Genomic DNA, 57,193 nt, shown 5'->3' on the forward strand with positions numbered 1-57,193 from the left:
AACTGGCGCAGGCGCCTAGCGCCGCGCCGGTACCGCCCACGCTGCCGAGTACATAGGCGTTCAAAAAGTCGGCGGGCATTTGCCCATAGCCCAGCGGCATTTGCTTGGAAGTGGCCCGCTGGCCAGTCACCAAGCTCTTTAGCAAGCCCCCCCAGCCCTGGTCATCCAACTGACCAATGGAGTTGCCGGCGTAAACGGCAATATGATCCGGGTTTAACTGTTGGCGCAGCGCTTCCCAAGATAGGCCGCTGGCGCCCAAACAGTCGCTGGCGCCAAATACCGCCAGGGAAAGACCGCGCGGATGGTGCACGCTGCGATAGAGACTGGCAGGGTCGAAACCGCTGGGTAGCTGTGCCGCTGCGCGTACCTTGGGCACCTGCGCATCAGGCAATAACACCTCTAATACCCCTGCGGGCACGCTGACCTCTACCTCGCGGGCATCGATATCGCGCACCTGCCAATCGGCTGGCAAGTTTTCGGGCAACTGGCGGCGACGCAGGGTGAAGCGCATCGGCTCGGCGAATTGCATACTGGCCTGTCGATTAGACGGTAGGCCAGGGTCGAGAAAACGCGGATCTTCATTGCGTCTGATCAGAGTGTGGTGCAACACCCGATCACGCAGCGTCTGAGCCGGGGCCTCTACGGACTGGCCTTGGCTGTCCTGCCACCCCTTTTCTGAGTGCTCTACTAGGCGCATTAGCGCCGCCAAGCCTTCGATTGTCTGGCGTTGCTGGTCAGCAGGGAGGGCATCAAGCACCGTGCGGCGGAAGGCCTGATGGCCAGAGGTTCTGCCAGCGGAATTGATGCCGCCCATGCCGACAATCACCGGTAAGTGTGACAAGCCGGGTTCCTCGTGATGCGGTGGTGGTAATAATGATTATTGGCAATGCTCTAAGCCTACTTGGCTAAAAGCGATGCGCTTAATAAGTACGTTAGGCGTGATCATAGCACCGGCCACGCAACGGCGTCATGCCGCAAGCGCTCGAGACTGATAGAATCACGTTTTTTAGCCGAGAGATGGCATGCAGCATAATTCTCGACCAGTGACCTCTAACCAGCCAGGCCCGCATCACGATCTAGCGCGCCGGGTCAGCCGAGCGCTGGCCCACCCGTTGCGTAAGCCGGTCGCCGCGCATACTCAGCACAGCTTTGCCCAGGCGGCCGAGTGGCTCGCCAGTCGCCAGGCACCGTTGATACTGGATTCAGGCTGTGGCGTGGGTGTATCGACACGCCACTTGGCGCTGCGGTTCCCTGCACATGCCGTGATGGGGATCGATCGCAGCGAAGATCGCTTGGGGCGTGATCATGGTGAGTTGCCCGACAATGCACTGCTGGTGCGCGCGGATCTGGTCGATTTCTGGCGTTTGGCTTATCAGGCGGGCTGGGTGCCAGAACATCACTATCTGTTATATCCCAATCCTTACCCCAAAGCAGGGCATCTAAAAATGCGCTGGCATGGCCATGCGGTTTTACCCACACTGTTGGCGCTTGGCGGACACCTTGAGTTGCGCTCAAATTGGGCACTTTACGTTGAGGAATTCGCATTAGCGGTGGCGCAGGTAACCGGCCAGCAGGCGGCGGTGTCTGAATTTACCCCTGGAGGTGACTTTTTAACGCCGTTTGAGGCGAAGTATGCGCAAAGCGGTCAAGCGCTTTGGCGGTTACGCGTTGATTTGGAGCGAACATGACATTTGTCTATTTGGTATTAGCGATCGTGGCCGAAGTGATCGCCACCAGTGCTTTAAAGGCCTCCATCGGTTTCACACGCCCAGTGCCGAGCATCATCGTGGTGGTTGGCTATGGGCTTGCTTTTTACCTGCTCAGCCTAGTGTTGCGCACGCTGCCCGTTGGGGTTGCCTATGCGATTTGGGCGGGTTTGGGCATTGTGTTGGTCACGCTCGTCGGCATTGTGGTGTTTGGTGAAAAGCCCGATTTACCCGCAGTGATGGGTATTGGCTTGATTGTGGCGGGTGTGGTGATGCTGCAAGTGTTTTCCAAAATGAATGTGCACTGAGGTATTTTAATGGGTTCTTTGTTTGCTATGAAACGTCTGCAGCGCTGGTCGCTGGTCGCTGGAGTTGCCAGCCTGGCCTTGTGCGCTAGTACCAGCCTATTGGCTGATTTCAACCGACTGAGCCAACTGCAGAACAAAGGCTTTTCGATTAGTGCTGAAGCGCGCTTGCTCGATGCCGATACGGGAGGCAATGCGCTGCTGGGTAGCATCAATCCCGAGCGTCAATTGTCACCTGCTTCCGTCACCAAGGCGTATTTATCGGCAGCGGCGCTGACCCGTTTTGGCCCGCAGCACCGCTTTACCAGTCAATTGGTAAGCGCCGCTGGCGTCGATAGTGGCGTGCTGCGCGGTGATTTGGTGTTTGAGGGCGGGGGGGATCCTGGGCTTACCACTGAAAATCTGTGGCGCTTGGTGCAGCGGCTGCACTTAGCGGGCGTGCGCGAGGTGCAAGGAGCGTTAGTGGTGAGCCAATGGCGTTTCGGGCCGGTGGACTGTATTACCACGGATCGCTGTGATGCCCTCACCCGGGTTGCCAACGCCTATAGCGCGCCGCTTTCGTCAGCCGGCGTTAATTTTGGCAGTTGGTGCGTCAATGTTGCTCCTGCCGCTCGCGCCGGTGAGCCGGCCCGGGTGGGAATGTGCGATAGCCAAGCGTCGCTGATCACCATCGATAACCAGGTGGTCACTCGCCCCGCCAATAGCGGCACCGAGATTAGCGCTGAGCGCCTCACTGACGAGCGCGGTGACGTGATGCGCTTGACGGGACAAATATCCACTAACGCGATAGCCCGCGATGTCTATCGCGGTGCCAGCGATGCGGCGGAGAAAACTGCTCAAGTGCTTATGGGTATGTTGAATCAGGCGGGTATTCAAGTGCGCGACCCTTGGCGGGTCAGTTCGACACAGCCGCCCAGCACGGCGCAACGCTTGGCCGCCGTCGACAGCCAGCCCCTGCAAGAATTAGTGCTGCGGATCATGAATTATTCCAATAACTACATGGCCGATGTGCTGGCACTCGATCTCGTTGGAACGCCTCAAGCGCAGTTACGTCAGGCAGGCCAAGCCATTGAGTCTTATGGGCAGCAACTGCCTGGGCATGGGCCGTTAACCCTGTACAGTGGCAGCGGGCTGACCACGGAGAACCGCACTTCGGCACAGGGGATAAACGTGATGCTCGAAGACATGTTTCGTCAAAGTTCACTGTTTCCAAGCTTTGTGGCCGCTTTTCAGTCGCCAGCCAACGGCGTCATGCGCTTTATTCGGCGGGGATCAAACACGTTTCAAAACAATGTCATGCTAAAAACCGGTACCCTGAACCAACCCTTTGCCGTGCGCGCGGCGGCAGGCTATTTTCGGACGGCACAAGGGCGCTGGGGGGTATTCAGCGTCATGGTCAATGGCAGCGGTAGCACGCCGTACTTAAGCTGGTCCGAGGTGCTGGATCCATTATCCCTGGATCTGGACGCGATGATTTTAGCGAACTGATTCCCCTTTACGCTCACAAGGTGAGGCGATCTGCATGAAACCTGGGCATACCGGTTTAACCCACTTGGTTCACTCTACGCGCTATTCATGGAAGGGGCTCAAAGCAGCGTTTAGGAATGAGGCGGCTTTTCGCCAAGAAGTCGTGATTACGGCGCTGCTGCTACCTTTTGCCTGGTGGATCGGCGACAGCATCATCAGTTGGCTACTGCTGGTGAGTAGCCTGTTTTTCGTATTGATCGTCGAGCTCTTGAACAGTGCGATTGAAAACGTGGTGGATCGCATCGGTACCGAGCACCATGAGTTGTCCGGTCGGGCTAAGGATATCGGCTCGGCCGCCGTTATGCTGTCGCTCATCATGGCCGGCCTTACTTGGGGGCTATTGGGTTGGGAAAAGTTTTTTAGCTAAGCTGATTTAAGCGCTAAACGTTTTTAATACGCTGGTAGTGAGGTAGTTATGCATATAAACGACGATTTTTTACCGTTGTCGACGCTGCCAGCGTCGTTACAAACAGCCACGCAAGCCGCTTGGCAACGTTTGAGTGAGGCACTCACCCAAGCTGACAACGTGGCGGAAATGACCAAGCAGGAGCTGCCTTCAAGTAGTTGGCAGGGGCTTTCGGAGCAGCGCCGGGAAGCCCTTGCCAGAGTGCTGGCTATCTCCACCTTTGCGCTGGACACCCTAGCCCGCTATCCGCAGTGGCTGGCTGAGCTGGATATTGCCGGTGAATTGGACATAAACCCCGGGCGAGATGAGCTGGCCAGTTGGCTGATGGAGTCACTGGAGAGTGCCGAAGACGAAGCCGCGATGCAGCGGGTGATTCGACGCTTTCGCCGCAAGCACATGTTGGGGATTATCTGGCGTGATCTAAATCGCAGCGCCGATGACACCATGTGGGAGACGGCAAAAGCCGTCTCTGAAATGGCCGAGATCTGCTTGGAAGCCGCATTGAGCTGGCTGGAACAGTTTTATGCCCTGCGCTGGGGAGAGCCTGCGCCACGTAAAGATGGCACGCCTCAGCGGCTGGTCGTGCTGGGGATGGGCAAACTGGGCGCGGGTGAGCTGAATCTCTCCTCCGATATCGACCTTATTTTTGCATTCCCCGAAAAGGGGGAAACCCAGGGCGGACGCAAGCCTTTAGAACACCAGGAGTACTTTACCAAGCTGGGACAAAAACTGATCGCAGCTCTGGACGCTATGACAGCGGATGGTTTCGCATTCCGCGTCGACATGCGGCTTAGACCACTAGGCGATGGCGGTCCGTTGGTCGGCAGTTTCGCCATGCTCTCAAGCTATTACCAGGATCAAGGGCGCGAGTGGGAGCGCTACGCAATGCTCAAAGCCCGCCCGGTGGCGGGGGACCTGGACGCAGGCAGCGAGCTACTGGCCGGTTTGCGCCCCTTTGTGTATCGCCGCTATCTCGATTTCGGGGCGATCGAGTCGTTGCGCGAACTGAAGGCAATGATCAATCGCGAAGTAAAGCGCAAAGGCATGCAGAACAATATCAAACTCGGCCCTGGTGGTATTCGTGAGGTTGAGTTCGTGGTGCAGGCCTTTCAACTGATTCGCGGCGGCCGTGATACGGAGCTGCAGGTAACGTCGCTAAAAACCGCGTTGAACCGCTTGCCTGAGTTGGGGTTGTTGCCGCAAGCCGTCGTCGATGAGCTGTTGCCAGACTATGCCTTTTTGCGCGATGTAGAGCACGCGCTTCAAGCGCTGGAAGATCGTCAGACCCAAACCCTGCCCAGCGATGACAGCGACCGCGAGCGCGTGGCTTTCGCCATGGGGCATGAAGATTGGCCTGGGTTGATTGCAAGGCTTGATGAAGTAAGGGAACGGGTTCGCCAGCACTTTGATGCGGTGATCGCAGACCCCGAAGAGGATGTCGAAGAGGCCAACGATGATAGCCAGCTCGGCCTTGCTCAGTGGCGGCTGATTTGGCGCGGCGAGCTAGAAGCGGAGGAGGCCAGCGCGCACCTTGCGGAGGCGGGCTTTAACGAACCGGAAAAAGCCTTAAAGCGGCTGCAGAGCCTTTACCATTCACGCCAAGTGCAGAGTATGCAGCGGATTGGCTTTGAGCGGTTAGACGCGTTGATGCCCCTGTTGCTGGATGCGGTGTCAGAAAATGACGCACCGGATACGGCTCTGGTGCGGGTGCAGCCGCTCATCGAAGCTGTTTTGCGGCGGACGGCTTATCTCGCGCTATTGCGTGAAAATCCCCAGGCGCTTGAACACCTGATGCGGCTGTGTGCTGCCAGCCCCTGGATCGCCGAACAGCTCTCGCGTTACCCCATCCTGCTTGATGAATTGCTAACCCCGGAAACGCTATATACCCCGGCCGATAAAGCGCGCTTGGCCGATGAGCTGCGACAAACGCTCAATCGCTTGCCAGAAGATGACGAAGAGGCACAGCTAGAGGCGCTGCGCGTGTTTAAACATGCGCAAACGCTTCATGTGGCGGCTTCCGATATCATGGGTACCCGGCATCTAATGAAAGTAAGCGATTACTTAACGTTTATTGCCGAGGTCATTCTCGATGCGGTGCTGGCGATGGCGTGGAAACATATCACCCGTAAGCATGGGGTCCCTGAAGGTCTTGACGCGGGCGAAGCAGCGTTTCTGATTGTCGGCTACGGCAAGCTGGGAGGCATTGAGCTAGGTTATAGTTCAGATTTAGACTTGGTTTTTCTCCACGACAGCGATGGTCAAGGCACGACTGACGGCCCAAGGCCCATTGATACCGCGGTGTTTTTTACCCGCCTGGGGCAGCGCATTATTCACTTGCTTACCGCAGTAACGCCCACAGGCACGCTTTATGAAGTCGATATGCGACTCAGGCCTTCAGGTAATTCAGGGTTACTGGTGACCTCACTCAAAGCGTTTGCCGATTATCAGCGCCAGAATGCCTGGACCTGGGAGCATCAGGCATTAGTACGCGCCCGCGTGGTGGCGGGTAGCGATACGCTGGCCGACAAATTCAGCCAGCTGAGGGGCGACATTTTAGGCGGTGAGCGGGACAACGCCGTGCTGCGCGACGAGGTCGTCAAGATGCGGCAAAAAATGCGCGACCATCTTGGCAGTAAAGCGACCAGTGGTACGTTTAATATCAAACACGATGCGGGCGGTATGGTAGACATTGAGTTTCTCTGCCAATACGCGGTGCTAGCACTCGCTCACCAAACCCCTGAGTTACTTACTTACAGCGACAACATCCGGATTTTAGAGAGCCTGACCGAAAGTGGGCACTTACCTCATGAAGAAGCTGAGCGACTGCGCGAGGCGTATCTAGCCTATCGGAGTGCTACCCACCGAGCAGCGCTTACTGGCGAAAAAGCGCTTACTGATGGCGAAGAGTTTCGCGAACATCGCAACACTGTCACCGCGCTCTGGCAGCGCTTTCTTGAGCCACCAGCCGCCAATAATAACTAATCGGCAAACGGGTCACACTGACAAGGACGACACAATGAAGCCATGGCGTCAGGCGGGGTGGCCCGTATGATAGGACATATTCTGGCCACGCTACTGCCGGTATTTTTAATTGCCGGTTGTGGCGCTGCCTATGGGCACTACCGGAAGCCCGATATTCGCAGCCTTAATACGCTCAATATGGAGCTGTTCGTTCCTCTGCTGGTCTTTGCGGTGCTGGCGGATCGGCAAGCGCCGCTAGCGGAGTACGCCTGGCTTGCAACAGCGGCGGTGGCCGTGGTGTTAGGGTCAGGCGTTGTACTGTGGCCGTTGGCGAAATGGCTCAAGCTGGATATTAAAACCTTTCTTCCGCCCATGATGTTCAATAATTCGGGCAACATGGGGGTGCCGCTACTGGTGCTGGCCTTTGGGCCTGATGCGCTGCCAGCCGCGGTGGTAGTGTTTATTGTTGAGATGCTACTGCACTTCTCGGTGGGGCTTTATATGTTAAACCCGCGTACTTCGCTATGGCGCATGCTGCGTATGCCTATCGTGTTGGCGAGTGTGGCGGGGTTAGCAGTCAACCTCAGCGGCATGCCGCTACCAAGTTGGCTGCTGGAAGCCATGCGTATGCTGGGCGAAATAAGTATACCGTTGATGCTGTTTGCATTAGGCGTACGGCTGCTGGAAATTGACTTTAGTGATTGGCGAACAGGCATGCTGGGAGCCGTACTCTGCCCGCTTTCCGGGTTAGTGATTGCGTTGCCATTAATGTGGTTGCTGCCAATGAACGCGTTGCAGGCAGCGGTGCTGCTGGTGTTTGCAGCGCTACCTCCCGCAGTATTGAATTACTTGGTGGCAGAGCAGTACCAGCTGGCGCCACAGAAAGTGGCCTCGCTGGTACTGATTGGCAATCTGGGGAGCTTGGTGGTAATGCCGCTGACGTTAGCCGCGGCATTCACGTGGATACATGCACCACTTTAATTGGCGTTGCAATGAGTGACTACGTTCTTAACGATCATTTTTAACTTCGTAACTGCCTTCTAACGCGTCCTGATGATCTGGCCGACGATGAGGCGACGCCTGCGGAGAAGCATGTCCTTGTTGAGAATAGCCGCCACCAATATCTTGAGCCTGTTGGGCACGTAGCTGCTCCATACGTTTTTTCATTTTATGGCGTACAAAGGGCATCATCGCCCAGCCAATAAATAAGAAAAACAGGCCAAGCACCACACCTACTAACATCAACGCACCAAACGCCAGCCACGTAAACAGTAGTTTGAGACTGCCTGCCAAGCCATTGGGCTGGGTTTGCGCGGCGCGGGCGCGCCATTGGTTTGCCGCTTGCCATGCTGCGTTGCGTTGGTCGCGATTCATCTGTGGCATGAGAGCCTCCATCGGTTATTCGCATCCATTGGAACACAGTAGGTCTCGCAAGTTCATTGCCGGTTTAAGCGAAGAAGGCGCGAAGCTGCCAGCCTAGCGCCAGGCCTGCTAACAATGCGGTAAGGTTTTTCAGATGTTACTATTAAGCTGTACAAGGTGCGTTTGGTTGTACAAGCATTCGCTTAGTGTGCAGTGCTTCTCTAAACAGTGCTTCTCTAAACAGAGCTCATCTAACAGGACGGTTATATGGCTAATCATGGAGGCAAGTCGGTTTTCATCGCATCGGTGGTGATTATCTTTGGCTTGGTAATAGTCGGAGCATCCTTTCCAGAAGGTTTTGCTAATGTCGCGGAAAGCGCATTGACGACCATTACCGGTCTATTTGGATGGTTTTATCTATTTTCAGTTTTTGGATTTGTGATTTTTCTTTTTGGCTTAGCGCTGAGTAAATACGGTAAAGTTCGCTTGGGGCCGCAGGACAGTCGTCCTAATTATACGTTTTTTTCGTGGATAAGCATGCTGCTGGCCGCGGGCTTCGGTGTTGGCCTAGTGTTCTATGGCATGGCGGAACCCATGTTTCATTTTATTGAGCCCCCCTATGGGGATAGAGCCGCCGAAACCGAAGCGGCAGCACGCTATGCTATTCAATACAGCTATTTTAACTGGGGCATACACCAGTGGGCGGCCTTCTCCATTGTGGGGCTGATCATTGCCTATTTCCAGTTCCGCAAAGGGCAGGCGGGGCTTGTCTCTTCGGTGTTGTCGTCAATAACGGCAAAAAATCCTAAGGTGCGCCCCTATGCCTCTTGGTTGGACGTATTTGCAGTGGTGGCCACTGTAATGGGGGTGGCTACTTCGCTCGGCTTGGGTGTACTGCAAATGAACGGCGGCTTGAATGCCGTGTTCGGCCTTCCTGAAAACGGTCTTTGGCAGTTTATTATTCTGTTCGTCATGTTCTGTGCTTACATGGCATCCACTTGGTCGGGGCTAGACAAAGGCATCAAGCGTCTTTCTAATCTCAACATGGTGTTATGCATTGGTTTGATGCTGTACGTGCTGTTCACTGGCCCCACCGTTGCGATACTCGAAACGATTACCGTGGGGATTGGCGATTACCTGCAGAATTTCATCGGAATGAGCCTGCGTATTTCGCCGTACAGTGATAATGAGTGGGCGAGCAGTTGGACGATTTTCTACTGGGCCTGGGTGATTGCCTGGTCGCCCTTTGTAGGCACCTTCATTGCTCGCGTATCGCGTGGCCGTACTATTAAAGAGTATGTCTTTGGGGTGCTGTTTGTTCCGCCACTATTAGCCTGTTTGTGGATTGGCGTATTTGGTGGGGCGGCGCTTCAGATGGAGTTGAACGGTACGGATGTCGGCTTGGCAGCGGCGACCCAGAATAATATAACGGTGGCACTGTTCGAGATGTTCGACTTAATGCCATTTTCGGGTGTGCTGTCGGTGGTCGCCATGATGTTGATCTTTATTTTTCTGGTCACCTCAGCAGACTCCGCCTCGTACATTGTGGCGCAAATGACCGATAATGGTTCGATCAACCCACCGCTGTATAAGCGCGTTATTTGGGGGGTGCTGATTGCGGCGATCTGCCTGACGCTGATTGCCTCGGGTGGTTTAACAGGCCTGCAATCGGCGTCGGTGCTATCGGCACTGCCGTTCACCTTTATCCTGTATATGATGGTGTTCGTGCTGGTGCAGGAATTGCGAGCAGACCGTAAAGCTATGCTGACGCAGCTCTATCGCCGCCATGGTGAAACGCCCGTGGGTGCTGACGCCTTTGAGGCCGAGCTTTTAGGCGAAGAAGAGCGCCTACGCCGTGCCCCCAGTGTAGTCAACCGGCGCATTAATAGTTAGCATCGCTAGAAACAGGCAAGCTTTCGGTGCTGGGAGCTTGCCATTTCAGGAGCATAAAAACATGGAGCGAAGATGCTAATGGCTCGGCAAGGCCGCCATGGAGCAACGCGAAGGCAGCCAAAAGGCGTGGCCTTTGACCGTTGGCTTGATCGGGTAGTGACCGTGGCCGTGCTGACTGCACTGGTGGTTGGTCTGGCCGCTGTGGCTGCCCACTGGTTGCTCTAACGCTGTTAATATTTCCCCATGTTGTGTGGATACGCCTGGCTTCAAGCCGGGCGTTTGTTTGTTTTAAGCGTTTATGACCCTGCCGTGGCGTCCTGCTAGCGGTACCTGCTAGGCTTACGCCTTCCCCTGTGAGAGAAAACCAATGCTGTCTGCTAACACTGCTAAGGCGACGGATGGCTACGCATCGCGTCGAGAAATTTTTGGCTGGGCGATGTTTGATTTTGCCAATCAGGCCTATACGTTGCTCATCATTACCGTCGTGTTTGGCGAGCTCTTTACCACGGTGATTGTGGGCGATCGAGGCGACGACTTTCGGCTTGCCAACTTCTTATGGAGCCTAGCTCTGGCAGTGAGCTATCTGATGGTGGTGATCACGGCCCCCTTATGCGGCGCGATCATGGACTATCGGGCAGAGAAAAAGCGTTTTCTGTTGATAAGCTATTTCGCCACGGTGGCTACCACGGCCATGCTTTACTTTGTTGAGCCCGGCTTCGTCATCATTGGCCTGTTATTGATTGTGCTGTCTAACTACGCCTATTCCATGGGGGAGTCGTTTATTGCCGCCTTTTTACCTGAGCTTGGGCCGCCGGAGTCGCTGGGGAAAATTTCCGGGTTCGGTTGGGCACTGGGCTACATCGGGGGGTTATTCGCCGCCGGTTTCACCCTGGTGGTGTTAGGTGAGGCAAGCGCTGACAACTTTGAACGCATCCGCTGGGTGGGCCCCTTCGCTGCGGGGTTTTTCCTGATTACCGCTATCCCCACTTTTTTATGGTTAAAAGAGCGCGGTACGCCCCAGCCTCACGGCGTCTCGTATCGTCATATTGCCTTGAAACGCGTGACCTCCACGCTGCATGAATTGCGCTACTTTAAAGACCTGACCACTTTTTTAGTGTCGCTGCTGTTCTCGATGGCGGGGGTCTACATCATTATCGCCTTTGCGTTTATTTACGGTGCTCAAGTGATCGGCTGGGATGAAGGCGTACGCAATATTATGTTCGTTATTGTTCAAGTCACTGCGGCGGCGGGGGCGCTAGGGTTTGGATGGATACAGGATCGATTAGGGGCCAAGCATACTTACCAAATAACGCTGGCGCTTTGGGTGCTGGCGATTATTGCTATTTGGGCGACGCCTGAGGTGACGCAGTGGGTCAATGGACATTTTGAGGTGCAGTGGCAGGCTCAATACGTTTTTCTCGTAGTGGGCTGCTTGGCAGGGCTCAGCCTGGGCTCTAGCCAATCCGCCAGCCGGGCCCTGGTTGGCCTGTTTTCACCGCTAGGTAAATCGGCCGAGTTTTTCGGTTTCTGGGGGCTGGCGAATAAGTTGGCAGGGGTGTTTGGTATCGTCATGCTGGGTGTGCTCCAAACGCTTATCGGCTTGCAAGCGTCTATCCTGTTATGTGTGGCTTTGTTCGTTATTGCGATGCTGATTTGTGCCAAGGTTAACGAGCGCCGGGGCCGCGAAGCTGCACTTGCATGGGAAAGCCAGTCGTCATCTCAGCATTAATAAGGGCTCGATGAGAGGCGCTGACCTCAGCGAGGTGAACGATGTTGACGCACACAGCAACGCCAAGAGCACAGCGAGGTGGCATCGTTATGATGCTACTGTTTTGGGTGCTATTAATGGCGGTGGGCACATGGTGGATACATGGCGGCTTGGAAGAAATGATGCGCCCCAATGCCAATATCGTGCATACCCTGCCTGCCGGTGAACCAATTACGTTAAAGCGTAATCGGGCCGGGCATTTTGAAGCACCTGGCCGTATCAATGGTGAGCCCGTCACCTTTTTGCTCGATACGGGTGCCACCTATGTGGCGATACCGGGCGGCTTAGCCGATGAGTTGGGCTTGGCGCCGGGGCGAAGCGCTTGGTTCAATACCGCCAATGGCCGAGTAGAAGGTAGCTTGACCGAACTGGACGAGGTTTCACTGGGCGGTTTAACAGTGCAGAATGTACAGGGGTCTATTAGCCCAGGCATGGAGCGCGATACCGTCCTGCTCGGCATGAGTTTTTTGAATCTTTTGTCGATTGAAATGCAGGCAGGTGAAATGGTGTTGAGCCTTCCGGAGCAGTGAACTCAGCTTGTGAAGGTGGCGGTAATAGGAAGTAGTAAACAGCTAGGTTTCAGAAACAGAGTGCCAACACGCTAAGGAGTTGCTATGGGCATTGAAGTAGGTGGTTTATTAGGGTTAATTTGGCTTGTTATCGTTATTTGGGCCATTGTAAAAGTGGCTAAAAGCGGCGCAGGTGGTGTTGCCAAGCTCATTTGGATCTTGGTACTGCTATTTTTCCCGCTGATTGGTTTAATTGCGTGGTTCCTGTTTGGCCCAAAAGGGTAATCGTGGGATAGCCATGACGAAAAAAGGCAGGCCTATGATGGCCTGCCTTTTTGGTAACTCGAGTAATCAGTAATAGATAAAGATTACTCAGTCGTGTCATTTCCTTCACCGGGCGGTGCTTTATAATGCCCAGGTATTTTTAGCTTTTCCCCGTTGGGCAGGTCACGCACTTGGGTTGGAATGTAAACACGTTTAATAACACTTTTCGTTTTGCTACTTCCCATGGCAGGTTCCTCCTGTCAAATTGTCGACAGTTAGCGTTTTCACATTAGCGCCCGTTGGTGTGAGAATCAAGTGTCTGGCCTAATACCGCCATCAATAAACGTAACGGTAACGACAGTAGCAGGTGTTTTGATGGTTTTGAGGTATCCTGAGAGCCAACAATAGGGCACCTGCATTGAAACTGCGTGAGCGGGTGAGAAAATAAACAGCCTAAGCGGAGTGCAAAAAGAGGATGGTAGATCACTTGGAACAGCAATTTCAGGCGCTTGAATCGCAAGAGCCTGTTATGCCTGACTATCCCGATCAAGATCATGTCCTGATCATTGAAGATGATCAGCGCCTGGCCGAACTTACCCGGGATTACTTGGAAGCAAACGGCTTCCAAGTAACGCTGGAGGCGGATGGGTCTAAAGGGGTTGATCGTATTTTAACCCTGCAGCCCGATTTAGTAATTTTAGATTTAATGCTGCCAGGGGAAGATGGCTTGGCGATTTGCCGCCGCGTTAGACCTAATTTTGCTGGGCCGATCATGATGCTGACGGCGCGCACTGACGATCTGGATCAAGTCTTGGGGCTTGAAATGGGCGCTGATGATTATGTGCCAAAACCCGTTCAACCTCGCGTATTGCTGGCACGTATGCGGGCGTTATTACGCCGCGCTGATGGGCCAGCACCGGATGGCGAAATGCGGTTGCGCTTTGAAAACCTAGAGATCGATAATGCCACGCGCGAAGCATGGCTTTCTGGCGAGCGCATTGATTTAACCAGTGCTGAGTTTGACCTGCTTTGGCTACTGGGCCGCAACGCTGGCCGCGTGCTTACCCGCGAAGAGATATTTAGCGACTTACGCGGCATTAAGTATGATGGGCAAGATCGCTCTATTGATGTGCGTGTGTCGCGTATTCGACCCAAAATTGGCGATGACCCGAATCAACCCCACCGAATCAAAACCGTGCGCAGTAAAGGTTATCTCTTCGTTAAAGACAGTTGATCACTCAGAGGGAAAGCATCATGCGGCGGGTGCTCAGTAACGGCTCGTTCTTAAGGTTCTATTTGTTGCTGGGCGTAGCGCTTTTAGTCGTGTTTGTGATCGCATTGGCAGGACGTTCGTTTATCGAACAGGTGCGCCGCGAAGACTACCGTGAACAGCTTGCTTCACTGCCCATGTCGCTGATGACGCAACAATTGGCCGACCTACCCGTAGGCCAGCGTAATATCCTGCTTGCGCGTTTTTCTGAGCAGCTTGAGTTGCAATTGTCTTTACAGCCCATCAACGAGGCGGACTTAGGCTACTTCGAGCGCTCACGCCTTGAGCAAGGTAAAATACTGGTGGCTGAAAGCCCGTGGTTACTACAGCAACGCTTACCCGGTGATACGTGGTTGCTGCAAGCCAGGCTCGAAGACTGGAGTGAGCATCAATGGTACGGCAGCATCGCGCTGTTAGGTGATTGGCTGGCGGCGGCGCCCGATGATGAGCGTGAAAACCGCATCGCCCAACTGCGCCCAGGCAGTTGGCCGCTGCAGTTGGTGTCTGAATTGCCAACAGGGCTATCGACGCAACAACAAGCCCAGTTGGCCAGCGGCAGCGTGATCACTCGGTTAGTGTCTGACAGTCTTTCTATCACACTGCTCTATCAACTGCCGGGCGAATCCCAATGGTTAACGGCGGGGCCTATTTCCCGCGGCGACACACTGCCCCCGAATCTTCACCTGCCGCTTCTGGTGGGGCTGATGATCGTACTCAGCCTGATTATCTACTTGATTATGCGCAGCATTGAAGCCCGTATGGCGCGCCTAGAGCTGGCCGCGACAAGGATTGCCAGTGGCCGACTGGAAACCCGTGTGAAAGTGGAAAGCGGCGATTTTTTAGGCCGGTTAGGCATGGCGTTTAACGGCATGGCCAATCAAGTGCAGAGTCTCTTACGGGGACAGCAAGAGATGATACGGGCGGTATCTCATGAACTGCGCACCCCGGTCGCCCGCATTCGCTTTGCTGTGCAAATGGTCGAGGACATGACCGAACAGCCCGCTATTCGCCGCCAGTTGCAGGGCATAGATGCCGATATTGCCGAGCTGGATGAGTTGGTCGATGAAATTCTCACCTACGCACGCTTAGGGGGAGAATCGGTGAATGGTGCCGAGCTTGAAACTGCTCTGGTAGAGTGCCGTGCCATGGCCGAGCGGGTAATTGATACGCTTTCCCCGCTGCACAAAGGCTTGGCGTTAACGCTTGCCGCTGGCCCTGAAATCGAGCTGATGGCGGAGCCTCGCTATCTTCAGCGCGCCCTGCAGAATTTAGTCGGTAACGCCTGTCGGCATGCCAAGTCTCAGGTAGTGATTCAGCTGTGGGATGAGCCCCATTTGGTGCGTATCGACGTTGAAGATGATGGCCCCGGCATCCCGCCCGAAGCACGCGCGGATATTTTTAAACCCTTCGCCCGGCTGGATGACAGCCGCGCCCGCAGCTCTGGCGGCTACGGGTTGGGGCTTTCGATCGTGCAGAAAATCATGGCCGGGCACGGTGGCAGTGTGACCATCGACACCAGTCCTTCCCTGGGTGGTGCGCGCTTTACGCTGCTGGTTCCTCGTCGCGATCCGCTGGCTTAACCCCCGTGAGGACCGCAAAGGATGTTTCCCGCGCGGTGCGCAAGAAATCCTGCATCCACGGCGCTTCGCGCGTCTCTTCGCGAATCGCCGCATACAGCGTACTCCAGACTCCCTGCTCGCCTAGCTTCACTGCGCTAACGTAATCGCGTTCTAAATATTCGGTGAGCGCCCAGTTGGGCAGTGCGCAGACGCCGCGCCCGCTGGCCACTAGTTGCATCATCATAATGGTCAATTCGGCGGTGCGGATCTCCCGCGGGCGTACATTCGCCGGTTGCAAGAATTGGGTGAAAATATCCAACCGTGATTGCTCAACGGGGTACGTGATCAAGGTTTCATCCGCCAGCGCCTGGGGCTCAATGAAGCCCTGGCCTGCAAACGCGTGCTGGCGGGCGACGGCTAATAATCCCTCATAGCGAAACAGCGGCGCGTAGTGAATGCCGTCAAGAGGTTGGGGGTCGGCGGTAATCACTAGATCCAACTGCTCGCGGGCAAGCGCCGGAAGGGGATCAAAGTGATGGCCACTGGGAATGTCGATTTCAACCTCTGGCCAATGGTCGCGAAAGTAATCTACCGTCGGCATTAGCCACTGAAAACAGCTATGGCACTCAATAGCCATGTGCAAACGCCCTTGCTCGGTGCCTGCTAAGCGCGCCAAATCCCGCTCCGCTTTGCGTACCTCAGGCAGTACCTGGTCGGCTAAGGCGAGTAGCCGTAAGCCTGCGCGAGTGAATTCCACCGGGCGGGTTTTGCGTACGAATAGCGGACTATTCACGCGGTTCTCCAAATCTTTCAGCTGGTGAGAAAGCGCCGATTGGGTCAAATGCACGCGCTCGGCAGCATCGACCAAAGAGCCGGTTTCGCGCAGCGCCAGCAGGGTGCGTAGATGCCGTAATTCAATCATTGTGAGTGTTTTTCATCTTTACTATTAGAAACTTTAGTTTGATTCACTAAGATGTGGTGCCCAGACTGTGCGAATTCATTCACGTTAGTAGGGTTCATCATGACAGTTTCTCATATTCTCGGCTATCCCCGTATCGGTGCTCAGCGCGAACTTAAAAAGACCACTGAAGCGTATTGGAAAGGCGACATAACGCGTAACGAACTGGAAAGTACGGGTCGTGAGCTTCGCCTGCGCCACTGGCAGGCGCAGCAAGCAGCTGGGCTGGATTTCGTTAGCGTGGGTGATTTCGCCTTTTATGATCAAGTGCTGAACGTATCAGTCACGCTAGGCGCCGTTCCTGCCCGCTTTAATGCCCAGCACGAAGTGGCGGGGGGCGATATCGACCTCGATACCAGCTTTCGCATGGCCCGAGGCCGCGCGCCCAGCGGTGAACCCGCCGCCGCCTGTGAAATGACCAAATACTTCGACACCAACTACCACTACCTCGTCCCAGAACTGCACGAAGGACAAACGTTTACGCTCGCCTCTGATCGCCTGTTCAACGAGGTGGATGAGGCATTACGCGCAGGTTTTACCCCAAAAGTAACGCTAACTGGGCCGTTAACGTGGCTATGGCTGGGTAAAACCAAAGGAAATGGTTTTGATCGTTTAACGCTGCTCGACAGCGTATTGAACGTGTATGGCGAAATATTAGCGCGACTCGCCACCCAGGGCATTGAGTGGGTGCAATTGGACGAGCCGGCGCTCGTGCAGGACCTACCGCTTCCTTGGCAGCAAGCGTTTGAGCGCGCCTACCACCGCTTGCAGGCGGCACCGCTAAAGCTACTGTTAGCCACTTACTTTGGTGGTCTGGGGGATAACCTTTCATTAGCCACCCGTTTACCCGTCGCAGGTTTGCACATTGACGCCGTGCGGGCGCCGCAGCAAGTCGAGAGCGTGATCGACCGTCTTGGACCGCACCAAGTGCTGTCGATAGGCTTTGTTGACGGCCGCAATATCTGGCGGGCTGACTTAGCGGCATTGCGCGAGCGTTTGCTACCGCTAAAAGTGCGCCTAGGGCAGCGGCTTTGGCTGGCGCCGAGCTGCTCGCTGCTGCATGTGCCGGTAGATCTGGCGCAGGAAAGCGAACTCGGTGAGGAACTCGTGAGCTGGTTGGCGTTTGCGCAGCAGAAGCTGGCGGAAGTGGTCACCCTGGCGCGGTTGATTGATAACCGCGCAACGCCTGACGATGAGCAGCGTTTGGATGAGGCGACGCGAGCGCTGGATGCCCGGCGCGAGTCCACTCGGATCCACCAAACCGTGGTGAGTGAGCGGCTGGCTGCGATCACCCCTGCCGACAGCCAGCGGCAGGCGCCCTACGGAGTGCGTGCTGAGTCTCAGCGGCGGGCGCTGAAACTACCGCTATTCCCAACCACGACTATTGGCTCTTTCCCTCAAACCGATGCAATTCGCGCGGCACGGCGCGCCTTTAAAGCCGGCGAGCTGTCGTCAGCGGACTATGAAGCCCGTATGCAGGCCGAAATTGCCTACGCGGTGGAGCGTCAGGAAGCGCTGGATATTGACGTGCCGGTGCATGGTGAGGCCGAGCGCAACGATATGGTGGAGTACTTTGGCGAGCAGCTTGAAGGGTTTGCCTTTACCCGGTTTGGCTGGGTGCAAAGCTATGGCTCACGCTGTGTTAAGCCACCGGTTATTTTTGGTGACGTATCCCGCCCATCCCCAATGACCGTTCGCTGGAGCCAATATGCCCAAACGCTGACCGCTAAACCCATGAAAGGGATGCTGACCGGGCCAGTCACAATATTGCAGTGGTCGTTTGTACGTGATGACCAGCCGCGGGAAACCACCTGCCGCCAGATTGCGCTGGCGCTACGCGATGAGGTGCTGGATTTGGAAAACGCCGGAATCAACGTGATTCAAATCGATGAGCCGGCACTACGTGAGGGGCTACCGCTGCGTCAGAGCGAGTGGCAGCGCTATCTGGACTGGGCCGTCGAGAGTTTCCAGCTAAGCGCGGCAGGCGTTGCGGATACCACGCAAATCCATACCCATATGTGTTACTCCGAATTCAACGACATCATCGGGGCGATTGCTGCGCTGGATGCCGACGTGATCACCATCGAAACATCGCGCTCGGATATGCACCTGCTAGACGCCTTCCAGGACTTCGCATACCCCAACGAAATTGGCCCGGGCGTTTACGATATCCACACCCCTAATATTCCAGAGGTGAGCTGGATGGTCGATTTGATGGAAAAAGCCTTGGAGAAGATCCCCGCTGAACGGCTCTGGGTAAACCCGGACTGCGGTCTGAAAACGCGCGGATGGGCGGAAGTAGAGCCAGCGCTGGCGAATATGGTCGAAGCTGCCAAGCTATTGCGCCAACGCTATGCGTAAACGTTCGTAAATACTTTTTATAAGCCTTTCTGTTCAGAATCAACCCCGTTTAAAAGCGGGGTTTTGGCTTGAAAGGAAGCTTTCCGACGCTTAGCTTTTGGATGCATAGGCGTAGAGCAGGGTTTCCTGGGCGCTGATGGCATCGCTCTTACCCGGGTCCTGTAGCTGGTAGCTGCCGTCGGTCTGTAGCAGCCAGCTCTGGCAGTTATCCACCATGTAGGTTTCCAGGTCCTTACGTACCCGGGTGGCGAGCTTCTTATCCAGCAGCGGGAAGCACGTTTCAACACGGTGGAACATGTTGCGCGACATAAAGTCGGCGCTTGAGCACCAGGTCTCCGACTTGCCATCATTATGGAAGTGAAACACCCGGGTATGCTCCAGCAAGCGGCCTATGATCGAGCGCACGCGAATATTCTCAGAAACCCCCGGTATGCCCGGTTTTAAGCAGCACATGCCGCGAATAATTAAGTCGCACTCCACGCCCGCCTGGGAAGCGCGATAGAGCGCCTTAATGAGCTTGGGCTCGGTTAACGAGTTGCACTTGATGATGATATGCCCCCGCTTCCCTTTTCGCGCTGCCTGCGCTTCCCGGTCAATCATTTCCACTAGTCGTTCGTGCAGCGTGAAAGGTGCATGGAGCAATGTGTCGATTTTACGCGCGCGGCCCATCCCCGAGAGTTGCTGAAACACTTTATGAACATCGGCGCATAGCGCTTTATTGGCCGTCAGCAGGCTGTAATCGGTATATAGCTTGGCGGTTTTGGAGTGATAGTTGCCAGTGCCTAGGTGGGCGTAGTAGCACAGCTCGCCTTTTTCGCGACGCACGATATGCAGCATCTTGGCGTGGGTCTTGTAGGCCATGATGCCGTAGACCACGATGGCTCCCGCTTCCTGCAAGCGAGACGCCAACTGTAGGTTGTCGGCTTCATCGAAGCGTGCACGCAGTTCAATCACCACGGTCACTTCTTTGCCTTGGCTGGCAGCTTCTACCAGGGCGCTAACGATAGGTGAGTCTGAACCCGTGCGATAGAGTGTCTGCTTTATCGCCAATACATGGGGGTCGCGGGCGGCTTCCCGTAGCAGGTCTTCAATCGGCGTGAAGGACTGAAAAGGGTGGTGCAGTAAGATGTCGTTCTTGGCGATGGCATCAAACAAACTGCCCGATTTGAGCGCTTTGGGGATACTGGGCGTAAACGGGCGATAGAGCAGTTCGGGGCGGTCCACATCCCCGAGTACCGACATCATACGGGTTAAATTGACCGGCCCTTTCACGCGATACAGATCATCGCTCTCTAGTTCAAACTGGCGGAGTAGAAAGTTGGTGAGGTCATCGGGGCAGCTGTCGGCCACTTCTAAACGTACGCCGCTGCCGTAGCGGCGCGCCAATAGCTCGCCGCGCAGCGCGGAGGCAAGGTCAGACACCTCTTCAGGGTCAACGCTCATATCTGCATTGCGGGTCAAACGGAACTGGTAGCAGCCGCGCACCCGCATGCCTGGGAAAAGCTCGTCGGCATGGGCGTGGATCATTGAAGAGAGAAACACATACTCGGAGAAACCCTCTTCGCATAGCTCCTTCGGCAGCGCCATTAATCGGGGGAGCGAGCGAGGTGCCGGTAGAATCGCCATGCCTCCCGCGCGACCAAAGGCATCTTTGCCTTCCAGCTCCACGATAAAGTTGAGGCTTTTATTGACCAGCCTGGGGAAGGGGTGGGAAGGGTCTAATCCGATAGGACTGATGACCGGCATGATTTCATTATCAAAAAATGCCCGCGTCCACGATTTTTGCTCTTCTGTCCACTGGTCACGACGCCGGAAGCGTAGCCCTTGGGTTTCCAATGCAGGCAAAAGGGTGTCGTTGAGAATTTCATACTGACGGACGATCTGCGCATGGGCGACTTGTGAAATTTCCGCCAATACGGCTTTGGGCAGTCGTCCATCGGCGGCGGTAGTGTCGTCGCCAAGAGCGATCTGGTGCTTTAACCCGGCAATGCGAATTTCAAAGAACTCATCCATATTGGATGAAAAAATCAGCAAAAACATCAACCGATTGAGCAACGGATGGGCATCGTCCAACGCTTGTTCCAAAACCCGAATATTGAACTGTAGGTGCGATAGCTCTCGGTTGAAGTAGAGCTGAGTGTCGTCGAGGTCGGTTTCAGGCTGTACGTCACGTGCTTGAACCCCGGTAGGGGTTCGGTTGATACGCAATGGCATATCACCATCGCTGCCGGTTTGATCAGTAGACGATAATGATAATGAATCTGCTGCCTGCTCGTCCATGGTGGATCTCCCCGCGTCGATGGCTCGAAGGTATCATAGCTTGATAGTTGTATGAGACGTGAGTATGCAGGGAGAAGATGACAAACAAGTGTCACCTTGCTGTCATCTTTGTCACGGCGGTTTAGTGGCGCTGCAGTAAACGTGCTGCCTCCAGGGCAAAATAGGTCAAAATCCCATCGGCCCCTGCGCGTTTGAAACACATCAACGATTCTAAAATGACGGGTTCCGCTTCTAGCCAACCATTGTCGAAAGCAGCACGGTGCATGGCGTACTCACCACTGACTTGGTAGGCGAACGTCGGCACTTTTAGCTCGGCCTTTACGCGGCGAACGACATCCAGGTAGGGCATGCCGGGTTTAACCATCACCATGTCGGCGCCTTCGGCGATATCCATGGCGACTTCGTGCAGCGCTTCATCGCTATTGGCTGGGTCCATCTGATAAGTGCGCTTGTCGGCTTTGCCCAAGTTAGTCGCTGATCCGACGGCATCACGAAACGGGCCGTAGTAGTGGGACGCGTACTTAGCGCTGTAGGCCATGATTCGTACGTTATGAAGGTGCTCCTGCTCAAGGACTTGGCGAATGGCACCAATACGCCCATCCATCATGTCGGAAGGCGCCACGACGTCGGCGCCCGCTTCGGCATGCGAAAGGGCCTGTTTAAGTAACGTGTCGACCGTCCGGTCATTTTGTACGTAACCCTGCTCATCGAGAATGCCATCCTGGCCGTGGCTGGTGTAAGGGTCTAACGCCACGTCAGTGATGATTCCCAGTTCAGGTAGGGCGGCTTTCAGGGCGCGTACGCTGCGCTGTACCAAGCCGCTGGCGCTATAGGCCTCTTCGGCGAGTTCTGTTTTTTGCTCGGCGCCCACCACGGGGAACAGCGCTAAAGCGGGAATGCCGAGTTGATAGGCCTCGCGAGCTTGCTCAATCAACAGGTCGATAGAGAGACGTTCAACGCCGGGCATAGACGCCACCGCTTCACGCTGGTTTTCGCCTTCCAATACAAACACCGGCAGGATCAGGTCGGCGGGGCTTAGGCTGTTCTCTTGCATCAAGCGGCGTGAAAAGTCATCGCGGCGCATACGACGCATGCGTGTGGCAGGAAAATGACGAGGAGTGGGTGTGCTCAAAGGTTGTCTCCGGTAAGGATCGCAAATAGGGGTGCCCGAAGGCCTGTAGGAAGTATATCAGCCATGCCCTGCGGCGAAAGCCGTCTTGTGGCGACAAGGCAGACTGACTAAAGTGAGCAATTGCTTTGCTGTATTGCGATCGGCAGACCCTGGGATAAGGAGATAGGCATGACCAAACAGGTGGCAGTGATTTTAGCCGGCTGCGGTGTTTATGATGGCTCAGAGATATATGAGACTACGCTAACGCTGCTGCGCTTGGATCAGTTGGGCATTGAGTACCACTGTTTTGCCCCGGATATAGACCAGCATCATGTCATCAATCACCTGACGCAAGAAGTAGCTGAGGGTGAGCAACGTAATGTGCTGCAGGAGTCTGCTCGCTTGGCGCGAGGGAACATTCGCCCGTTGGGTGAGCTTAATGCTGATCACTTTGATGCGGTGATCGTGCCCGGCGGTTTTGGTGTTGCCAAGAGTCTGTCTGACTTTGCCTCTGCCAGCGACAATATGCAGGTGCTGGAGACATTGAAAGATGCCTTGACCGGCTTTCGCGACGAAGCCAAGCCGATCGGCTTGATGTGCATCTCACCCGTATTGGTGCCCCGATTATTGGGCGACGGTATTGCGGTGACGGTGGGTAATGATCCGGCGGTCTCCGGGGCGATCAGTGCCATGGGCGGGCTACATCGTAGCTGCAGCGTCGAAGATATTGTGGTGGATTTTGAGCACCGCGTGGTGACGACGCCAGCTTACATGTTGGCAACGCGTATCAGTGAAGCAGCCACGGGTATTTTTAAGTTGGTTGACCGTATTGATGAAATGATGGCGTAGTCCGCGACGCTATCGCCCCGAAGGTTAAGCCTCAACGACAACGCCGCCGCCATCATCAATGGCGGCGGCGTTTTTACTGGCTTGGCTGCATGCTGTTTTTAATGCTATTGCTAGTGTTATTTCTAGAGTTCGGCTTCCCGCTCTTCCGCCGCTTCTTTTTCGGCTTTGCGTTTACGTACTAGGCGCCCAAACAGCAACCCAACTTCGTAAAGCAGGTACATGGGAATTGCCAGCAGGCTCTGGGAAATCACGTCTGGCGGCGTCAAGAGCATGCCAATAACAAAGCAGCCCAAAAGAATATATGGCCGTTTTTTAGACAGACTTTCCACCGTCGTCGCGCCAGAGAGGATCAGCAAGAAAGTGGCAATCGGTATTTCAAACGCCACCCCGAAAGCAAAAAACAGTTTGAGAACGAAATTTAAATACTGGTTGATGTCGGTCATCACGGCGACGTTTTCCGGCCCGGTTTGAGTGAAAAACTCAAAGAGCAATGGAAAGACCACGTAGTAGGCAAAGGCCGCCCCGCCGTAGAACAGTGCAATGCTCGAGACCAGAATCGGAATCGCCAGCGCTTTCTCATTATCATAAAGCCCCGGCGCGATGAATGCCCAGGCTTGGTGTAGCACAAAGGGAACCGCGATAAACACGGCAACCACTAGCGTAAGTTTGAAAGGCGCTAAGAACGGCGAAGCCACTTCCGTGGCAATCATCTGCGACCCTTCGGGCAGTAGGTCCATTAACGGATCAGCCACGAAGGTATAGATATCATTGGCAAAGGCATAAAGGCCCAGAAAGATCACCAGGATCACAATCACTGCACGCATAAGCCGTGAGCGCAGCTCAATCAGGTGTTCAATCAGTGGGGCCTGGCTTTGTTCGTCACGCTGCTCCTTTGAATCGTCAGACATACTCATTGGTGGTTACGATCCTTATTCAATGCAGCCTGGTCAGATTCAGTCGTTGCCGTTGCGTTGTCGGACACCACCGAAGAGGACGATGAATCGGAGGCAGGCGTCTCTTCGCGCACTGTTTCCAGGGCATCGTCCAATCGGGAGCTCGCCTTGGCGACACGGCGCTCCGTCTCGCTCTGGGTTTTACCGTCAGACGGCGCAGTCGACGAACCATCGCGAGTAGGAGTATCAGCAATGCTCTCGACGTCGAGCTTGGCTTTTTTCAAGCTGTCATCGAGCTTCTTATGTTGCTCGTTGAGCTTTTGGCGTAGCTCTTCAGCTTCAAGCTGAGCGCTAATTTCGCGCTGCATGCCGGATACCGTGCGCTTTATTTTGCCTATCCACATGCCCGTCGTGCGGGCAGCCCGGGGCAGCCGCTCTGGGCCAAGCACCAACAGCCCGACGACGCCAATGAGCATCAGTTCAAGGAAGCCGATATCCAGCATGGTTTATTTGCGCTCTTCGTTACGGTCGTTGGCGGCCTGTTTCTCTTCCGCTTTAACGTCGTAAGTATTGCCAGGCTCTTCATGACTCACTTTGGCATGCGGAGCGTCGTCTTTTTCGCCCTCTTTGTTTTTCTCTTCATCGTGCATGGCTTTCTTGAAGCCTTTAACCGCCCCGCCTAGGTCGGTGCCCACGTTACGCAGTTTTTTAGTGCCGAAAACCAGGATGATGATGCCCAGAACAATCAGCAACTGCCAAATACTAATACCACCTAACATATGCATTTCCTCATGGGAAGGTTGACTATCTTTTGTCTAGCTAGATGACCGCTCGGTCACTGTTTACTTAGCCGCTAAGGCTGACGAGACGCTTTTTCATCGTGCCCCGACGTGCCCACGCGCCGTGCCAGTTCTTCTAAAACAGCCTGATGATCCATCCCCAGATGTGACAACATCACTAAGCTGTGAAACCACAGGTCGGCGGTTTCAGAAATAACCGCTTGGCGCTCACTCTCGCCGCCGTGCTCTGCATCCTTGGCCGCTAGCAATGTTTCGGTTGCTTCTTCGCCGACCTTTTCGAGTATCTTGTTCAAACCCTTATGATGCAAGGAGGCAACATAAGATTCTGCTGCTGCTGCGTGGCGCCGCTGCTTTAAAACCTCATTGAGCGTATCCAGCACAGATGCAGTGTTAATAGATAATGCGTTGCTGTCCATGGAAATCCTTATAACCGGTTAATGCATCACGCTATTGCCATACCAACAGCAAGAGACCGATAGCCGCGGCCGATAATACTGGCCACTCTTGAAGCTCAATCCAGCCGCTTAACGGCTGCCAAGCGAGTGCTAACGCCAGTAGAATCAAGCCAATCCGTAGGCGGTATAGACGCTTATTCTGACGCGCCATCTGTACCCGCATGGCATTGATGGATTCTACCTGCTGATGGCGCTGGCGATGCTCATGCTCCATGCGGCTGAGTGCTTGGTGCGCAAGCACTGGCAACTCGGGGAGCTGGTGAGACAACTCCGGTGCCTGACGCTTGAGGGATTCCCATAAGCCGCTAACCCCCGCACGCTCTTTCATCCACTGCTCTAGATAAGGTTTTGCGGTACTCCAGAGGTCCAGGTCAGGATAGAGCTGGCGCCCCAAGCCTTCAATGTTGAGCAACGTTTTCTGCAGTAAAACCAATTGCGGCTGCACTTCCATATTAAAACGACGGGCGGTTTGGAACAGCCCCAAGAGCACTTGGCCAAAAGAGATATCTTTTAGTGGTTTCTCTAAAATAGGCTCGCAGACGGTACGAATGGCGGCTGCGAATTCATTGGCGCGGGTATTTTCACCCACCCAGCCGGATTCAATATGCAGCGCGGCGACTTCGTAATAATCCTGGTGGAAAAATGCCAGTAAATTACGTGCTAAATAGTCTTGGTCTTCGCGGGTCAGGCTGCCCACGATGCCGCAATCGATGGCAATGTACTGCGGGTCTTCGGGGTTGTCACAGTTAACAAAGATATTGCCGGGGTGCATATCGGCGTGGAAGAAATTATCGCGGAACACCTGGGTAAAGAATATCTCGACACCCCGTTCTGCGAGCTTTTTTAGGTTGGTGCCCCGGGCAATCAGGGTATCCAGGTCAGCCACCGGAATGCCCCGAATCCGTTCTTGCACCATCACATGACGACGGGTGAAGGGCCAATAAATGGTCGGCACAAACAGCAGCGGCGAGTCTTTGAAATTTCGCTTGAGCTGTGAGGTGTTGGCAGCCTCTTTGTAGAGATCCAGTTCATCAAACAGGGTGGATTCGTAATCACGGATGACTTCGACCGGGCGTAGACGGCGCGCTTCGGGAACTTTAGCCAACAGCTTGGCGACTTGGTACATCAGCGCCATGTCCTGGCGCATAACGCGGTCAATGCCGGGGCGAATAATTTTCACCACCACATCTTCACCGCTGTGCAATCTGGCTGCGTGAACCTGAGCAATAGAGGCCGAGGCAAGGGGAACGTGGTCAAATTCAGCAAACGCATTCGCCAGCGACATTTCCAGCTCTTTCTCGACACGAGCAATGGCGAGCTCACCTGGGAAAGGCGGTACCTGATCCTGCAAACGCTTCAGCTCGTCGGCGATATCCGGTGGCAGCAGGTCGCGGCGGGTTGACAGCATTTGGCCAAATTTAATAAAGATAGGGCCCAGTGCTTCTAACGCCAAGCGCAACCGTTCACCACGCGAGCGCTTGCCGATGGGAACCAAGCGTAGCGGTGAAAACCACAGTAGCGCGCGCAGCCACCAGGGCAGGCGCTCTAACGGCAGCAGCGTGTCCAACCGGTGACGTGTAATCACCCAGCTTATTCGCAGCAGGCGAAGGCTCATGGGCGCGACTCCTGTGTCGCACTCTGCTGCTGTGTCAGCTTGCGCTGCAAGCGGTTAAAGCGCGCTTCCAGCCGGTCGGTGGCGACTTCCAGTTCGGTTAAGTGCTCGCGAAGTACGTTGCGCTGCTGTTGCCCGGGGAGCAGGCGAGCCTCTTCAAACACGTACTCTGACACATCCTGCATCAGTTCATCTTTGGCCCGCAGACCCCACCGCGCGGCGCGGCGCAGCCCTTCAGCCAGCGAGTGGGCGGGCATGTCACCCAGCCAGCGGGCCAGTTCGTTTTCCCAATCGATGTCTAAATCGAAAAGCAGGTCGCGAGTGGCTTCCAGTAAGTGAAGATGGCCACGCACGGCTAGCTTGCCGTCGAACATTAGCCGCTCGATGGAGGCGCCGCTGATCCACTCCGAAAACGTTTCCGGCGTAAGCTCGACGACGGCGTCGACCTCGCTTTCATCGACGCCATCGCCACGCATGAGGTCTAGACCCGCGTGGTGATAGTGGATGACCAGTTCCAGATGCGGCTGCTCCAGGCGCACCAGCAACCGGCTGCCCGCCAGCGCCGCCAGCCGAGCAGGGGCGGCGGGGTCGCGGGCGAGTAGGGCATTGAGCGTGCGTTCACATCCGGCCAACAGCAGGGTCGGGGTTACCAGCATGCTGACCTCTTCATTAGGCTCATAGCTTGATGCCGCGGTGTAGTGCAACGATACCGCCCGTTAAATTGGTGTACTCGACCCGCTCAAGCCCGGCAGCCTCCATCATGGCTTTGAGCGTTTCCTGGTCAGGGTGCATCCGAATCGACTCCGCCAGGTAGCGGTAGCTTTCGCCGTCGCCCGCCACCAGTTCGCCCATTTTGGGCAGCAGGCGGAAGGAGTATTCATCGTAGGCCTTCGATAGCAGCGGGTTATTAGGTTTGGAAAACTCCAACACCAGCAGGCGCCCGCCGGGCTTGAGCACGCGGGCCATGGAGCGCAGCGCGGCGTCTTTGTCGGTAACGTTGCGCAGGCCAAAAGCGATCGTGATGCAATCGAAGCTATTGTCGGGGAACGGCAGGCTTTCGGCGTTTGCTTGCACGTACTCGACGTTGCCACCGACGCCGTTATCCATCAGCTTGTCGCGGCCAACCTTGAGCATTGAAGCGTTGATATCCGCCAGTATTACCTTGCCGCGCGGACCAACCAGACGGGAGAACTTGAGCGTTAAATCGCCCGTGCCGCCTGCAATGTCTAGCACGTGGTGGCCAGGCCGTACGCCAGCGCGCTCGATCGTCAGTCGTTTCCAAACCCGGTGAATACCCATGGACATCAAGTCATTCATCACGTCGTAGCGGGCAGCCACCGAGTGGAAGACATCGGCTACTCGCGATGCCTTTTCATCTACTGGTACTTCCTGAAAACCAAAATGAGTGGTGCGTTTTTCTGTGGGGCTCATTGGGCAGTAGCTCCCGAATTCGAGGCGGTGGCAGATCGACCTTCGTTAGCGGTCGACGCGATTAAAAGAGTAGGGTCATTGTAGCCTTGTCCACCCAGCCTTGTCTGCCCGGCTTGTAAGCGAGAGGGCTACGTCAGGTGGTCACAGTTGCTTGAATTGAATGCTGGCGGGCTCGCGCGAGGCGCCTGCCTCCTCTAAACGCTGCAAGTAATTGTTCCAGTAGGCTTCTTGATGGATAGCCAGATCATAGAGGTAGTTCCAGCTGAACAAGCCGCTGTTGTGCCCATCATCAAAGTGAAGCTTCAGCGCGTAGTTGCCCGCCTGGGTAATGTTCTGAAGGCCGACATCTCGCTTGCCAACCTGCAAAACGGCAGTATCGCCACCGTGGCCGCGTACTTCTGCCGAAGGCGAGTAAACGCGTAAAAACTCCACCGGCAGGCGAAAGCTTTCGCCGTTGGCATAGCCAAGTTCCAGCTCGCGGGCCTGTTTATGGTAGTGAACCTGAGTGGGGGTAGGGGCGTTCATGATCAGACCTCATGGCGAAAAGTGTCCATGGCTTAACGTCACAACCGCTTGCCCGCAAAAAGCGGGCAAGCGACGTATAACGGCTAGCTCAGTTTACAAAATATAGCGTGACAGGTCTTCGTCTACCGCCAGTTCGCCAAGCTGGGCATTGACGTAGTCACCATCAATCACCAGCGGGCTTTCCATATCGCCGCCTTTAAACGACGCCTCTTCCAGCAGCCGCTCCATTACCGTGTGCAGGCGGCGGGCACCGATGTTCTCAGTGCCTTCGTTGACCTGCCAGGAGATCTGCGCAATGCGCTCGATACCGTCTGGAGTGAATTCGACATCGAGCCCCTCGGTAGCCAGCAGCGCTTGGTACTGCTTGGTCAGCGAAGCAGAGGGTTCGGTGAGAATGCGCTTGAAGTCGTTGGGCGTTAGCGCATCAAGCTCCACGCGGATCGGCAGACGGCCTTGAAGTTCGGGAATCAGATCCGACGGGCGCGACAGGTGGAAGGCACCAGAGGCGATAAACAGTATGTGATCAGTCTTAACCATGCCGTACTTGGTCGATACAGTAGAGCCTTCGATCAGCGGCAATAGATCGCGCTGAACGCCCTCGCGGGAGACTTCGCCACCGCTGGACTGACCGCTGCCCTTAGCCACTTTGTCGATTTCATCCAGGAAAACGATACCGTGTTGCTCGACCGAGTAAACCGCGCGCGCCTTGATCTCTTCTTCATTGACCAACTTGCCGGCTTCTTCGTCACGCAGCAGCACCAGCGCTTCTTTGACTGTCACACGACGATTCTCTCGCTTCTGCTGACCCATGTTGGAGAACATGCTCTGCAGCTGGCTGGTCATCTCTTCCATGCCCGGCGGGGTCATGATGTCGATGCCCTGACCCTGCGCGGAGATTTCGATATCGATCTCTTTGTCATCCAGTTGCCCTTCGCGCAGTTTTTTGCGGAAGGTCTGGCGGGTGCCGCTATCTTCGCGGGGCTTGTCTTCCTGCCCGCGGGGCGGCGGAAGCAGGGCGTCCAGCACGCGGTCTTCGGCGGCATCAGCCGCGCGGTGGCTTACTTCTTCTTTGGCCTGTTCGCGCACCATCTTGATGGCCGCTTCCATTAAGTCGCGAATAATCGACTCGACGTCGCGGCCTACATAGCCGACTTCGGTAAATTTGGTCGCTTCGACTTTAATAAACGGTGCTTTGGCCAGCTTGGCAAGGCGGCGGGCGATTTCGGTTTTACCGACACCCGTGGGGCCAATCATCAAAATGTTTTTGGGGGTGACTTCAGGCCTTAGGTCGTCATCCAGCTGCATACGGCGCCAGCGGTTGCGCAAGGCAATGGCAACAGCACGTTTAGCATCCTGCTGACCAATGATGTACTGATCCAGGGCGTGAACGATTGCGCGGGGTGTCATCTGAGTCATATAAGAAACCTTTGTATTCAATGAGCGGCGTTAGGGCGCTGGGTTGGATTAGCGACCGTCAATCGACAGCTCTTCGAGCGTCACGTGGTGATTGGTGAACACGCAGATATCACCCGCAATAGACAGTGACTTTTCGGTGATTTCACGCGCAGACAGCTCGGTGTTTTCCAACAGTGCTCGGGCACTGGCCTGGGCGAAATTGCCGCCAGAGCCAATGGCAATGATGCCGCGCTCGGGCTCGACCACATCGCCGTTACCGGTAATGATCAGCGAGGCGCTGTGGTCAGCGACGGCCAGTAGCGCTTCCAAGCGGCGCAGGGCGCGGTCGGTGCGCCAATCTTTGGCAAGCTCCACAGCTGCCTTGGTCAAATGGCCCTGGTATTTCTCCAGCTGGGCTTCAAAGCGCTCGAAAAGGGTAAAGGCATCCGCCGTGCCGCCCGCAAACCCGGCCAGCACCTTGCCGCGGTAAAGGCGGCGTACTTTGCTGGCATTACCCTTCATTACGGTATTGCCTAGCGATACTTGGCCGTCGCCAGCGAGGGCGACTTGGTTGCCGCGACGGACGGAAACGATAGTGGTCATGGAGATAACTCCTTAAGGGGAGGCGCGCTCCCGATGACTGGCCGATCACTTGCTTGTTAGCCAATCGCCCCTGGAGGCGACCATGACGGCAAGTGACCGTTGTGTAAGTGTTCACAACAAAATGCGGGCGGCTGATAAAAAATCAACCGCCCGCGCAATAAAGCCCTTCAATAAAGCCTGTTTAGCAATCGGCTGCCTGATTCATTGCGACAGCCGTGGCAACGGCTAGTTCTGTAGTTGGATAAGCAACGGCTCAATACCCTGGGTCACCATTAAATCCTGAGCGCGATTTAGCTCACGAGTATCCTCGTAAGGCCCCACTTGAACGCGGTGCCAGGTATTGCCGTCTGCCTGTACTTCGCTGATTTCCGCCAGCAGGCTTAAATTGCGCAACCTTCCGCGCAGCTGTTCAGCGTCGCTGGCCTCTCGAAATGAAGCCGCTTGAAGCATATAGCGCCCTGGAGTGTTGGTAGCCGCTTCACTCTCCTGGGCTGCAGACACCTGATCCTCAGGCCGCGTATTGGCAGCAATGACCTGAGCGATGGGGTCATCACTCGATGCATCGGCAGCGGAGTCGCTTTCGGCGCTCTGTTCAGACGCCTCTGGGCGTACCACGCTGGAAGGCAGCGTAACCCCCGGGGCGATGACTTCGGTTTCCGGCAGCAGCGTATAAAATTCGAACGTTGGCATCGCGGGTTCGGCGGTCGCTTCAGTTTCCCGAGCGGCGGCGCGCTCTTCACTCCCGGCGGGCTTAGGCAGCACGGTGGCTTGTGGGGCTTCGCTCTGCTCTTGCCAGGGGGCGGTGCCGTGCTGGTGTTGCGCCAAGAAAAAACCTGCCGCCATGCCTGCAAGGCCCCATAGCCAACCAGGAAGGCGAAAACCGCCCCCAGAGCTACGGGCAGCTTTGCGCTGCGAAGTGGCTCCGCGGCGGGCGGCGGGTTTTTTGCGCGGGCTAGCCATGAATTACATCTCCTCTGGGGCGCTAACCCCCATTAAATCAAGCCCGTTACGCAACACCTGGCGGGTAGCGAGGCCGAGCGCTAAGCGTGTATTACGCAGGGTGTCGTCATCCACCATTACTTTGACGGCGTTGTAACAGGTATGGAAATCACCTGACAGGTCAAGCAGATACTGGGCAACTTGCTGAGGCTCGCGGTTGTTGGCGGCGGTTTCAACCACTTCCGGGAAGCGTGCCAGGCGGTTAAGCACCGCTTTTTCCTGGTCGCTGTCCAGCAGGGCCAGGTTGGCCATGGCTAATGTGTGGTCAAACGGCTGGTCGGCGTCCTGTGCTTTACGCAGCATGCTGCATACCCGAGCGTGGGCGTACTGAATGTAATACACCGGGTTATCGTTCGACTGGGAGCGAGCCAGGTCGATATCAAAGGTGAGCTGGGAGTCGGCGCGGCGAGCGGCGAGGAAGAAGCGCGTCGCGTCGCGGCCGACTTCGTCGATCAAGTCGCGAACGGTGACGTAGCTGCCCGCCCGTTTAGAGAGTTTTACCTCGACCCCTGAGCGGGTGACCATGACCATCTGGTGCAGCACGTAGTCGGGCCAGCCTTTGGGGATGCCGACTTCTAGAGCCTGCAAGCCAGCGCGTACGCGCATGACGGTGGAGTGGTGATCTGCCCCCTGCTCGTTAATCACGGTTTTGAAGCCGCGTTGCCACTTATCCAGGTGGTAGGCCACATCGGGTAGAAAATAGGTGTAGCCGCCGTCGCGTTTACGCATGACGCGGTCTTTGTCATCACCAAAATCCGTGGTGCGCAGCCACATGGCGCCGTCATCTTCATAGGTGTGGCCTGCGCTCACCAACTTCTCGACGGTGGCATCCACTTTGCCATCTTCGTAGAGCGACGACTCCAGGAAATAAACATCAAACTCGACGCCGAATGCTTTTAAATCAAGATCCTGCTCGCGCCGCAGCCATGCGACGGCGAATTCTTGAATGGCGTCTAAATCGTCAGGGTCGGTTTTGGCGGTGACTTCACGGTCATCGGCGCTGACTGTTTTACCCGCTCGGTAATCATTGGCGACATCGACAATGTACTCACCGCGATAGCCATCTTCGGGCCAGCTGTTGTCGTCAGGCCCTAAGCCTTTGACCCGTGCTTGTACGGAACGTGCGAGGTTGGCGATCTGGGCGCCGGCGTCGTTGTAGTAGAACTCGCGGGTAACGTCGTAACCAGTGGCTTCAAGCAGGCGGCATAAACAGTCGCCAATCGCTGCGCCACGGCCATGGCCGACGTGGAGTGGCCCCGTGGGGTTCGCCGAGACGAACTCCACCTGCACTTTTCCGCCTTTACCGATCAGGCTGCGGCCAAAGGTATCGCCGCAATCGAGCACTTGGGCCACGATTTGCGCCGCGGCATCGGCGGCAGCGAAAAAGTTGATAAAGCCGGGGCCCGCAATGTCGGTGCTTTGGATCGCATCGCTCTCGGGGAGCGCGTCGACGAGCATAGAGGCTAGCTCGCGTGGTTTTTTCCCGGCGGGCTTGGCAAGCGTCAACGCTAAATTGGTGGCGTAATCGCCGTGGGCTTTGTCTTTGGTGGGGTCGACTTTGATCGTGGGCTGAAGGTCGTTGGGCAGCACGCCTTGGTGCTTGAGCGCGGTAACCGCGCCTTCGAGCAGAGAAACTATCGTATCTTTCATGTAGGTATCCGGATGTCGTCGGTGGCGGCGTGTGCTGACGCGCAGTCGAAAAGGTGCGTCGTTGAGGCGGCTATTATCGGCAATTGAGCCGCAGTTTCAAAGCCGCGTGATGGTTAGTGCTTGCTAGGAGAGCGTTTGTGGGTCGATATCGATCGACCAACGCACCTTGCGCGCTTCGCGATTGGCTTCCAGCCACTGCACCAACCAACTGACGGCTGGGTGTAATTGGCTACGTTTATCCGCCGCTAGCATGATATGTAAATGGTAGCGATTTTGACGTCTTTCCATGGGGGCGGGCACCGGCCCTAGGCAGCGGGTGGCCACGCTGCTCTCTTTCAACCACTGCCGCAGAGCCTGGGCGGTCTGCTGTGCCATCGTCAAAGCGGCCTCTTCGTTGGGGCTTTCGATACGCAGTAGCGCCATAAAGCAGAAGGGCGGTAGTTGGGCAATGCGCCGCTCTTCCAGCATATTGCGCGCGAGTGCCCCATAGCCATGTTCAGCCAACTGGCCCAAATGAGGGTCATCAGGGTGGAGTGTTTGTACCAACACCCGGCCGGGATGAGCGGCCCGGCCCGCGCGCCCCGCCACCTGCTCAAGCAATTGTGCGCTATGTTCTAGGGCGCGAAAATCAGCAGCATATAGCCCGCCGTCGGCGTTAACCACGACGACCAAAGTAACGTGGGGCAGGTGGTGACCCTTGGCGAGCATTTGTGTGCCCACTAATACGCAGGGCTCACCACGGTGAATCTCTTTTAATACCTGCTCGAAGCTATCCTTGCGCCGGGTGCTGTCACGGTCGATGCGGTGAATAGTGGTCTTGGGGAACAGCGTCTGCAGCGTCTCTTCCGTGCGTTCGGTACCGCTACCCAGGGCGCGCAGGTCGCCACTGCCACATTCGGGGCAGGCGTCCGGCAGTGCGCGACGGCTATCGCAGTGGTGGCAGGCTAGCAGGGGGGGCTGGCGGTGCAGCGTCATGCGCGCGTCGCACTGGCCGCATTCTGCCATCCAGCCGCAGGCGTGGCAGGCCAATGTCGGGGCGAAGCCGCGCCGGTTAATAAAGATCAGTACCTGCTTGCCCGCGCTTAAGGTGCTTTTGATTGCCTTAATGGCGCCGGGTAGCAAACCGCCCTGGCGATGCTGGTGGCGAAGGTCAATCAACTCCAGCTTGGCCGGCGGGTGGCGGCTGGGGCGCTGGGTAAGGCGAAGATGACGATAGGCGCCGCTAAGCGCTTGATGCAGGCTCTCAAGCGAAGGCGTAGCACTGCCCATTAGGAGCGGAATTTTATGGTAATGCGCGCGGGTGACCGCCAAGTCGCGGGCATGGTAGCGCAGGCCGTCGTGCTGCTTGTAGGAGCCGTCGTGCTCCTCATCGACAATGATCGCGCCGGGGTTGGCCAGCGGTGTAAAAATAGCCGAGCGGGTGCCGATGATAATTAACGCCCGGCCGCTGGCGGCGGCCTCCCATACATCTAAGCGTTCCGGGTCGGTAAGGCCCGAATGCAGCGCCACCACGGGCACGCGAAAGCGGCTTCTGAAGCGAGCCAGCGTCTGTGGGGTAAGGCCAATTTCCGGCACCAGCACCAGCGACTGCTTGCCCTTGGCGGCCACGGCTTCAATCAGTTGAAGATAGACTTCGGTTTTCCCACTGCCGGTGACCCCTTCGAGCAAACAGGGATGATAGCCTTCGAGCTTCTCATGCAGTGCTGCCAACGCGGTCGCTTGTTCGCGATTTAGCGGGAGCGCCGGGGCCGCGAGCAGGTTGCCACTTGGCGGCGTTGGGGCGGTAAGAATCTGCTCCTGGCTCGAGGCCAAGCCTTTCTTCTCTAGCGCTAACAGTTGGTCGCGGGTAAAGCCATGGGCGCTGACCGCACGGCTGGGTAGCCCGTGGGGGTGTTGGCATAGAAGTGCATGCAGCTCTGCTTGCTTGGGCGCTCGGTTGAGGGCTTCCGGCGCACCGTCACCCTGAGCCAGCCAGAGCGTTTGGGTGCGACCGGCCATGGGGTGCCCCTGGCGTAGCCGCGCGGGCATGGCATGGTGAAGGGTGTCGCCCAGGCTGTGTTGATAGTAGCGGGCGGCAAAGCGACAGAGCCAGAGCCAGTCTGCTGGCAGTGGGGCCTCGTCCAGCGTCTCGCTGATTGCCTTAAGCTGGCTGCGGGGCAGATCGCTATGGTCGGCAATTTCCACCACCACGCCGACGACTTCGCGCCGCCCAAAGGGCACCTTTACCCTCAGGCCCGGCTGCCAGCCGCAAGCGGGCATCGCGTTAGATGGCAGGTAGTCGAACAGACGTCGCAGTGGCGAGGGCAGCGCTACTTTCAATACATGAGTGAGCACTTGAGAAGGCGCCCGCGAAGAAACAGAATCAGGCAATTGGCCTCCAGCGTTAGTCTTTGCTAGAATATGCGACCGCTCAATGTTAGCGATCTATCTAACAGCGTTATCAGGATCTATCGTAACGACAGAGCGGCTAACCGGTTAGTAGTTTTTTCCAAACCCGTATGCGGTGCCTGGCATGAGATCAGGTGGCGGCATATAGCTTCGTGAGGCTCGAGATGAAACAAGGTATCCACCCGAATTACAACACGGTCACCGCCAACTGTTCTTGCGGCGCCACTTTCCAGGTCGGTTCTACCTCTGGTCAGGACTTTTCACTGGACGTGTGCTCCAACTGCCACCCGTTCTACACTGGTAAGCAGAAGCAAGCGACCACTGGTGGCCGCGTAGAGCGCTTTAACAAGCGTTTCGGCGCAGCTGTTAAGCGCGGCTAATCCAAAACGGATAGCCACACCACAGGTACGAGCTGTACTTGTACAAAACCCACGCCAAGGCGTGGGTTTTTTGTTGCCGAGGAAAACGAGGACATTTTTGTGGAAAAAATTTTCATAAATGCTGCAATACAGCACGAAGCAAAGCATTATTGCTAAAGGTGTTTTGCATCAAATTCAGTAAAAATCTGCCAAAAACGATAAATATGAAGGTAAAATTCAGTTAAACGATCGTTTTTATATGGGTTGACGGGACGCTTGAGACGCATAGGTTTTTTCTATATTCTGAAACGACTTATCTATTTTATGTTAACTGGACTCTGACCATGACGGATGCAAATAAGCAGGCTGCTTTGGATTATCACGCAAAACCGATTCCCGGTAAGTTATCGGTGGAGTTGACCAAGCCTACCGCGACCGCACGGGATTTGGCGCTGGCGTATAGCCCAGGCGTGGCTGAGCCAGTGCTTGAAATTGCCCGGGATGTGGAAAATGCTTACCGCTACACCGGTAAAGGCAATCTTGTCGCGGTTATTACCGACGGCAGCGCTATTTTGGGCTTGGGGAACCTGGGGCCAATGGCGAGCAAGCCCGTCATGGAAGGTAAAGGCGTACTGTTTAAGTGTTTTGCGGGCATTAACTCGGTGGATATCGAAGTAGAGGCGGAAAGCCCGCAGGCGTTTATCGATACCGTCGCGCGGATCGCCGACACCTGGGGGGGCATCAACCTGGAAGATATCAAAGCGCCCGAGTGCTTTGAAATTGAAAAAGCCTTGATTGAGCGCTGCAGCATCCCGGTCTTTCACGATGACCAGCACGGCACCGCGATTGTCACCGCGGCAGGCATGCTCAATGCGCTAGAGATCGCGGGTAAACGCATCGAAGACGTTAAGATTGTCTGCATGGGCGCAGGGGCGGCAGCCATTGCCTGCATGCGTTTGTTAGTTTCTTGCGGTGCCAAGAAAGAAAACTTGGTCATGCTTGATCGCCGCGGCGTTATTCACACCGATCGTGAAGGCATTAACGAATATAAAGCCGAATTTGCGCGTGATACTGAGATGCGCACGTTAGACGATGCCATCGACAATGCGGATGTGTTTATCGGTCTTTCCGGCCCGGGCCTGCTCTCCGCTGAACAGGTGAAGAAAATGGCACCTGACCCGGTGATTTTTGCCTGCACCAACCCTGACCCTGAAATTCATCCTGATGTGGCCCGCGAAGCGCGTCCTGATGTGATCATGGCCACTGGCCGTTCGGACTTCCCGAACCAGGTTAACAACGTGCTGGGCTTCCCGTTTATCTTCCGGGGCGCTTTGGATGTGCGTGCCACGCGCATTAATGAAGAGATGAAGTTAGCTGCCGTACACGCGCTCAAAGACCTAGCCCGCGAGCCGGTGCCGCAAGAAGTGCTGAATGCCTACGAGCGTACCGAGATGAGCTTTGGTCGCGAGTACATCATTCCAACACCTGTCGATATCCGCCTGTTGGCGAGGGTCACCTCGGCCGTTGCGCAAGCCGCTGTCGATTCCGGTGTGGCGCGTAAGCCATACCCTGCGCACTACCCGCTTACGTCAATCAACGACGTCTACGGTGGCTAAATGGCTACGCGCTGATGATGACTTACGCCCGCTTCTTAGCGGGCGTAAGTGTTTTCAGGGGTTGGCTATTCAAGCCTGAGAGAAACGCGTTAGCCCTTCTTGAGCGGTGGAAGCCACTAAGCGGCCATCGCGGCTGTAGATATGCCCGCGCGCCAGTCCGCGAGCACCGCCTGCCCACGGTGAGTCGATCACATACAGCAGCCAGTCGTCCAGGCGGGTGTCTTGGTGCAGCCATAGTGCATGGTCGAGACTGGCAATGCGTAGCTCTGGGTCGCGATACTCAATGCCATGGGGCAGCAGGCTGGTGGTCAGCAAGTTAAAGTCAGAGGCGTAAGAGAGCAGATGACGGTGCAGCGCCGGGTCATCCGGCAGTGTGCCCGAAAGGCGGAACCACAGGCACTGACCTGCGGGGGTGCCGCTGTCGGGGTTGCCAGTCAGGTGTAGAAACTCAATCGGATGGCCGGGGAAGCGATCATGTTTGGCGCCGCCGTGCTCAATCAGCGTTTCGGGCGTGGGCACAGCGGGCATGGCGCGCTGATGGCTGAAGCTCTCTTCCTCACTTTGAAAAGAGGCGCTGCAGAAAAAGATGGGTCGGCCTTTCTGGATAGCAGTGACGCGGCGAGTCGTGAAGCTGCCGCCATCGCGAATGGTGTCCACCTGGTAGACGACAGGGCGGTGTGGGTCACCGGGGCGTAAAAAGTAGCCGTGTTGAGAGTGCGGGCGACGTGCGTCGGGCACGGTGCGCGCGGCGGCGGCTAACGCCTGGCCAAGCACTTGGCCGCCATAAAGCTGGGGAAAGCCTAAATCCTGGCTCTGGCCGCGAAAGAGCGTCTCTTCAAGCGTTTCTAGCTCCAATAACTCTACCAGCTGGTTCAGCGCGTCTGTCATTCTCGGTATCCTTGGTGCTGTCTCAAGAGGATGCTGCCGGTGAAAGTGAGTTACCGCAGCGGCGGGTCACCCTTTCATACGATCGTTTAGCTACCTTAGCGGAGTTTACGTTTATGCGCAGCGATGAATTTTATATGCACCGGGCGCTTGATCAAGCGCATCTGGCCGCCGCCAAGGGTGAGGTGCCGGTGGGGGCGGTGGTGGTGGATGCGCAAGGGGAGATTATTGGTGCCGGGTGTAATGCGCCGGTGGCCAGCTGTGACCCCAGTGGCCACGCGGAAATTCGAGCGTTACGCGAGGCCGGTAAGCAGCGGGGTAACTATCGCCTTGAAGGGTGTACCCTGTTTGTTACCTTAGAACCCTGCATGATGTGCTCGGGCGCCATGATTCATGCGCGCTTGGTCCGGCTAGTCTATGGGGCTGCCGAGCCTCGGGCGGGCATGGTTGAGTCAAAGGCTAACCTTTTGGCCCAACCGTGGTTCAATCATCAGGTAGCGGTGACGGGTGGGGTATTGGCAGCGTCTTCCCAGAAGTTGCTAAAACGTTTTTTTGCTGCGCGACGTGAATTGCCTAGTGACTCAGTAGATAGTGACTAAGTACATAGTGACCAAGCATTTAGAGACTAAGCGTTTAGAGACCAAGCCCTAACCACCTTCAACGGTATCCATCTCACCGTACTCGATGCGGTTTCGGCCGTTATGCTTGGCGTGGTAAAGCGCCTCGTCGGCAGCTTGCATCATGCGCGCGGTAGGAAGCTTTCCAGAGCGCGGGCAGGTGACGATGCCAGCACTGAAGGTAAGCGGTTGGCCGTCGGCATGGGCCAGGTCGGAGCTCGCCAATCGTCGGCGCAGTTCCATCGCGATATTGACTGCCGAGGGGCCGTGATGACCCGGTAGCAAAGCAACGAACTCCTCACCCCCGTAACGCGCAAATACGCCGTCGTTATGTTCGAGAAGCGACTGGCCCAGTTGTGCAAAAAAACACAAAAACTCATCACCCACCAAGTGGCCCTGTTGGTCATTCACTCGCTTGAAATAGTCGATATCAAATAGGATTAAACTGAGCGGGCGCACGCTCTGTGAAGCTTCTACTTGCTCAAGAAAAAAACGGCGATTAGCAATCCCGGTTAATTCGTCGTGGCGTGCCAGCCATTCGACTTCCTGCTGCAATTTACTGCGTTTTTGGATCTCCTGCTGCAGCGTAGCGTTGCTCTTTTGCATCACCCGGTGCTGCTGGCCCAGGCGCTGAAACGTGTATAAAACCAGATAGAGTAAATAAGCCAGCAGTAAGCCGGTCACCAAGCTGATGGTGGGCAGCCGAGGCAGTCGGCTGACCAAGTGCTCCCACCGGGGTTGGTAAGAGAGCGTAAGCGCTTTATCCAGTAAATTGATGGGGTAGTCGAAGTGCCAGGGGCCAGGGTGGGTAGAGTCGCCGTGTTTCGCCAATAGTCGAGTGCCGTTATGCCAACGAATCACACCTTCGCTAGCCGGTAGTTGGGTAAACAACGCTTCTGCAAACAAAGGAAAGCTTACCACTATTGCCGCCGCGCCTAACGGAGCGCCATCAGCATTCAGCACGGGTAAGTAGTGAATCACCCCCGGGCCGCCTTGCAGCAACTGAATAATGTCCGTGCTGCCCTCGTGTTCTCCCAGAAGCGCCGGTTCTAGCGCCTCGCGGCCTGCTGGTTGCACATTGAAAAGCCGTCGCCCCAGTGTGCTCAGGTTGAGTATCGTAAAAGGATAAACATGGCGAATACCGCTATCCGGGGCCACAAAGGCAATGTTAATTAAGTAGCTGAAATCTTGGCGGTATCCGGCGGCTTGATCGGTCCACTGCTGGTAGGTCGGTGGTGAGGTTTGCAGCTGCCAGATACGCGCGAAACGGCGCATGGCACTTAAATGGCTGTCGATCTCTTGCGAAAGCTGCTGAGTGGCGCGCTGGGCACGCTCTTCAACGCGTAGATGGAGTTTTTTTTCGGCCTCAAAGTGTAGCTGTTTCCAAAGCAGTAACCCGGCGATAAGCAGTGCACAGGCTGGCCAAAATGCGTTGGCTAAATAGCGCTTTCCACGCCAATGGCGTGCTGACGAGAGATATTGACTCAGCAGTAATAGGCTCAGTACCAGCAGGCTGTGCCACGGGACTGCATAGTGAAGAAGCGGAGTAAAGGCTCGGTTGCTTTCAATAAGTTGTAAGCCGATAAGCAAAAGAACCGCGAACAGCAGCAGAGGAGCACCTAAGCGCGCACGCTGGCGTAGTAATATGGCAAGCGCGCTCAATTGAAGGGCGAGCGTCATTAGCAGTGGGGCGCGAAAGCGCTCAAAAGGCGCGGGATGGACCCATGAAGCCAACGCCTGCCATTGCGCAGTGGCCAGCCATTTTTCAGGGGCTAAATAGCTGACTAGGCCCGGCAGCAGTAAGCCCATCGCACTGACGCACAGCAGAAAAGTAAAGGGCCGATAGCGCTTATAGCTACTGAGCTGGGCCAGCGCTACCAGCAAAAGCGCAAAAGTAGTAACGCCAGGTTGCGTTACGACAAGCGCAACGGCTCCACAGGTAGCCATAATGGGTAGCCAATGTGCTGCGCGTGCAATGAGTAAGAGCATCGCATCCTCACGTTAATCAAGCGGCGGCACAAGCTCAAACAATAGCAGCGGATCATCGTTGACAGGCGTTTGTTCAAGTTGAAAAAATTGTTGGCGGCTACGTTCTACGTACTCGATCATTTCGTAATAGCGGCGAATATTGCGCACATAAATGACCGGCTCGCCGCCGCGGGCATAGCCATGGCGCGTTTGACTATGCCATTCGCGTTGTTGTAACAGCGGTAGGGCCGCGCGCACATCTTCCCAGCTATCAGGGTCACCGCCGCGTATTTCGGCAATCTTGCGCGCGTCGTATAAATGGCCAAGGCCCACGTTATAGGCAGCCATCGCCATAAAGAGGCGGTCATCACCGGTAATGTCTTCCGGTAAGCGGTCTTTAATGCTGCGTAGATAGCGAGCGCCCCCATCAATACTCTGGGCCGGGTCGGTGCGGTCAGCGACGCCCATTTCACCCGCTGTAGGGTTGGTCAGCATCATTAGCCCGCGCACCCCGGTGGGCGAAACGGCATCGGGGTCCCAGTGAGACTCCTGATACCCCACGGCTGCCAGTAACTTCCAGTCAAACTCTGTTTCGCGGGCGGCCTGCTGGAACAGTTCCGTATATCGGGGCAAGCGGGCATCGAGGTGATCAAGAAAGGTGCGAGTGCCGACATACTCTAAGTAGTCGTCATGGCCGAAGTAGCGGCTTACCAGCCGGTCAAGGGTGCCACTTTGTTGAAGATCTTGCAGAAAGCGATTGGCGGATTCAAGCAACCCCAAGCCGCGGCCGCTTGGCACGGCCCATGCCATGGAGAGTGGGTCACCGAGTATAAAACCCCGTTCTACATTGGGGAAAAAAAGCCGATTCAAGCGAAACTGGTGCTCGAATATAACCGCGGCGTCCAGGGTGCCGCTTTCGACCCGCGCGAGTAGTTCGGCAACCTCGAGTTCGTGAGACTCTTTCCAGCTTAACGTGGGGTACTGGCGCTGAAGGTCGCGCAGCGCTTCGCTCGTGCCGGCTTCGCTGAGCGTACCCAGTTCCAGGTCGACCAGATCGCTTGGTTCGTTAATGCCGTTCAGCCCGCGGCGGTAAACCACCAGTGGCTGCATCTGGATAATGGGCCGCGTGTAGTAAATGCCGGGGGTGTTGGGCAGTAACGGAAGTGCCGCGGCGCCCAGGTCGCCTTTTTCACGCACCGCAGGCAGAACGCTTTCTGGGTGATGGCTGGCATCCAGGTTAAGGCTAACCCCCAGGTAGTCAGCAAAACGGTGCATCAGCTCATATTCAAAACCGGTGGGGCCTTGGCGGCCTTCGTAATAGGTGGTTGGGGTATTACGGGTATGAACGGTAATAAAATCTTTTGCGTCGATATGCGTCAACTGCTCGCCGGGAGGGACGAGAGAGAGCGTCGGAACCATGGTTAACAGCGTCACGGCAGCTAGCGCATAGTAAGCGCTGGAACGGGCTATAAAATGTCGGCAAATCAACGTCAGCATGGCGTCTTGTCGGCATGAAACAATCTGCCACGATACCCAGCCGGGGTCACGCTGTCACCTTGTTGATTTCGTGTGGCGGCTTGTTTCCAGTATCATAGGGGCTTTCCGGCACCATAAAAGCACGGCCGCCTAGCGGCCCGGTGATTTCCCTGCTCGAATTTCCCTGCTCTAGAGGCTTCAGGATATGCTCGAACTGCGAGGCGCGCCCGCCCTTTCTGCCTTCCGTCATGCTCGGCTGTTAACGGTGCTGCGTGAACGTGTGCCCGAGGTGGAAGCGCTGTCTGCCCACTATGTTCATTTCATCGATCTCAACGCGCATGACCAAAGCGAGACGTTGGACGATGCCGTACACTCGCGTTTGGCGCAGTTGCTTGACTATGTGCCGGGCGATGGCACGCAATCGGGCGTCGAGATTCCTGACCACGCCCAGCGCTTTTTAGTCGTACCGCGCTTGGGTACCCAGTCTCCCTGGTCGTCTAAAGCGACGGATATCGCCCATAACTGTGGGTTGCGCCAGATTAGCCGTATCGAGCGCGGCATCGATTACCGGGTCAGCTTCACCACGACGCCCGATGAAGAGAGTGTGAACGCGCTGGCGGCACTGTTGCATGACCGTATGACTGAAACCGTGCTATCCGATGCGTCAGACGCTGCCAAGCTGTTTGCCCACCACGACCCGGCGCCGCTAGGCAGTGTGGATATTCTTGAGGGTGGCCGAGAGGCGCTGGCAACCGCCAACCAGGCGCTGGGGTTGGCGCTGGCAGAAGATGAAGTCGACTATCTTGTCGATGCCTTCAACGAGTTGGGGCGTAACCCCAGCGACGTTGAACTGATGATGTTTGCCCAGGCTAACTCCGAGCACTGTCGGCATAAAATTTTCAACGCCGACTGGGTCATTGATGGCGAGCCGCAAAGCCACTCGCTGTTTAAGATGATCAAGAATACCTTCGCGTCGTCGCCCGACAACGTGCTTTCAGCCTACAGCGACAACGCCGCCGTCATTAAGGGCAGTCAGGCGGGGCGCTTTTTTGCTAAACCGCTAACCGGGGCTGAAGAGGAGCGGGCGCTTTACGACACCCATCAGGAGCCCATTCATATCCTGATGAAGGTAGAAACCCACAATCACCCCACCGCGATTGCCCCGTTTCCCGGTGCCGCAACGGGCTCGGGTGGTGAAATCCGTGATGAGGGCGCCACGGGTATCGGCGGCAAGCCCAAAGCCGGTCTGTCAGGTTTTACCGTCTCCAATCTTCGAATTCCTGAATTTGTGCAGCCTTGGGAAGCCTTCGACTACGGCAAGCCAGGGCGCATGGAATCGGCGCTCAACATTATGCTCGAAGGCCCGATTGGTGGCGCTGCGTTCAACAATGAGTTTGGACGCCCGAATTTAACCGGCTACTTCCGCACCTACGAGCAGGAGTCGCTGAACGCAGGTGGCATCGAGCGGCGTGGTTACCATAAGCCGATCATGCTTGCCGGCGGTTATGGCAATATTCGTGCCCACCATGTTCAGAAGGGCGATATCCCAGTGGGCGGCAAGCTGATTGTGATGGGTGGCCCCGCCATGCTGATTGGCCTGGGCGGCGGTGCAGCTTCCAGTATGGCGTCTGGTACCTCCAGCGCCGATCTGGATTTTGCCTCGGTGCAGCGTGAGAACCCGGAGATTGAGCGTCGCGCCCAGGAAGTCATTGATCGCTGTTGGGCGTTGGGTGATCACAACCCGATTCGCTTCATTCACGATGTAGGGGCGGGCGGCCTTTCCAATGCGTTACCGGAGCTGGTCAAAGACGGTAACCGCGGTGGCCGGTTTGATCTGCGCGCCGTACCCAACGCCGAGCCGGGCATGAGCCCGCTGGAAATCTGGTGTAATGAAGCGCAAGAGCGCTACGTGCTGGCTGTTGCTCCTGAAGACCTGGATACCTTCGATGCGCTGTGCAAGCGTGAGCGCTGCCCTTATGCGGTCGTCGGTGAAGCGCTGGAGGCGCACCACTTGGAAGTGCGTGACGGTCATTTCAACAGCAAGCCTGTAGATTTGCCGATGAGTGTGCTGTTCGGCAAAGCGCCCAAGATGCAGCGTGAGTTTGCGCGCCACGACCCCGAGCTTTCCGGCATGATGTTGGATAATCTCGACCTGCGCGAAGCGCTGGATCGGGTTCTCCGCCTGCCCACCGTGGCCTCTAAAAACTTCTTGATCACCATTGGTGACCGTTCGATTACCGGCCTGGTGGCCCGCGATCAAATGGTCGGCCCCTGGCAGGTGCCGGTGGCTGATGTGGCGGTCACCACGGCTAGCTATGATACCCACGCAGGGGAAGCCATGGCGATGGGCGAACGGCCGCCGGTGGCGTTGATCAACCCTGCGGCCAGCGCCCGTTTAGCGGTCGCCGAAGCAATTACCAATCTGGCGGCAGCGCCGATCGCCAAACTCAGTGATATCAAACTCTCCGCTAACTGGATGAGCGCCGCTGACCACCCAGGTGAAAACCAAGCGCTTTATGACGCGGTTTACGCGGTCGGTATGGAGATGTGCCCGGCGCTGGGTATTGCGATCCCCGTGGGCAAAGATTCAATGTCGATGCGTACCGCCTGGAAAGATGAAGACGAACAGGGGGAGTACGAAGACAAAAGCGTTACCTCACCGCTTTCATTGGTAGTCACCGGCTTTGCCCCGGTAACCAATGCAATGGCCACGCTAACGCCGCAGATCAACCTGGATCAAGACGAGTCGGACCTCATTTTGATCGATCTGGGCGGCGGCCAAAACCGGCTGGGTGGCTCCGCTCTGGCCCAGGTATACGGGCAGGTGGGCAATGATTGCCCCGATGTGGACGACCCCGAGGATATCAAGGCGTTTTTTGAGGTCATTCAGGGCCTCAACCGCGACGGTAAGCTGTTGGCGTATCACGATCGCAGCGATGGCGGCCTATTGGTCACCCTGCTGGAAATGGCTTTTGCCGCCCACGCTGGGCTTGAGATCAAGCTCGACTGGATGATCGATGAGCCAGTCGAAGCATTGAATGCGCTGTTCTCTGAAGAGCTGGGAGCGGTGATTCAGGTCAATCGACAGCACACCGAAGAAGTGCTGGCGCAGTTCGCCGTGGCCGGTATCGAAACCTGTGGTGTGATTGCCCGCCCGCGCTACGATGATCAGGTGCGCGTCACGCTGTTCGAAGAGCCGCTACTGGAAACCACGCGTCAGCTGACCCAGCGCACCTGGGCAGAAACCAGCTACCGTATGCAGGCGCTGCGCGACAACCCCGAATGCGCGAAGAATGAGTTCGACAACCTGCTTGATAGCCGTGACCCGGGGCTTTCTGCCACGCCCACCTTTGATATCCATGACGACATCAGCGCGCCGTTTATTAATACCGCTAAACCGGCCATGGCGGTGCTACGCGAGCAGGGCGTCAACGGCCAGGTCGAGATGGCCTGGGCCTTCGATAAAGCCGGATTTGAAGCGGTGGATGTGCATATGAGTGACATCCTCGAAGGGCGTGTTTCGCTGGATGCGTTCAAAGGCCTTGTCGCCTGTGGCGGCTTCTCGTATGGCGATGTGCTCGGCGCTGGCGGTGGTTGGGCGAAATCGGTGCTGTTCAACGAACGCGCCCGTGAACAGTTTTCCGCCTTCTTTGCCCGTGACGACAGTTTCTCGCTGGGTGTCTGCAATGGCTGTCAGATGCTCTCGCAGCTGAAGTCACTCATCCCCGGGGCTGAAGACTGGCCGACCTTCGTGCGTAATGAGTCCGAGCAGTTCGAAGCGCGGGTCTCCATGGTGCGAGTCGAGAAGAGCCCTTCGATTCTGCTGGCCGGGATGGAAGGTTCAAAGCTGCCCATTGCGGTTGCCCATGGCGAAGGGCAGGCGGCGTTCCGCGACAGCGCGCACCTACGTAGCATGCAGTCCAGTAGCCAGATCGCGCTGCGCTACATCGACAACTACGGTCAGGCGACCACCCGCTACCCGGCCAATCCTAACGGCTCGCCCTCGGGCATTACCGGACTGACCACGCCCGATGGTCGCGTGACCATTATGATGCCGCACCCTGAACGGGTTACCCGCGCGGTTACCAATTCCTGGCGACCGGCAGAGTGGACCGAAGATGGCGCCTGGCTGCGCCTCTTCCGTAACGCTCGGGTTTGGCTGGGTTAACGAAGACACCCTCATAGGTGAATAATGACGCAACACGACAAGGCGGCCTCCGGGCCGCCTTTCGCATCCCCCACCCAGACGCCCCGGTTACGCCCCTACCAGCAAGAAGCGGTAAAGCGGGTGGTCGGGCACTTTCGCGCGTCCAGTGAGCCAGCGCTGGTAGTGCTGCCAACCGGCAGCGGCAAATCTCTGGTCATCGCTGAGCTGGCGCGTCTCGCACGAGGGCGGGTATTAGTACTGGCCCATGTGCGCGAACTGGTGGAGCAGAACCATGCCAAGTATCAGGCGTATGGCCTCGAGGCAGATATATTTAGCGCTGGGTTAAAGCGCAAAGAGGCTACCCGGCAAGTGGTGTTTGGCTCGGTGCAGTCGGTGGTGCGCAACTTAGAGCGTTTTAATGACGCAAACTTTACCCTGCTGGTGATTGATGAGAGTCACCGCGTATCGCTCAATGAAGACGCCAGCTACGGTCAGGTGATCGAACACCTGCGCCGCCAAAACCCCCAACTTAAAATACTCGGGCTCACCGCGACGCCTTACCGATTGGGGCAAGGGTTTATCTACTATCGCCATCATCATGGCATGGTGCGGGGCAGCGAAGAGAGTTTCTTTCGCGACTGTGTGTTTGAGCAGCCGCTGCGTCTAATGGTGAAGCAGGGCTATCTGGCGGCGCCCAAACGCCTGGATATGGCAATAGAGGGCTACGACTTCTCCGCGCTCAAGCCCCCTTCAAACGGCCTGTTTCAGGAGGAAGCGCTGAATCGTGTGGTGGCTGGGAGCAGGGCGACGCCGGGCATTATCGAGCAAATCATCGCACGCGCGTTGGGTCGGCAGGGCGTGATGATCTTTGCCGCTACGGTGGCCCATGCGGAAGAAATTATGGGCTATTTACCGCCGGTTGAGGCCGCCTTGATCACCGGCGCAACACCTTCCCAAGAGCGCAAGGCGTTGATTGATGCCTTTAAAGCGCGGGCGCTGAAATACCTGGTGAACGTCGCGGTGCTGACCACTGGTTTCGATGCGCCGCATGTGGATCTGATCGCTATTTTGCGCCCCACCGAGTCGATTAGCCTCTATCAGCAGATGATCGGGCGCGGGCTGCGTCTTTCGCCGGGTAAAGAGGACTGCTTGATTCTGGATTATGCCGGCAACCCGTGGGATATCTTCGCCCCGGAAGTGGGCGAACCAAAGCCCGATAGTGACAGCGAGCCGGTTCAGGTCGAGTGCCCGGAATGCGGGCACGCCAACTTATACTGGGGCAAGCGCGATGGCGATTTAGTGGTCGAGCACTTTGGCCGTCGCTGTCAGGGGTTGATTGATAACCCTGATCGGCTTTCTGAAGCGGCAAACGGCCGGCGCGGCGCGGTTTCGGGCGCCTATAAAAAACAGTGCGATTTCCGATTCCGTTTTAAAGTCTGCGAGGAGTGCGGCGCGGAGAACGATATCGCTGCCCGCCGCTGCCACGGTTGCAACAAGTTGCTGGTGGACGCGGACGACAAACTCAAGGATGCGCTAAAGTTGAAAGACGCCAGGGTACTGCGCGTTAGCGGCATGCAATTGGAGGCGACCACCAACGGGCGCGGCCTGCCGCGCTTAAAAATCACTTATCACGACGAAGATGGCGAGCATCTCTCCGAATGGTTCGCTCTGGAAACGCCTGCCCAGCGGCGCGCCTTCTATGCGGCTTTTTTGCGTTATCACCTTCGTGCGCCGGGAGGTAAATGGCAGCCCGTGAGTGCCGACGAGGTAGTTACTGAACAGCACCGCCTGCGTCATCCTGATTTTGTCGTAGGCCGCAAAGTGGGGCGCCATTTCCAAATCCGCGACAAGCTGTTTGATTACCAAGGGCGCTATCGTAAAGCCTGCGATGCGGGGTAATCGGATTGTCATCCCTCTCGACTAGTGCGCCGCGAAAGGTGTCGATTTTGTTAAACTGTGCGATTGTGTTGATTCCCTTTTACCAAGAGAGCCGACCCGCGTGAGCGAGACGTCAAGCGAAACGACTGAGCTAGAGAATTCTGATGCTGCGGCCATTGACGCAGTGGCGGTTTCGTTTGGGCGGTTGTTTAACGAGCCTATCACGCAAATGCCGGAGGATTTGTACATTCCCCCGGAAGCGATGCGGGTCTTTTTAGAGACCTTCGAAGGCCCGCTGGATCTGCTGCTCTATCTGATTCGCCGCCAAAACCTGGATATTCTGACCATCAACGTAGCGACTATCACTCACCAGTACATTGAGTACGTGGAGCTGATGAAGGCGATGGAGATCGAGCTGGCGGGGGAGTATCTACTCATGGCCGCCATGCTGGCTGAGATCAAATCGCGCACGCTGCTGCCGCGCCCGCCGAAGGCAGAGGGCGAGGATGAGGAAGATCCCCGCGCGGAGCTTATCCGGCGCTTACAAGAGTACGAACGCCTCAAGGAAGCTGCTGAAACGCTGGACACACTGCCCCGTATGGGCCGTGACTGGTTTAGCGTTCAGGCAGGATTACCCCCGTTGGAATCCCGTGTGATTCACCCTGAGGTGGAATTGGATGAGTTGCTCAGTGCGCTTTCCGATATCCTCAAGCGCGCCGAGCTGGTGCAGGCCCACCAGATCAGTCGCGAGGTGCTATCCACTCGCGAGCGCATGCTCAAGATTATGGAGCAGCTAAATCACGATGATGCTCATCAGCGTTACACTCCCTTTGAAGCGCTGTTTGCTTTGGAGGAAGGGCGGGCAGGCGTGGTGGTTACCTTCATGGCGATACTTGAGCTCGCGAAAGAGGCGATGATTGAAATTGTCCAAAACGCACCGCTGTCGCCGATTCATGTGCGCGCGCGGCGTGCAGCACTTACCGACGATGAAGAGAGTGCGTTTGAGCAGCCTGAGAGAGATGATGATACCGATGGTGAGTCCGCCTTTGAATCCGACGAGGAGCCGCCATGAGTAACGCTGAGAGCGCGCTGGACGACATTGTTGAAGCGGCGCTGCTTGCCGCTGGTGAATCGCTGCCCCTTGAACGATTGGAAACCCTTTTTCTAGAGGGCGAATGCCCCACTCGAAAGGAGTTTCGCGATGTCCTTGAGCGTTTACAGCAGCGCCACACCGACGGCGCGCTGGAGTTGCTGGAAACGGCCTCAGGCTATCAGCTACGTATTCGTCCGCGTCTATCGCAATGGGTTTCGCGGCTTTGGGACGAGCGCCCCCAGCGTTACTCCCGGGCACTGCTAGAAACACTGGCCCTGATCGCCTACCGCCAGCCGGTGACGCGTGGTGATATCGAAGAGGTGCGTGGGGTCAGCGTCAGCAGCTCGATTATGCGCACCCTGGCAGAGCGCGGCTGGATCCGTGTCGTCGGCCACCGGGATGTGCCGGGACGCCCATCGGTATATGCCACCACGCGCAGCTTTTTAGACGATTTTGGCTTAAAAACCCTCGATGCGCTGCCGCCCATGCACACCCTGGCAAGCTGGGATGAAAACGAAATACCTGAAAAGCCGGGGGTGACGAAGGATGCTGGCATTCAGGAAGAAAATGGCCCCGGTTCAGACGGTGAAGCACTGGACGAAACGATCAAAACGGTGCAGGATGCGCCACCCCAGAAAGAACAGATAACCTCGGCTGAGATAGCCGATACGCACGCCGAGACGGCGTTAACCCAGCCGCTGAGTTTTGCCGACCTACAGGCGCGGCTCGCGGCACGTGCCAAGCGCCAACAAGACGAGCGCGAAAGCACGCAGACTACCGATGTGAGGTCAGACGACCATGAGTCAGAGTAATAACACCACGCCCCCCACCAGCGAAAAGCTGCAAAAAGTCTTGGCCCGTGCAGGCCTTGGCTCGCGTCGTGAAATGGAAACGGCGATTTCCGCCGGCCGTGTCAAAGTAAATAGCCAAGTGGCTAAGCTGGGCGACCGCGTTGAAGCGCGGGACAAAGTCAGTTTTGATGACCGCCCCGTGGCGCTGCGCCCGGAAGAGGAAGTGCCGCGCCGGGTGATTATGTACAACAAGCCGGAAGGTGAGCTGTGTACCCGGAAGGATCCAGAAGGCCGCCGCACGGTGTTTGACCGCTTGCCGCGCCTGAAAGGCGAACGCTGGATTGCCATCGGCCGCCTGGATATCAACACCAGCGGTTTGCTGCTGTTTACCACGGATGGCGAGTTGGCCAACCGTTTGATGCATCCCTCTACCCAAGTGGAACGTGAGTACGCCGTTCGCGTGATGGGTGAAGTGAAGCGCGAGCATATCCTGGCGATGGTCGATGGCGTGATGCTGGAAGATGGCCCCGCGCGTTTCACCGATGTGCAAGAGTTTGGTGGCGAAGGTATCAATACCTGGTTCCACGTGGTGATTTTAGAAGGACGTAACCGCGAAGTGCGGCGGCTATGGGAATCTCAAGCGCTCACCGTTAGCCGCCTTAAACGCGTTCGCTACGGCAATATCTTCCTGGATAAGCGCGCTAAAGCCGGTGAGTGGGTCGAACTGACCCAGGATGAGGTGGATGACTTAGCCACCCTGGCGAACTTGGAAACCCGCAAGGTGCCGGCGTTAACGCCCGATGAGAAGAACCGCTGGAACCGCGATAAGCACAAACGCAAGCCGGTTCAGGCAATGCGTAAACCGAAAACCAAAGCTCGTTAAGTAGGTAGAGAGATGTGGCTGTCTTAGCTGACGCTCCTTAGGCAGGCACATTTCAAGCGTGTTTCACCCCTTGGTGCTAAAAAACACTTGCTATCAAAGGGGTGTAAGCGTAGGATATGCATCCGTTCAGGCGGGTCGTTAGCTCAGTTGGTAGAGCAGTTGACTTTTAATCAATTGGTCGCAGGTTCGAATCCTGCACGACCCACCATCTCAAACGTTGTTTTGGAAGGTGGTTTTTTTCAAGCCAGCTTTCCAGTCTTATTTTGAGGCGGTACTGATCGCGGTAAGTTTGCACATTGCAGTTTGAGTAGCAAAGTACGTTTGGGTCGTTAGCTCAGTTGGTAGAGCAGTTGACTTTTAATCAATTGGTCGCAGGTTCGAATCCTGCACGACCCACCAAATTCAGCGCCCCTGGCAGTCAACTGTCAGGGGCGTTTTGCTATGTGTATCATTCTGGTGGCCGTTGGCAACAACGAACTACCAGAATGGGCTAGAATAGGGGTTCAGACGACGGGCCACCGCGAGAGACGCAGCGGCCTGCCGCACGCGAGCGGTACGGGAGCAGAGCGAAACGCGCCTGTACCGTGACCCAGTGTTTAACAGGGGGATTCCCTGTTCGTCACAGTGGTAGACACGATGACTATGATGACTACGCAAGCCGAGCTAAGTGCTCCGCTGCCCACTGCCTACTGCCCAACCCGGATTCCAGCGGAAGATAGGGCAAGGGTCGAAGAAATCAAACAGCTACTGAAAGCGCATAATGCTGTTTTGGTGGCACACTACTACACCGATGATGCCATCCAGCAGCTTGCCGAAGAAACCGGCGGCTGTGTCGCCGATTCGCTTGAAATGGCCCGCTTTGGTGCCCGACATGATGCCACCACACTGGTAGTCGCCGGAGTTCGCTTCATGGGTGAAACCGCCAAGATACTATCGCCAGAAAAACGTGTGCTCATGCCCACCCTGGAAGCGACCTGCTCGCTGGACATTGGCTGTCCTGCCGATGCGTTCAGCGCTTTCTGCGATGCGCACCCGGATCGCACCGTGGTGGTGTATGCCAATACCTCCGCGGCGGTAAAGGCGCGGGCGGATTGGGTGGTGACTTCGTCAATTGCCGTCGAGGCGATCGAGCACTTACAAGCTAAAGGTGAAAAAATTCTCTGGGCACCCGATAAACACTTGGGTGGCTATATCCAGAAAAAAACCGGCGCGGATATGTTGATGTGGGATGGCGCCTGCATTGTCCATGAAGAGTTTAAGGCTAAGGGCGTTGAAGACCTGAAGCGCATCTATCCGGATGCCGCGGTGCTGGTGCATCCAGAGTCACCTGAGTCGGTAGTGAAGCTGGCGGACGTGACAGGCTCCACCTCACAGTTGATCAAGGCAGCGAAAGAACTGCCCAACGATAAACTGATTGTGGCAACTGATCGTGGTATCTTTTTCAAGATGCAGCAGGCAGTGCCGGGTAAGACGCTGTTTGAAGCGCCGACAGCAGGCAATGGCGCCACTTGCCGTAGCTGTGCGCATTGCCCCTGGATGGCGATGAACGCGCTGGGTAATCTAGCGAGCGCACTGCGCGAGGGAAGTGGTGAAATTCAGGTGAATGAAGCGCTGCGCCTGCAGGCCTTGAAGCCCCTTGAGCGAATGCTTAACTTCAATGCATAACATCGCAGGGTGATTTAGCACGGCAGATCAATTGAGCGCCCATAGGGATCAAACCATGGGCGCTTTTTCATATGTTATCCCTTTAACTAAACTCTTCCAGTGCTTCACGGTACGTAATAAAGGCCTCGCGGCGCTGTTCGATCCTGGCCAGTAACTGCTGATCGTTTTCGCGCTCGGCGGCATCCCGAGCAATGGAGAGCTGGCGAATGCCGCTGTCTATCCGGCCCGTCAACTGCAGGTGTTCAGCGCGGGCTAGGTGCCCCCAGCCATTATGTCCACTGCGCCCTGCAGCCTCCGCTAATAAATTGAAAATCTGAGGGTTATCTGGGTGTTGATCCGCCATATCACGTAATAGGTTATATGCCGATGGTGGGTCACGCTGTAGCTGGGCTTCGGCCAGTGTCAGTTGAGCCGGCAGATAATTGGGCATGAAGCGCAGTAAACGCTGGCTGCGCTGAATAGCCTCATCGTATTGACCGGCCTCTAGCGCTACGCTTGCCGCCGAGGCTGGCAGCATGGCAAAGTCAGGCTGTTGATCAGCAAGCTGATCGAGACGTTGCAAGGCCGTCGCCGTCTGGCCATTGCGGGCAGCGATCAAGGCGTCCAGGTAGCGCTGGGCCGTTTCGTCGGCGCCTTCTCGGACAAGTCGTGAGGCCGCTTGCTGTGGAGTATTGGCGTAAATGCTCAGTAATGCGCGGGCGCGCATCATGTCGTAAAGCGTGTCGCTGGTATAGGCATCGGCAACGTTAAGCTGCGCCGCGCGATTTTGGGCGGCGGTTAAGCGGCTATCCGTGACCGGGTGGGTAAGCAAGAACTCCGGCGGGGTGTCGCCCTGCAGGCGCGCCATGCGCTGCATCGCGGCGAACATACGTACCATGGCCTCTGGGTCGTACCCGGCGTCAGCCATCGCCTGTAGGCCTATATTGTCGGCTTCTTGTTCGAATAAGCGGGAATAGCTGAGCTGGTCCTGTATCAGTGCCGCCTGAGAGCCCATCGCGGCGGCCATGCCAGCATCACCGCCACCACTGGCGGCAATCAGCATGCCAGCTAGCATTGCCGCCATGGCCGGCAATTGGGTTTGTGCGGCGCGTGCGCTTCCCCTGGCGTAGTGACGCTGAGAAAGATGGCCCAGCTCATGGGCCAGCACGGAAACAAAAGCGCCCTCATCTTCGGCAAAGGCAAAGAGCCCTGAGTTGATGCCGACCACCCCGCCAGGAACAGCAAAGGCGTTAAGCGATTCATTATCAACCATGACGGTGATAGTGCGCAGACCGTTGATCTGACTATGTGGCGCAAGCCGGGCAATCAGGCTCTCCAGGTAGTCGCTTGCAATGGGGTCTTGCCACTGAGGCGCCTGGGCACGAAACTGACGCAGCCACGCTCTACCCAATCGGTACTCTTCATTGCTGACTGAGGTGGACGCCGCTCCCAGGCTTGGCAGGCCGTAATCGTTGATGGCAAAGCTTTGAGGGCTAAAAAGCAAACTGCCGCAGGCGCAAGCGAACGCACATATCCAGCCGGGGTAAGCGGTACGAAAGGTGGGCATGGCATCCTCATGGGTAGTGTTTGAACGCAGCGTTCACAATACGACATTGTTTAAAGACATTATTCAAAGACATTGTTTAAAACTGTGACATTGATAAAGACGGGGAAGTGCCGTTAAATCGACGGCCTTGTGAAATCAATCGCTAAATAGACAGTTTATGCAACAATGCCGTGATTATGCAGGCCATTTTGAGGGAGAGTATATGTCTGAGCAAACCAGGGCCTTTCATCCCGACACGGTGCTTGATGCTTGTGGGCTGCATTGCCCGCTGCCCTTGCTGAAGGCGAAACAGGCCTTAACCACCTTGACCGCCGGTCAGTTGCTGGAGGTGCGTTCAACGGACGCGGGTTCATGGCGAGACATGGCGTCATTTACCGATCAGAGCGCGCATACCCTGGAAGGCCGTGAACAGCGTGACGATGTCTATGTCTATTGGATTCGTAAGGCAGGGGACGGGCACTCATGACCCTGCGCACGATATTAAAAAGCTGGGTTGAACGCTATTTTTCTGACGAAGAAGCGCTGATTCTGCTGTTGGTTCTGGTGGCGGGTTTTGCGGCGATTATCTTGTTTGGCCGTATGTTGGCGCCGTTTTTCACAGCGTTAGTGATCGCGTTTTTGCTGCAAGGTGTAGTGAGTGCGCTAACCCGCCGTGGTTTGCCTCATCTGCTCGCGGTGATCATGGTGTTCTTGGCGTTTATTAGTGTCTTGCTCACCTTAGCATTTATTTTAATGCCGCTCATTTGGAATCAGCTTGTGGGGCTTGTGCAGGAAACGCCAAGAATGTTCGCCAGTGGTCAGGGCTGGCTAGATGAGTTGCAGGCGCGTTATCCCAATATTATTACGCCGGATCAGATACAGAACTGGATAGGCGTGGCGAGTCGCGAAATTAGCCAGTTAGGGCAGCGTGCGTTAACCCTCTCGCTGGCATCGCTTGGCAACATCATGGCGGTGATCATCTATCTGGTGTTGGTACCGATTTTGGTCTTCTTTATGCTCAAGGACCGTGACGTGTTGGTGGGCTTCATGCTTTCATTGTTGCCCCAAAAGCGCACGCTGCTATCACGTATTTGGCGTGAAATGGATGATCAAATTGCCAACTATATTCGCGGCAAGTTCATTGAAATTATTATCGTAGGCACCGTGACCTTCTTTACCTTCGCGTTCTTTGGGTTGCCCTATACGGCGCTGTTGGCGGTATTGGTTGGATTTTCAGTGTTGGTACCCTATATCGGCGCGGCGGTAGCCACGCTGCCGGTGGCCGCGGTCGCTGGTTTTCACTTCGGTATTAGTGAAGAGTTTGTGTATGTATTGGTAGCGTATGGCGTCATTCAGGCGCTGGATGGCAACGTATTAGCCCCGGTTTTATTCTCTGAAACCAACAACATTCACCCCGTTTCTATCATTGTGGCGGTGTTGTTCTTTGGGGGTATCTGGGGCTTTTGGGGGATTTTCTTCGCTATCCCCTTGGCAACGCTGCTAAAGGCGCTGGTCTACGCCTGGCCGCGAAGCATGCACGAACGAGAAGAGCGCCGAGGCCTGCAAGCCCCGGCAGAGAAGTTCGATTAGCACATGAGGGCGCCCCGCGGTAATAAGGGTGGCGCGGGATAACGGCTAGCTAGCCGCGTTGAGCGCTTCAGCGGCGGCAAGCACTTCGTCAGCGTGGCCCGGAACCTTCACGCCACGCCACTCTTTTGCCAATTTGCCCTCTTTATCGATTAAAAAGGTGCTGCGCTCGATGCCGAGATGCTCCTTGCCATACATCTTTTTGAGCTTTATTACGTCAAACAGTGTGCAGACGTTTTCATCTTTGTCAGAGATAAGCTCAAAGTTAAAATCCTGTTTGGCCTTGAAGTTTTCCTGGGCACGCAGCCCATCGCGGGAAACGCCGAGTATGACGGTGTTAGTGGCATCGAAGGCGGATTTACGGTCGCGAAAGTCACCCCCTTCAGTGGTGCAGCCTGGCGTACTGGCTTTGGGATGGAAGTAAACGACCACTTGTTTGCCGCGCAGTTCTGACAGCGTCACAGTGGTATCGCCGGTAGCGGTGGCGGAAAAATCCGCAACGGGTTGACCAATTTCAACAGACATAAAGCGTCCTTTTGAGGGTGGGTGTTAAAATCAAAGGTTAGCCACGATTACACGTAAGCCAAGGGCCATTGTCAAAGCTCAAATCGGGCTAGCGGCAAACTCGCACCGCTTTACGCTGTACAGGCTCGAATCGCCTGAGTACCATTTGCTCTCTGTGGCACGCTAACGCCTGAAACTCATGACACGATAGCGCCCAGTTTTGAGAAAGACTGAGCACGTGATGTATCTAGCACGTGCTCTATGTTGATAATTGATATCACACTTTGGCTGGTGAGGAATAAACGGATGATCACAGGCAGCATCGTCGCCCTGGCGACGCCTATGAAGGTCAATGGCGA

50 protein-coding genes and 2 tRNA genes (2 of these 52 running past the window's edge) are annotated in these 57,193 nt (G+C 56.2%); 29 read left to right on the forward strand and 23 right to left on the reverse strand.

Translation table 11 applies throughout. The features are described 5' to 3' along the window. Positions 1 to 841, reverse strand: partial view of a beta-ketoacyl synthase gene (locus ACUN8H_RS05775; protein WP_445531204.1) — the beginning only. Its footprint begins 1,067 nt before the window's first position; only the first 841 of its 1,908 coding nucleotides appear in the window; its start codon is at positions 839 to 841; the stop codon falls past the left edge of the window. Positions 842 to 1,022: 181 nt separating this feature from the next. Between ACUN8H_RS05775 and trmB the strand changes: the two genes are divergently transcribed. From trmB to ACUN8H_RS05805, 6 genes are all read left to right on the forward strand, one after another. Then, on the forward strand, positions 1,023 to 1,688 hold the full coding sequence (trmB, locus tag ACUN8H_RS05780) for a tRNA (guanine(46)-N(7))-methyltransferase TrmB (RefSeq protein ID WP_445531205.1): 666 nt from the start codon (positions 1,023 to 1,025) through the stop codon (positions 1,686 to 1,688). Beyond that, positions 1,685 to 2,014, forward strand: coding sequence for a DMT family transporter (locus ACUN8H_RS05785; protein ID WP_445531206.1), 330 nt, complete (start codon positions 1,685 to 1,687; stop codon positions 2,012 to 2,014). The genes trmB and ACUN8H_RS05785 overlap by 4 nt, the downstream gene beginning before the upstream one ends. A 27-nt stretch (positions 2,015 to 2,041) precedes the next feature. Further along, positions 2,042 to 3,499, forward strand: a complete 1,458-nt coding sequence (dacB, locus tag ACUN8H_RS05790) for a D-alanyl-D-alanine carboxypeptidase/D-alanyl-D-alanine endopeptidase (protein WP_445531207.1) — start codon at positions 2,042 to 2,044, stop codon at positions 3,497 to 3,499. A 34-nt stretch (positions 3,500 to 3,533) separates the two neighbouring features. Beyond that, a complete protein-coding gene (locus tag ACUN8H_RS05795; protein WP_445531208.1) occupies positions 3,534 to 3,905 on the forward strand; it encodes a diacylglycerol kinase in 372 nt (123 codons plus the stop codon). 48 nt (positions 3,906 to 3,953) lie between these two features. Continuing rightward, on the forward strand, positions 3,954 to 6,926 hold the full coding sequence (glnE, locus tag ACUN8H_RS05800; RefSeq protein ID WP_445531209.1) for a bifunctional [glutamate--ammonia ligase]-adenylyl-L-tyrosine phosphorylase/[glutamate--ammonia-ligase] adenylyltransferase: 2,973 nt from the start codon (positions 3,954 to 3,956) through the stop codon (positions 6,924 to 6,926). 66 nt (positions 6,927 to 6,992) lie between these two features. After that, positions 6,993 to 7,886, forward strand: a complete 894-nt coding sequence (locus ACUN8H_RS05805; RefSeq protein ID WP_445531210.1) for an AEC family transporter — start codon at positions 6,993 to 6,995, stop codon at positions 7,884 to 7,886. Between the two features lie 27 nt (positions 7,887 to 7,913). On the opposite strand, the gene ACUN8H_RS05810 is transcribed toward ACUN8H_RS05805, so the two are convergent. Then, the gene (locus ACUN8H_RS05810; RefSeq protein WP_445531211.1) at positions 7,914 to 8,288 is read right to left on the reverse strand and encodes a hypothetical protein; all 375 of its coding nucleotides are present in this window, start codon (positions 8,286 to 8,288) and stop codon (positions 7,914 to 7,916) included. 246 nt (positions 8,289 to 8,534) lie between these two features. On the opposite strand from ACUN8H_RS05810, the gene ACUN8H_RS05815 reads away from it, so the two are divergent. The 7 genes from ACUN8H_RS05815 (at position 8,535) to ACUN8H_RS05845 (ending at position 15,551) form a co-directional block, all read left to right on the forward strand. Further along, positions 8,535 to 10,160 (forward strand): BCCT family transporter, encoded by a 1,626-nt coding sequence (locus ACUN8H_RS05815; protein WP_445531212.1) that lies wholly within the window; start codon positions 8,535 to 8,537, stop codon positions 10,158 to 10,160. 72 nt (positions 10,161 to 10,232) lie between these two features. Then, on the forward strand, positions 10,233 to 10,385 hold the full coding sequence (locus ACUN8H_RS05820; RefSeq protein ID WP_445531213.1) for a hypothetical protein: 153 nt from the start codon (positions 10,233 to 10,235) through the stop codon (positions 10,383 to 10,385). Positions 10,386 to 10,527: 142 nt separating this feature from the next. Beyond that, complete coding sequence (locus ACUN8H_RS05825; protein WP_445531214.1) at positions 10,528 to 11,889, forward strand: MFS transporter; 1,362 nt, start codon at positions 10,528 to 10,530, stop codon at positions 11,887 to 11,889. 89 nt (positions 11,890 to 11,978) lie between these two features. After that, a complete protein-coding gene (locus tag ACUN8H_RS05830; RefSeq protein WP_445531215.1) occupies positions 11,979 to 12,458 on the forward strand; it encodes a retropepsin-like aspartic protease family protein in 480 nt (159 codons plus the stop codon). A gap of 84 nt (positions 12,459 to 12,542) precedes the next feature. Further along, positions 12,543 to 12,722: a PLDc N-terminal domain-containing protein gene (locus ACUN8H_RS05835; protein ID WP_445531216.1), complete on the forward strand. Its 180-nt coding sequence runs from the start codon at positions 12,543 to 12,545 to the stop codon at positions 12,720 to 12,722. A 454-nt stretch (positions 12,723 to 13,176) separates the two neighbouring features. Beyond that, positions 13,177 to 13,935, forward strand: a complete 759-nt coding sequence (locus tag ACUN8H_RS05840; RefSeq protein WP_290696657.1) for a response regulator — start codon at positions 13,177 to 13,179, stop codon at positions 13,933 to 13,935. Positions 13,936 to 13,955: 20 nt separating this feature from the next. Next, on the forward strand, positions 13,956 to 15,551 hold the full coding sequence (locus tag ACUN8H_RS05845; RefSeq protein ID WP_445531217.1) for an ATP-binding protein: 1,596 nt from the start codon (positions 13,956 to 13,958) through the stop codon (positions 15,549 to 15,551). On the opposite strand, the gene ACUN8H_RS05850 is transcribed toward ACUN8H_RS05845, so the two are convergent. Further along, a complete protein-coding gene (locus ACUN8H_RS05850; protein ID WP_445531218.1) occupies positions 15,514 to 16,452 on the reverse strand; it encodes a LysR family transcriptional regulator in 939 nt (312 codons plus the stop codon). The genes ACUN8H_RS05845 and ACUN8H_RS05850 overlap by 38 nt on opposite strands. A gap of 99 nt (positions 16,453 to 16,551) precedes the next feature. Between ACUN8H_RS05850 and metE the strand changes: the two genes are divergently transcribed. Further along, the gene (gene metE, locus ACUN8H_RS05855) at positions 16,552 to 18,849 is read left to right on the forward strand and encodes a 5-methyltetrahydropteroyltriglutamate--homocysteine S-methyltransferase (protein ID WP_445531219.1); all 2,298 of its coding nucleotides are present in this window, start codon (positions 16,552 to 16,554) and stop codon (positions 18,847 to 18,849) included. Between the two features lie 90 nt (positions 18,850 to 18,939). On the opposite strand, the gene ppk1 is transcribed toward metE, so the two are convergent. Beyond that, positions 18,940 to 21,129 carry a polyphosphate kinase 1 gene (gene ppk1 / locus ACUN8H_RS05860; RefSeq protein WP_445531220.1) on the reverse strand — a complete coding sequence of 730 codons (2,190 nt, stop codon included), beginning with the start codon at positions 21,127 to 21,129 and terminating at the stop codon, positions 18,940 to 18,942. A 121-nt stretch (positions 21,130 to 21,250) separates the two neighbouring features. Then, complete coding sequence (hemB, locus tag ACUN8H_RS05865) at positions 21,251 to 22,261, reverse strand: porphobilinogen synthase (protein ID WP_445531221.1); 1,011 nt, start codon at positions 22,259 to 22,261, stop codon at positions 21,251 to 21,253. A 168-nt stretch (positions 22,262 to 22,429) separates the two neighbouring features. Between hemB and elbB the strand changes: the two genes are divergently transcribed. Continuing rightward, positions 22,430 to 23,089 carry an isoprenoid biosynthesis glyoxalase ElbB gene (gene elbB, locus ACUN8H_RS05870; protein WP_445531222.1) on the forward strand — a complete coding sequence of 220 codons (660 nt, stop codon included), beginning with the start codon at positions 22,430 to 22,432 and terminating at the stop codon, positions 23,087 to 23,089. Between the two features lie 122 nt (positions 23,090 to 23,211). Here the strand turns inward: elbB and tatC are convergent, their stop codons facing one another. From tatC to ACUN8H_RS05935, 13 genes are all read right to left on the reverse strand, one after another. After that, entirely contained in the window at positions 23,212 to 24,003 is a 792-nt protein-coding gene (tatC, locus tag ACUN8H_RS05875) for a twin-arginine translocase subunit TatC (RefSeq protein WP_445531223.1), read from the reverse strand. Further along, positions 24,000 to 24,485 (reverse strand): Sec-independent protein translocase protein TatB, encoded by a 486-nt coding sequence (tatB, locus tag ACUN8H_RS05880; protein WP_445531224.1) that lies wholly within the window; start codon positions 24,483 to 24,485, stop codon positions 24,000 to 24,002. Before tatB ends, tatC begins: the two co-directional genes overlap by 4 nt. Positions 24,486 to 24,488: 3 nt before the next feature. Beyond that, on the reverse strand, positions 24,489 to 24,761 hold the full coding sequence (tatA, locus tag ACUN8H_RS05885) for a Sec-independent protein translocase subunit TatA (RefSeq protein WP_445531225.1): 273 nt from the start codon (positions 24,759 to 24,761) through the stop codon (positions 24,489 to 24,491). Between the two features lie 74 nt (positions 24,762 to 24,835). After that, positions 24,836 to 25,198 (reverse strand): phosphoribosyl-ATP diphosphatase, encoded by a 363-nt coding sequence (locus ACUN8H_RS05890; RefSeq protein ID WP_445531226.1) that lies wholly within the window; start codon positions 25,196 to 25,198, stop codon positions 24,836 to 24,838. Positions 25,199 to 25,229: 31 nt separating this feature from the next. After that, on the reverse strand, positions 25,230 to 26,852 hold the full coding sequence (ubiB, locus tag ACUN8H_RS05895; RefSeq protein WP_445531227.1) for a ubiquinone biosynthesis regulatory protein kinase UbiB: 1,623 nt from the start codon (positions 26,850 to 26,852) through the stop codon (positions 25,230 to 25,232). Continuing rightward, positions 26,849 to 27,505, reverse strand: coding sequence for a ubiquinone biosynthesis accessory factor UbiJ (locus ACUN8H_RS05900; RefSeq protein ID WP_445531228.1), 657 nt, complete (start codon positions 27,503 to 27,505; stop codon positions 26,849 to 26,851). The genes ubiB and ACUN8H_RS05900 overlap by 4 nt, the downstream gene beginning before the upstream one ends. 19 nt (positions 27,506 to 27,524) lie before the next feature. Then, on the reverse strand, positions 27,525 to 28,280 hold the full coding sequence (gene ubiE / locus ACUN8H_RS05905; RefSeq protein WP_445531229.1) for a bifunctional demethylmenaquinone methyltransferase/2-methoxy-6-polyprenyl-1,4-benzoquinol methylase UbiE: 756 nt from the start codon (positions 28,278 to 28,280) through the stop codon (positions 27,525 to 27,527). A 141-nt stretch (positions 28,281 to 28,421) separates the two neighbouring features. Further along, positions 28,422 to 28,805, reverse strand: coding sequence for a gamma-butyrobetaine hydroxylase-like domain-containing protein (locus ACUN8H_RS05910; RefSeq protein WP_445531230.1), 384 nt, complete (start codon positions 28,803 to 28,805; stop codon positions 28,422 to 28,424). A 93-nt stretch (positions 28,806 to 28,898) separates the two neighbouring features. Next, positions 28,899 to 30,221: an ATP-dependent protease ATPase subunit HslU gene (hslU, locus tag ACUN8H_RS05915; RefSeq protein ID WP_445531231.1), complete on the reverse strand. Its 1,323-nt coding sequence runs from the start codon at positions 30,219 to 30,221 to the stop codon at positions 28,899 to 28,901. 48 nt (positions 30,222 to 30,269) lie between these two features. After that, positions 30,270 to 30,803: an ATP-dependent protease subunit HslV gene (gene hslV, locus ACUN8H_RS05920; RefSeq protein WP_035585510.1), complete on the reverse strand. Its 534-nt coding sequence runs from the start codon at positions 30,801 to 30,803 to the stop codon at positions 30,270 to 30,272. A gap of 225 nt (positions 30,804 to 31,028) precedes the next feature. After that, the gene (locus ACUN8H_RS05925) at positions 31,029 to 31,763 is read right to left on the reverse strand and encodes an SPOR domain-containing protein (RefSeq protein ID WP_445531232.1); all 735 of its coding nucleotides are present in this window, start codon (positions 31,761 to 31,763) and stop codon (positions 31,029 to 31,031) included. A 3-nt stretch (positions 31,764 to 31,766) separates the two neighbouring features. After that, positions 31,767 to 33,452, reverse strand: coding sequence for an arginine--tRNA ligase (gene argS / locus ACUN8H_RS05930; RefSeq protein ID WP_445531233.1), 1,686 nt, complete (start codon positions 33,450 to 33,452; stop codon positions 31,767 to 31,769). A 123-nt stretch (positions 33,453 to 33,575) separates the two neighbouring features. Beyond that, positions 33,576 to 35,822 carry a primosomal protein N' gene (locus ACUN8H_RS05935; protein WP_445531234.1) on the reverse strand — a complete coding sequence of 749 codons (2,247 nt, stop codon included), beginning with the start codon at positions 35,820 to 35,822 and terminating at the stop codon, positions 33,576 to 33,578. A gap of 182 nt (positions 35,823 to 36,004) precedes the next feature. Here ACUN8H_RS05935 and rpmE point away from each other — a divergent pair, with 182 nt between their 5' ends. Both rpmE and ACUN8H_RS05945 read left to right on the forward strand, forming a co-directional pair. Then, entirely contained in the window at positions 36,005 to 36,220 is a 216-nt protein-coding gene (gene rpmE, locus ACUN8H_RS05940) for a 50S ribosomal protein L31 (RefSeq protein WP_078090160.1), read from the forward strand. Positions 36,221 to 36,543: 323 nt separating this feature from the next. Next, entirely contained in the window at positions 36,544 to 37,815 is a 1,272-nt protein-coding gene (locus ACUN8H_RS05945) for a malic enzyme-like NAD(P)-binding protein (RefSeq protein WP_445531235.1), read from the forward strand. Between the two features lie 69 nt (positions 37,816 to 37,884). Here ACUN8H_RS05945 and ACUN8H_RS05950 read toward each other — a convergent pair whose 3' ends face one another. Next, positions 37,885 to 38,703 (reverse strand): acyl-CoA thioesterase, encoded by an 819-nt coding sequence (locus ACUN8H_RS05950; protein ID WP_445531236.1) that lies wholly within the window; start codon positions 38,701 to 38,703, stop codon positions 37,885 to 37,887. A 113-nt stretch (positions 38,704 to 38,816) separates the two neighbouring features. Between ACUN8H_RS05950 and tadA the strand changes: the two genes are divergently transcribed. Continuing rightward, positions 38,817 to 39,299, forward strand: coding sequence for a tRNA adenosine(34) deaminase TadA (gene tadA / locus ACUN8H_RS05955; RefSeq protein ID WP_445531719.1), 483 nt, complete (start codon positions 38,817 to 38,819; stop codon positions 39,297 to 39,299). Positions 39,300 to 39,347: 48 nt separating this feature from the next. On the opposite strand, the gene ACUN8H_RS05960 is transcribed toward tadA, so the two are convergent. Together ACUN8H_RS05960 and mltF are read right to left on the reverse strand one after the other, a co-directional pair. Further along, positions 39,348 to 41,306 (reverse strand): diguanylate cyclase, encoded by a 1,959-nt coding sequence (locus ACUN8H_RS05960; RefSeq protein WP_445531237.1) that lies wholly within the window; start codon positions 41,304 to 41,306, stop codon positions 39,348 to 39,350. Between the two features lie 12 nt (positions 41,307 to 41,318). After that, positions 41,319 to 42,782 carry a membrane-bound lytic murein transglycosylase MltF gene (gene mltF / locus ACUN8H_RS05965; protein ID WP_445531238.1) on the reverse strand — a complete coding sequence of 488 codons (1,464 nt, stop codon included), beginning with the start codon at positions 42,780 to 42,782 and terminating at the stop codon, positions 41,319 to 41,321. Between the two features lie 184 nt (positions 42,783 to 42,966). Here mltF and purL point away from each other — a divergent pair, with 184 nt between their 5' ends. From purL to nadA, 8 genes are all read left to right on the forward strand, one after another. Beyond that, on the forward strand, positions 42,967 to 46,929 hold the full coding sequence (purL, locus tag ACUN8H_RS05970) for a phosphoribosylformylglycinamidine synthase (RefSeq protein ID WP_445531239.1): 3,963 nt from the start codon (positions 42,967 to 42,969) through the stop codon (positions 46,927 to 46,929). Between the two features lie 24 nt (positions 46,930 to 46,953). Next, positions 46,954 to 48,807, forward strand: coding sequence for a DEAD/DEAH box helicase (locus ACUN8H_RS05975; RefSeq protein WP_445531240.1), 1,854 nt, complete (start codon positions 46,954 to 46,956; stop codon positions 48,805 to 48,807). Positions 48,808 to 48,907: 100 nt separating this feature from the next. Then, a complete protein-coding gene (locus ACUN8H_RS05980) occupies positions 48,908 to 49,858 on the forward strand; it encodes a segregation and condensation protein A (protein ID WP_445531241.1) in 951 nt (316 codons plus the stop codon). Beyond that, entirely contained in the window at positions 49,855 to 50,691 is an 837-nt protein-coding gene (scpB, locus tag ACUN8H_RS05985; RefSeq protein WP_445531242.1) for an SMC-Scp complex subunit ScpB, read from the forward strand. Before ACUN8H_RS05980 ends, scpB begins: the two co-directional genes overlap by 4 nt. Next, a complete protein-coding gene (gene rluB / locus ACUN8H_RS05990; protein ID WP_445531243.1) occupies positions 50,678 to 51,553 on the forward strand; it encodes a 23S rRNA pseudouridine(2605) synthase RluB in 876 nt (291 codons plus the stop codon). Before scpB ends, rluB begins: the two co-directional genes overlap by 14 nt. Before the next feature lie 132 nt (positions 51,554 to 51,685). Next, a tRNA-Lys gene (locus ACUN8H_RS05995) sits at positions 51,686 to 51,761 on the forward strand. A gap of 115 nt (positions 51,762 to 51,876) precedes the next feature. After that, positions 51,877 to 51,952, forward strand: a tRNA-Lys gene (locus tag ACUN8H_RS06000). Positions 51,953 to 52,189: 237 nt separating this feature from the next. Continuing rightward, the gene (gene nadA, locus ACUN8H_RS06005; RefSeq protein WP_445531244.1) at positions 52,190 to 53,218 is read left to right on the forward strand and encodes a quinolinate synthase NadA; all 1,029 of its coding nucleotides are present in this window, start codon (positions 52,190 to 52,192) and stop codon (positions 53,216 to 53,218) included. An 82-nt stretch (positions 53,219 to 53,300) separates the two neighbouring features. Here the strand turns inward: nadA and ACUN8H_RS06010 are convergent, their stop codons facing one another. Continuing rightward, the gene (locus ACUN8H_RS06010; RefSeq protein ID WP_445531245.1) at positions 53,301 to 54,764 is read right to left on the reverse strand and encodes a M48 family metalloprotease; all 1,464 of its coding nucleotides are present in this window, start codon (positions 54,762 to 54,764) and stop codon (positions 53,301 to 53,303) included. A 202-nt stretch (positions 54,765 to 54,966) separates the two neighbouring features. Between ACUN8H_RS06010 and ACUN8H_RS06015 the strand changes: the two genes are divergently transcribed. Continuing rightward, the gene (locus ACUN8H_RS06015; RefSeq protein ID WP_445531246.1) at positions 54,967 to 55,230 is read left to right on the forward strand and encodes a sulfurtransferase TusA family protein; all 264 of its coding nucleotides are present in this window, start codon (positions 54,967 to 54,969) and stop codon (positions 55,228 to 55,230) included. Then, positions 55,227 to 56,333, forward strand: coding sequence for an AI-2E family transporter (locus ACUN8H_RS06020; protein ID WP_445531247.1), 1,107 nt, complete (start codon positions 55,227 to 55,229; stop codon positions 56,331 to 56,333). Before ACUN8H_RS06015 ends, ACUN8H_RS06020 begins: the two co-directional genes overlap by 4 nt. A gap of 45 nt (positions 56,334 to 56,378) precedes the next feature. Here ACUN8H_RS06020 and ACUN8H_RS06025 read toward each other — a convergent pair whose 3' ends face one another. Beyond that, positions 56,379 to 56,855 carry a peroxiredoxin gene (locus tag ACUN8H_RS06025; RefSeq protein ID WP_445531248.1) on the reverse strand — a complete coding sequence of 159 codons (477 nt, stop codon included), beginning with the start codon at positions 56,853 to 56,855 and terminating at the stop codon, positions 56,379 to 56,381. A gap of 285 nt (positions 56,856 to 57,140) precedes the next feature. Between ACUN8H_RS06025 and dapA the strand changes: the two genes are divergently transcribed. Beyond that, positions 57,141 to 57,193 carry the start of a 4-hydroxy-tetrahydrodipicolinate synthase gene (gene dapA, locus ACUN8H_RS06030; protein ID WP_445531249.1) on the forward strand. The gene runs 832 nt beyond the window's last position, so 53 of the gene's 885 nt are visible here — the first part of the coding sequence; it begins with the start codon at positions 57,141 to 57,143; the stop codon falls past the right edge of the window.

The organism is Vreelandella sp. V005, from assembly GCF_052645115.1.

Bases quoted from the DNA above. Each gene is read 5' to 3' on its own strand.
- ACUN8H_RS05820 (WP_445531213.1), top strand. From the start codon at position 10,233: ATGCTAATGGCTCGGCAAGGCCGCCATGGAGCAACGCGAAGGCAGCCA.
- ACUN8H_RS05805 (WP_445531210.1), top strand. From the start codon at position 6,993: ATGATAGGACATATTCTGGCCACGCTACTGCCGGTATTTTTAATTGCC.
- ACUN8H_RS05945 (WP_445531235.1), top strand. From the start codon at position 36,544: ATGACGGATGCAAATAAGCAGGCTGCTTTGGATTATCACGCAAAACCG.
- ACUN8H_RS05825 (WP_445531214.1), top strand. From the start codon at position 10,528: ATGCTGTCTGCTAACACTGCTAAGGCGACGGATGGCTACGCATCGCGT.
- trmB (WP_445531205.1), top strand. From the start codon at position 1,023: ATGCAGCATAATTCTCGACCAGTGACCTCTAACCAGCCAGGCCCGCAT.
- ACUN8H_RS06020 (WP_445531247.1), top strand. From the start codon at position 55,227: ATGACCCTGCGCACGATATTAAAAAGCTGGGTTGAACGCTATTTTTCT.
- elbB (WP_445531222.1), top strand. From the start codon at position 22,430: ATGACCAAACAGGTGGCAGTGATTTTAGCCGGCTGCGGTGTTTATGAT.
- ACUN8H_RS06015 (WP_445531246.1), top strand. From the start codon at position 54,967: ATGTCTGAGCAAACCAGGGCCTTTCATCCCGACACGGTGCTTGATGCT.
- scpB (WP_445531242.1), top strand. From the start codon at position 49,855: ATGAGTAACGCTGAGAGCGCGCTGGACGACATTGTTGAAGCGGCGCTG.
- ppk1 (WP_445531220.1), bottom strand. From the start codon at position 21,129: ATGGACGAGCAGGCAGCAGATTCATTATCATTATCGTCTACTGATCAA.
- ACUN8H_RS05910 (WP_445531230.1), bottom strand. From the start codon at position 28,805: ATGAACGCCCCTACCCCCACTCAGGTTCACTACCATAAACAGGCCCGC.
- tatA (WP_445531225.1), bottom strand. From the start codon at position 24,761: ATGTTAGGTGGTATTAGTATTTGGCAGTTGCTGATTGTTCTGGGCATC.
- hslU (WP_445531231.1), bottom strand. From the start codon at position 30,221: ATGACTCAGATGACACCCCGCGCAATCGTTCACGCCCTGGATCAGTAC.
- ACUN8H_RS06025 (WP_445531248.1), bottom strand. From the start codon at position 56,855: ATGTCTGTTGAAATTGGTCAACCCGTTGCGGATTTTTCCGCCACCGCT.
- ACUN8H_RS05925 (WP_445531232.1), bottom strand. From the start codon at position 31,763: ATGGCTAGCCCGCGCAAAAAACCCGCCGCCCGCCGCGGAGCCACTTCG.
- ACUN8H_RS05785 (WP_445531206.1), top strand. From the start codon at position 1,685: ATGACATTTGTCTATTTGGTATTAGCGATCGTGGCCGAAGTGATCGCC.
- ACUN8H_RS05810 (WP_445531211.1), bottom strand. From the start codon at position 8,288: ATGCCACAGATGAATCGCGACCAACGCAACGCAGCATGGCAAGCGGCA.
- tatC (WP_445531223.1), bottom strand. From the start codon at position 24,003: ATGAGTATGTCTGACGATTCAAAGGAGCAGCGTGACGAACAAAGCCAG.
- ACUN8H_RS05840 (WP_290696657.1), top strand. From the start codon at position 13,177: ATGGTAGATCACTTGGAACAGCAATTTCAGGCGCTTGAATCGCAAGAG.
- ACUN8H_RS05845 (WP_445531217.1), top strand. From the start codon at position 13,956: ATGCGGCGGGTGCTCAGTAACGGCTCGTTCTTAAGGTTCTATTTGTTG.
- tadA (WP_445531719.1), top strand. From the start codon at position 38,817: ATGCGCAGCGATGAATTTTATATGCACCGGGCGCTTGATCAAGCGCAT.
- ACUN8H_RS05830 (WP_445531215.1), top strand. From the start codon at position 11,979: ATGATGCTACTGTTTTGGGTGCTATTAATGGCGGTGGGCACATGGTGG.
- dacB (WP_445531207.1), top strand. From the start codon at position 2,042: ATGAAACGTCTGCAGCGCTGGTCGCTGGTCGCTGGAGTTGCCAGCCTG.
- mltF (WP_445531238.1), bottom strand. From the start codon at position 42,782: ATGCTGACGTTGATTTGCCGACATTTTATAGCCCGTTCCAGCGCTTAC.
- purL (WP_445531239.1), top strand. From the start codon at position 42,967: ATGCTCGAACTGCGAGGCGCGCCCGCCCTTTCTGCCTTCCGTCATGCT.
- ACUN8H_RS05795 (WP_445531208.1), top strand. From the start codon at position 3,534: ATGAAACCTGGGCATACCGGTTTAACCCACTTGGTTCACTCTACGCGC.
- ACUN8H_RS05950 (WP_445531236.1), bottom strand. From the start codon at position 38,703: ATGACAGACGCGCTGAACCAGCTGGTAGAGTTATTGGAGCTAGAAACG.
- glnE (WP_445531209.1), top strand. From the start codon at position 3,954: ATGCATATAAACGACGATTTTTTACCGTTGTCGACGCTGCCAGCGTCG.
- ACUN8H_RS05890 (WP_445531226.1), bottom strand. From the start codon at position 25,198: ATGGACAGCAACGCATTATCTATTAACACTGCATCTGTGCTGGATACG.
- hslV (WP_035585510.1), bottom strand. From the start codon at position 30,803: ATGACCACTATCGTTTCCGTCCGTCGCGGCAACCAAGTCGCCCTCGCT.
- ubiB (WP_445531227.1), bottom strand. From the start codon at position 26,852: ATGAGCCTTCGCCTGCTGCGAATAAGCTGGGTGATTACACGTCACCGG.
- rpmE (WP_078090160.1), top strand. From the start codon at position 36,005: ATGAAACAAGGTATCCACCCGAATTACAACACGGTCACCGCCAACTGT.
- nadA (WP_445531244.1), top strand. From the start codon at position 52,190: ATGACTATGATGACTACGCAAGCCGAGCTAAGTGCTCCGCTGCCCACT.
- argS (WP_445531233.1), bottom strand. From the start codon at position 33,452: ATGAAAGATACGATAGTTTCTCTGCTCGAAGGCGCGGTTACCGCGCTC.
- ACUN8H_RS05900 (WP_445531228.1), bottom strand. From the start codon at position 27,505: ATGCTGGTAACCCCGACCCTGCTGTTGGCCGGATGTGAACGCACGCTC.
- metE (WP_445531219.1), top strand. From the start codon at position 16,552: ATGACAGTTTCTCATATTCTCGGCTATCCCCGTATCGGTGCTCAGCGC.
- ACUN8H_RS05850 (WP_445531218.1), bottom strand. From the start codon at position 16,452: ATGATTGAATTACGGCATCTACGCACCCTGCTGGCGCTGCGCGAAACC.
- tatB (WP_445531224.1), bottom strand. From the start codon at position 24,485: ATGCTGGATATCGGCTTCCTTGAACTGATGCTCATTGGCGTCGTCGGG.
- ACUN8H_RS05960 (WP_445531237.1), bottom strand. From the start codon at position 41,306: ATGCTCTTACTCATTGCACGCGCAGCACATTGGCTACCCATTATGGCT.
- rluB (WP_445531243.1), top strand. From the start codon at position 50,678: ATGAGTCAGAGTAATAACACCACGCCCCCCACCAGCGAAAAGCTGCAA.
- ACUN8H_RS06010 (WP_445531245.1), bottom strand. From the start codon at position 54,764: ATGCCCACCTTTCGTACCGCTTACCCCGGCTGGATATGTGCGTTCGCT.
- ubiE (WP_445531229.1), bottom strand. From the start codon at position 28,280: ATGAGCCCCACAGAAAAACGCACCACTCATTTTGGTTTTCAGGAAGTA.
- ACUN8H_RS05835 (WP_445531216.1), top strand. From the start codon at position 12,543: ATGGGCATTGAAGTAGGTGGTTTATTAGGGTTAATTTGGCTTGTTATC.
- ACUN8H_RS05975 (WP_445531240.1), top strand. From the start codon at position 46,954: ATGACGCAACACGACAAGGCGGCCTCCGGGCCGCCTTTCGCATCCCCC.
- ACUN8H_RS05815 (WP_445531212.1), top strand. From the start codon at position 8,535: ATGGCTAATCATGGAGGCAAGTCGGTTTTCATCGCATCGGTGGTGATT.